This is a genomic window from Cupriavidus taiwanensis, from assembly GCF_900249755.1.
Taxonomy (GTDB): Bacteria; Pseudomonadota; Gammaproteobacteria; order Burkholderiales; family Burkholderiaceae; genus Cupriavidus; species Cupriavidus taiwanensis_D.
Genome location: NZ_LT976854.1, coordinates 171,057 through 226,856, shown reverse-complemented (window position 1 = coordinate 226,856; position 55,800 = coordinate 171,057). Strand labels below are relative to the sequence as shown.

The window sequence follows — 55,800 nt, the reverse complement described above, 5'->3', positions numbered from 1 at the left end:
TGCCAGCGCCACCGCCCGCTTGGCCTCGCTGCCCACGGTGCCGATCACGGTCGCGCCCAGCGCGCGCGCCCATTGCGACAGCAGCACGCCCATGCCGCCCGCCGCCGCATGCACCAGCACCACGTCGCCCAGCTGCACGGCGTAGAGCCGGCGCAGCAGGTACTCGGCGGTCAGGCCGCGCAGCAGCGTGGCGCCGGCCACCTCCGCGGAGATCGCATCCGGCAAGGGCACCAGCCGCCCCGCCGGCACGTTGCGGATCACCTGGTAGGCGCCCGGATGCATGCACGCCACCCGCTGGCCCACCTCGAAGCCGTCCACGCCCGGGCCGATCGCCACGACCTCGCCAGCGCCGACCGAACCCAGCGTGACCGGGAACGGCGCTGCGGCGTGCGGGCCATGCGCGCCCTTGCGCTGGTAGATATCGGCGAAGTTCAGGCCGATGGCTGACTGGCGCAGCTGGATCTCGCCCGGGGCCGGCGGCGGAACCTCTACCCGGCATGGCTCCAGCACGTCCGGGTCTCCGGTCCTGTTAATACAGATAGCGTCTGTCAGCATACGAATCCTGAAGGATTGACTGAATGGGGGCTCATTTCCGGGAAGGCTGCTGTGTCAGCCGATGCGACGCCTGCGAAGCGATGTAATGAGCATATTTACGGCAGCCGTGCGCGCTGCTCGGCGGCAGGAATCACTCACAGCCTACGTGACCCCGCGGGGCTTCGCATCATGGAAAGTCCGTATACGTATTTTTATACTGAATATTTGTATACTCAAGCCGATTCCCTTGTCGAGGATTTGCCATGACGTCTTTTCCATCGGGCACTGACGGCGGCTCCAGCGCCGCGTGCGCCGACCTGCCGCTGTCGGGCCTGACCGTGCTGGACCTGTCCATCGCCCGCGCCGGGCCCGCCGCCGTGCGCCTGCTGTCGGACTGGGGCGCCGACGTGATCCGCGTGGAGCCGCCCCCGCCGCAGGACCGCGGCTCGGTAACCGGCCGGCGGCGTGGCTCGGACGAGCAGAACCTGCATCGCAACAAGCGCAGCCTGTGCCTGGACCTGAAGACGCCGCAGGGCGCCGAGGTGCTGGCGCGGCTGGTGCGGCGCGCCGACGTGGTGGTGGAGAACTTCCGCTCGGTGGTCAAGGAGCGCCTGGGGCTGACCTACGACCACCTGAGCGCGATCAACCCGCGCGTGATCCTCGCCAGCATCTCCGGCTTCGGCCAGGACGGGCCCTACTGCGAGCGCCCGGGCCTCGACCAGATCGTGCAGGGCATGTCGGGGCTGAGTTCCGTCACCGGCGAACCAGGCCAGGGACCGCTGCGCGTCGGCATCGCCATTTCCGACACCACCGCTGGCATGTTCCTGGGCCAGGGCATCCTGCTGGCGCTGCTGCACCGCGCGCGCACCGGCCGCGGGCAATGGGTGCATACCTCGCTGATCGAGGGCATGCTCAACAAGCTGGATTTCCAGGCGACCCGCTACACGGTGGACGGCGAAGTGCCGACCCAGCAAGGCAACGCGCACCCGACGCTGGTGCCGATGGGCACCTACCGCTGCCGCGACGGCGTGGTCAATATCGCCGCCAGCACCGACCGCATGTGGGCCAACTTCTGCCGCACCGTCGAGGCCGGCTGGCTGCTGGACGACCCCGCCTTCCAGACCGCGACGGGCCGCGCCGCCGAGCGCCAGCGGCTGGACGCCGCGATCAACCAGTGCACCGCCACGTTCACCGCCGCCGAGCTGACCGCGCGCCTGAATGCGGCCGGCGTGCCGTGCGGGCCGGTGTTCGATATCGGCCAGGCCTTCGAGGACGCGCAAGTGCGCCACCTGCGCATGACCCGGCCCGCCGAGCATCCCGTGCTGGGGCCGCTCGCGCTGCTGCGCTCGCCGATCAACCTGTCGGCGGCGCCGCACCCGGAACGCTTTGCCCGCGCCGCGCCCGATCCCGGCGAACACACCGACGAGATCCTGCGCGGGCTGGGCTACGACGACGCCGGCATCGCCGCCTTGCGCGAAGCCAGCGTGGCGTCCTGAAGCCCGCCATACCCAACCAAGGCTGCGAATACAACAAGGAGACAACCATGAACCATGCTCTCGGGCGCGTCGCCATCGGCGCGGCCCTCGCCACCCTGGCGGCCTTGCCCGGCATCGCCGGCGCGCAGGAATACCCGTCCCGGCCGATCCGGCTGCTGGTGGGCTACACCCCGGCCGGCGCCGCCGACTTCGTCGCCCGCGTGTTCGGCGAAGCGCTGTCCAGGGAACTGGGCCAGACCGTGGTGGTGGACAACAAGCCCGGCGCCGGCAGCACGCTCGCCTCCGCGGCGCTGGCGCAGGCCGCGCCGGACGGCTATACGCTGGGACTGGCCACGGCCACGCTGTACGGCATCGACCAGCAGCTGTACAAGGCCCGCTACAAGGCGACCGACTTCACCCCGGTGACGCGGCTGACGGTGTCGCCGCTGATCCTGGCCGTCAACAAGAACCTGAACGTCGGCGACCTCAAGACGCTGGTGGCCAAGGCGCGCGCGCAGCCGGGCAAGTTCAACTACTCGTCGTCCGGCATCGGCGGCTCGCCGCATATCGCCGCGCTGCAGTTCGAAAAGGCGACGGGGGCCAGGATGACCCATGTGCCCTACAAGGGCGGCGCGCCGGCGCTGCAGGCAGTGGCCGCGGGCGAGGTGGAATTGTCGTTCGGCACCGCGGCGTCGGTGCTGCCGCTGGGCACGCAGGGCGTGGTGAAGATGATCGGCGTGACCACGCCCAAGCCGTCGGCGGTGGCGCCGGGCCTGCCCGCGCTGGCGGAGATGGGCCTGCCCGGCTTCAACTTTACTTTCTGGTTCGGACTGTTCGGTCCGGCCGGACTGCCCGACGGCATCCGCGACAAGCTCTTCGCCGCCGCAACCAAGGTGATGGCCGACCCGCAACTGCGCGCCAAGATGGCCGGCAACGGCAGCGAGGTGTCGACTTCGGAGTCGCCGGCGGAGTTCGGCAAATGGGCGGCAGCCGATGGCAAGTCGGCGGTGACGCGTATCGAGCAGGCCGGCGTCAAGCTGGACTGAGCCCCGCGCGCGCGGAGCGCTGGGACTAGCGGCGGCCGCGCCGGCCGCCGGCTTCGTCGTCGGGCATGGCGGCGATCATGTCGGCATAGACGTCGCCGCCGGTGGCGATATGCCGCACCATGGCCACCGCGGCCTCGTCCTCGTTGCCGCGCACGATCGCGCCCATCACCGCCTCATGCTCGGCCAGCGAGGCCAGGATACGCGCCGGCTTCTCGAAGCGCAGGTCGCGCATGCCGCGCATGCGCGCACGCATGGTGCGGATCTGCCGCGACAGGATGTCGTTGCAGCAGGCTGCGTAGATGACGTCGTGGAAGGCATCGTTGGCTTCGCGGTAGCGATCGGCATCGCCCGCCTGTGCCGCCGCGCTGCACGCTTTGAACGCCTGCTGCAGCGCCGTGCGCTGCGCCGCGGAGATGCGCCGCGCCGCCAGCCGGGCCGCCAGCGATTCCAGTTGCACCAGGATCTCGTTCATCGCCACGTACTCGCGCAGCGTGATCGACGACACGATCGCGCCCTGGCGCGGCACCAGGTCGACCAGGCCGGCCGACTCCAGCTGGATCAGCGCCTCGCGCACCGGCGTGCGCGACACGCCGAAGCGCGCCAGCAACTGCTGCTCTTCCAGCTGCGTGCCGCTGGGTAGTTTTCCGGAAAGAATCTCCTGCTCGATCGCGGCGCGGATGGTTTCGGACAGGCTCTTCTTTTCTTCGGACATGAACGGCAGCTACGCAGGAACAGGGATAGCGGATTCTAACCTGCCCTGCGTATTCACAGGCTGCCGTTGTGTGCACAAGGCCGGGCCTCCAGAGCGCCCGGCCTTTCGTCCCGCCCTACGCCAGGATCCGCACCTGCGGCTCGCGTCCCCACTGCCGCGTCTTCGCCGCCGCGACAAAGCGCGCCGGGTCGCTGGCGGGAACGATGCCGGCGTCCGGCTGCAGCTTGGCGTGGGCCAGCAGCACTTCCCCGCCCGCATCGGCGGCGATCGCCTTCAGGTGCGCATAGGCAAAGCAGACGAAATCCAGCGCCGCGCTTTCCTTGACCAGCATGGCGGCGCCGTCGGCCGACAGCACCACGGCCACCGCGTCGAACATCACCGAGGGCGTGCCGGCGAGCTGCCCGTCGGCGGGCAGCTTGGTGCCGTCGGCCAGCACCGCGCCGCCCACCTTGGGCGCGACGATCTTCACCGTGGCGCCCGCGGCGGTGGCCGCCTGCCGGATCGCCTCGACCGTGGCGCCATCCGAGCCGTCGGCGACCAGGATGCCGATTTCGCGTCCCTGCAGCGTGTCCTTCATCTTGCCGATGATCTGCAGCGCCGGCGACGGCGGCAGGTCCTGCACCGGCGCGGCGGTGGGCAGCGGCTCGGGCAGCTGGTCCAGCGCCAGGCCGTCGGCGACGCGCCGGCCCAGGTCCGGGTCGATATTGAGCAGGTGGGCCACCATGCGCTCGCGCACATGCACGTGTTCGACCTTCGACAGCTCGAACACCAGCGCCGAGGCGATATGCGCCTGCTCGGCGCGGGTCTGGCTGCGGTAGAACAGGCGCGCCTGGCTGTAGTGGTCGGCGAAGGTCTCGGGGCGGATGCGGCCCTTGTCGCCCTGCTCGGGCACCTGCGCGTGGCGGAAGCCGAGGTCCGGGGCCTCGCGCGGCGAATCGTCGGACAGCGAGTTGGGCTCGTAGGCGACGCGCCCCCTGGGCTGCTGCATCTGCATATGGCCGTCGCGCTGGTGGTTGGCGAACGGGCACTTGGGCGCGTTCACAGGGATCTGGTTGAAGTTCGGCCCGCCCAGGCGCAGCAGTTGCGTGTCGAGGTACGAGAACAGCCGGCCCAGCAGCAACGGATCATTCGAGAAATCGATGCCGCGCACGATGTTGGCGGGGCAGAACGCCACCTGCTCGGTCTCGGCAAAGAAGTTGTCGGGCCAGCGGTCCAGCACCATGCGGCCGATGATCTTCAGCGGCACGGTCTCTTCCGGGATGATCTTGGTCGCATCGAGATGGTCGAACGGGAACTTGGCGGCATCGGCTTCGGTGAACAGCTGCACGCCCAGTTCCCATTCGGGGAAGTTGCCGGACTGGATCGCATTGAACATGTCGCGGCGATGGAAGTCCGGATCGGCGCCGGCGATCTTGACGGCCTCGTCCCACACCGTGGACTGCAGCCCCAGCTTCGGGCGCCAGTGGAACTTGACGAAGGTGGATTGGCCCTGGTCGTCGAGCAACCGGAAGCTGTGCACGCCGAAGCCTTCGATCATGCGCAGCGAGCGCGGGATGGTGCGGTCCGACATGATCCACATCACCATGTGCATCGACTCCGGCGTCAGCGAGATGAAGTCCCAGAAGGTGTCGTGCGCGGTCGCCGATTGCGGGAAGCCGCGGTCGGGCTCCATCTTGACCGCGTGGACCACGTCGGGGAATTTCATCGCGTCCTGGATGAAGAACACCGGGATGTTGTTGCCGACCAGGTCCCAGTTGCCTTCCTTCGTATAGAACTTGACCGCGAAGCCGCGCACGTCGCGCGGCGTGTCGACCGAACCGGCGCCGCCGGCCACGGTGGAAAAGCGCGCAAACACCGGCGTCTTGACGCCGACCTCGGTCAGGATGCGGGCAGTGGTGTATTGCGCCAGCGAATCGGTCAGTTCGAAGTAGCCGTGCGCCGCGGTGCCGCGTGCATGGACGATCCGCTCGGGGATGCGTTCATGGTCGAAGTGTGTAATTTTTTCACGCAGGATGAAATCTTCGAGCAAGGTCGGTCCGCGCGGATTGGCCTTCAGCGAGTTCTGGTTGTCCGCGATGGGCGCGCCCTGGTTGGTGGTCAACGGCGCATGGTCGCCGCCGGCAACCTGGTGCAATTCACCGCCGGTGCCGCGCTGGGCATCGCCATAGCCGGCCGGCGCGCCGGCCGCGGGGGTGACGGAGGTTGCGTTGGCTGTCGGCCTGGCCTTGTCGTCGGACGTTTGGGGCATATCGGTCTCCTGGGTCGGATTGACGGTTGAAGGGATTGCAATCCGGGACTGCTTGCAATTGCCAGGCCCGATTTCGGACACCTCGGACACTTTTGGTTACAAAGCCGAAGTGCCGGAAGTGCGCCCTGTCAAACATCTGACATTTGATCCGTCAACAATCGCCCGCTGCCGCGACACGCCTGCAGCCGCTGCCGGCGCATGGGCGCGGCCCCGTGATCCCCTTCAACACAAAAAAGGCCCTGCACCAATGAGACCCACCCTGATGTCGCATTCCGCCCGGCCATGGCTGGCGGCCGGCACGATCACCCTGGCATTACTGCTTGCCGCCTGCGGCGGCAACGATTCCCCGGGCGCGGAGGGCGGCACGCTGCAGCCCGGCGCCGCCCATGACAAGGCGCCGGACGCGTCCGGCAAGCCCGGCCACTGCGCCACGCGTTGCGCCCCGTGATGCGGGCCGCCTTCCGACCCAGCGACAGACCGACCCCAGCCACGCCATGACCTTCAATCCGTCCAAGCGACAATTCCTCAAGACCAGCCTCGGCACCGGCGCCGCCGCCGCGATGCTGGCCAGCTTTCCGCCCAGCATCCGCCGCGCGCTTGCGATCGAGGCCAACAACGCCACCGGCACCATCCAGGACGTCAAGCACGTCGTCATGGTGATGCTGGAGAACCGCTCGTTCGACAATTACTTCGGCACCTTCAAGGGCGTGCGCGGCTATGGCGACCGCTTCGCGATCCCGCTGCCGAACGGCAGGAACGCCTTCTACCAGACCGATGCCAGCGGCAATACGCTGACGCCCTACCACCTCGACGAAACCCAGGGCAACGCGCAGCGCGCCGGCGGCACGCCGCACACCTGGCCCGACGCGCAGGCCGCGTGGGACCACGGCCGCATGGACCGCTGGCCGGTGGCCAAGAAGCCGCTGTCGATGGGCTACTACGACAACGCCGAGATCCCGTTCCAGCGCGCGCTGGCCGACGCCTTCACGCTGTGCGACGCGTATCACTGCGCGATGCACACCGGCACCATCCCCAACCGCCTGTTCTACTGGACCGGCAGCAACGGCCCCACCGGCGACAACGTCGCGGTGATGATCAATGAATTCAACGCCGGCGCCGACGTGGGCCCGTCCACCGAAGGCTGGACCTGGAAGACCTACGCCGACCGCCTGCAGGGCGCCGGGGTCAGCTGGAAGGTCTACCAGAACGTGCCGGACAACTACGGCTGCAACCAGATGATGAGCTTCCGGCACTGGCGCGCCGAGATGGAAAAGATGCCGGACGGGCGCAAGCTGTCCAACACCGCGGGCGCGGGCGTCAACCCGCCCTACAACCCGGATATCGACGACCAGTACAGCGCGCTGGCCAAGGGCTTCTGCAACACCATGCCCGACGGCGGCTTCCTGCAGTCGCTGCGCGACGACGTGCTCAACGGCAGGCTGGCCGAGGTGTCGTGGATCATCCCGCCGGCCGAGTTCAGCGAGCACCCCGGCCCGTCCAGCCCGGCCAAGGGCGGCTGGTACGTGCAGGCCATCCTGGATGCGCTGACGGCATCGCCCGAGGTCTGGAGCAAGACCGTGCTGCTGATCAACTTCGACGAGAACGACGGCTTCTTCGACCACAGCCCGCCGCCGACCGCGCCGTCGCGCAACCCGGACGGCACGCTGGCCGGCAAGTCGACGCTGAGCGATGCGCAGATGGCCTACGAGTACTTCAACTTCCCGCCCGCCACCGCCAAGCAGCCGCCGCAGGACGGCAAGCCGTTCGGGCCGGGGCCGCGCGTGCCGCTGTGGGTGGTGTCGCCGTGGAGCCGCGGCGGCTGGGTCAACTCCGAGGTGTTCGACCACACCTCGGTGCTGCGCTTCCTGGAAGCGCGCTTCGGCGTGATGGAGCCGCAGATCAGCGCCTACCGCCGCGCCGTCTGCGGCGACCTGACCAGCGCCTTCAACTTCGCCACCCCCAACACCGAGACCCTGCCCGTGCTGGCCGGGCGCACCACGCGCGCCGACGCCACCAGCCTGACCGCATGGCAGCAGGCGCAGCCCGCCATCCCGGTGCCGGCCACGCCGGCGCTGCCGGCGCAGGCCACCGGCTCGCGCCCGTCGCGCAAGCTGCCGTATGAACTGCATACCAGCGCGCGCGTCGATGCCGCGTCGCGCACGGTGCGGCTCTTGTTCGCCAACGGCAGCGCGCACCAGGCGGGCGCGGTGTTTCATGTCTACGACAAGCTGCACCTGGACCGCATTCCGCGCCGCTACGTGGTCGAGGCCGGCAAGGCGCTGGACGATGCGTGGGACATCAATGCCGACGGCGGCAAGTACGACCTGTGGGTGCTGGGGCCGAACGGCTATCACCGCGCCTTCACCGGCGATATCCACGAAGCCGCCACCGCGTCCGCCGAAATCCAGGTCTGCTACAACCCCTGCAAGAAACCGACGATCCAGGTCAAGCTGCACAACGACGGCGATGCCGACGTGAGCTTCACCGTCAGGGCGCTGGCCTATCGCGACGACGGCCCGTGGACGCAGCGGGTCAAGCGCGGCAAGGTGGAAACGCTGGAATGGCCGGTGGCCGAAAGCGGCAACTGGTACGACTTCGTCGTCACCTGCGAGGCCAGCCCGGCGTTCGCGCGGCGCTTTGCCGGCCGCATGGAGACCGGCGAGGATACGGTCAGCGATCCGGCGATGGGCGTGATCTGACGCCTCGCCAGCAAGAACGCGGCGCGCAGCCGCGCTCCCTGCGCAAGGCCAGGGCTGTTTCGTCCATCACGGACGAAACAGCCCGTCGTTCTCGTTGCTGCGAGACTGCCTTGCCCCCGCTCCCCCTCGTTATTCCTCCTGGAACGCCTCTTCGCGCTTGGCCTTGATCGACGGCAGCGCCACCACGGCGACCAGCGCCGCCGCGGCGATCAGCAGGCCCAGCGACAACGGACGCGTGGTAAAGACCGAGAAATCCCCCCGCGACAGCAGCAGCGTGCGGCGGAAGTTCTCCTCCATCATCGGCCCCAGCACGAAGCCCAGCAGCAGCGGCGCCGGCTCGCAGCGCAGCTTGTGGAAGACATAGCCGATCAGGCCGCAGCTGGCCGCGGCAAAGACGTCGAACACGGTGTTGTTGACCGAGTAGACGCCGATGCTGCAGAACACCAGGATGGCCGGGTACAGGAAGCGGTAAGGCACCGTCAGCAGCTTCACCCACACCCCGATCAGCGGCAGGTTCAGCACCACCAGCATCAGGTTGCCGATCCACATCGACGCGATCAGGCCCCAGAACAGCGCCGGGTTGCTGGTCATCACCTGCGGGCCGGGCTGGATGTTGTGGATGGTCATCGCCCCCACCATCAGCGCCATCACCGCATTGGGCGGAATGCCCAGCGTCAGCAGCGGGATGAACGAGGTCTGCGCCGCGGCGTTGTTGGCCGATTCCGGACCGGCCACGCCTTCGATCGCGCCCTTGCCGAATTCTTCCGGATACTTCGACGCCTTCTTCTCCAGCGAGTACGCCGCGAACGACGCCAGCGAGGCGCCGCCGCCCGGCAGGATGCCCAGCGACGAACCCAGCGCGGTGCCGCGCAGCACGGCCGGGATCATGCGCCTGAAGTCTTCGCGGGTCGGGAACAGGTTGGTGACGCGGTCGGTAAAGGTTTCGCGGTGTTCCTTCTGCTCCAGGTTGGCGATGATCTCGGCAAAGCCGAACAGCCCCATCGCCAGCGCGGTAATGCTGATGCCGTCGGTCAGCTCCGGCACGTCGAACGAGAAGCGCGCGGCGCCCGAGTTCACGTCGGTACCCACCAGCCCGAGCAGCAGCCCCAGCACGATCATCGCCACGGCCTTGACCAGCGAGCCCGACGCCAGCACCACGGCGCCGATCAGGCCCAGCACCATCAGCGAGAAGTATTCGGCCGGGCCGAACTTGAACGCCAGTTCCGACAGCGGCGTGGCGAACGCGGCCAGGATCAGCGTGGCGACGCTGCCGGCGAAGAACGAGCCCAGGCCGGCGGTGGCCAGCGCCACCCCTGCCCGTCCTCGTCTTGCCATCTGGTAGCCGTCCAGCGTGGTCACCACCGCCGACGATTCACCGGGCAGGTTCACCAGGATGGCCGTGGTCGAGCCGCCATACTGCGCACCGTAATAGATGCCGGCGAGCATGATCAGCGCGGCCACCGGCGGCAGCGTATAGGTGATCGGCAGCAGCATGGCGATGGTGGCCAGCGGCCCCAGGCCCGGCAGCACCCCGATCAGCGTGCCCAGCACGCAGCCCAGGAAGGCGTAGGCCAGGTTCTGCAATGTAAGCGCGGTGGAAAACCCCAGCGCAAGATGACTCAGCAACTCCATCCGATATCCCCTAGTTGACGAAAGCGGCAGGCCACACCGGCATCTGCAGGTTGATGCCGTAGACGAACGCCACCGTGCTGATCAGCACCAGGACCGCGGCGTTCAGGATCGCGCCCTTCCACGTGAATTCATGGCTGGCCATCGACGACACCAGCACCAGCGCCAGCACCGACAGCACCATGCCGAGCGGCTTGAGCACCAGCCCGAACAGCACCACCGAGCCCAGGATCCACAGCAGCGTCTTGACGTCCCAGCGCGCCATCCGGTCCGCTTCGCTCTTGTGCGACAACGATCCGGCGGCGACCACGGCGCCCAGCAGCGCCAGCACGATGCCAAGCCAGAACGGGAAATAACCCGGTCCCATCCTGGCGGCGGTTCCCATGGAATAGCCGCGGGCAACGAAGGAAAAGCTAAGGCCAAGGATGATGAACATCAGGCCGGAAAGAAAATCGGTTTGCTTGCGTATGCGCATGCAGTCTCCTTGAAGCGGGGGGCGACGGGACGCCGCCAACGGGCGGCGTCCGCTTCGGGAGTTCCGAACAATACATCATGTCGTGATATATTTTTCGGCCGACAAGGGTTATTCCCTACAAATCGGGCGCAGGTTCGCCATGCGCCGGGCTTGCGGCCGGCGCCGGCGTTGGCGTGAGAAGGGTGGGGGTGGGAAGCGTCAGTGCGGCGCGCGGGGCGCCTGTGGAGCGTGCGGCTGCGGCAACACTACTGTCATTCCCGCCTGCGCGGGAGCCAGTGGCTAGCCCCGCGCGCGGCGGCTTACGCCTTGCGCCACACCGGCGAGGCTGACACCGCCACCTTGCGCGGCAGGATGCCCTGCGCGGCGAAGGCATCGGCAATGCGCTGCTGCTCGGCCAGCGCGGCTGCGTCGACGGTGCGCACGGCGTAACTGCGCCGCGCGTTCGCGGCCTCGACCGTGGCGGCATCCAGGCCGATCAGCGGCGCGTGCCAGCGCGCGGCTTCGGCGGGGTTGCGCTTGACCCAGTCGCCGGCGTCGCGCAGCGCGTCGAACACAACGTCCAGCACCTCGGCATGCGTGCGCGCGTACGGCGTCGCCGCCAGGTAAAAGCGGCGATAGCTCGACAGCCCTTCGCCGTCGCGCAGCACGCGCGCATTGGACTGGCGCTGCACCGCCGCCAGGAACGGGTCCCAGATCACCCACGCCGCCACGCTGCCGCGCTCGAACGCCGCGCGCGCATCGGCAGGGGTCAGGTAGGCCGGCTCGATATCGCGGATCGACAGTCCCGCGCGCGCCAGCGCTTCGAGCACCAGGTAGTGCGCGCCCGCCCCCTTGGCAAACGCCACGCGCTGCCCCTTGAGCTGGGCCACCTCGCGGATCGGCGAATCGCCGCGCACCACGATCGCCTGCGCCTGCGGCGACGGTGTCTCGGTCGCGTAATACGTCAGCGCCGCGCCCGCGGCCAATGCGAACGGCGGCACCGCGTCGGCGACATCGGCGCTCAGGTCTATGTTGCCAAGGTTCAGCGCTTCCAGCAGCGGCAGGCCCGAGGTGAATTCATACCACTGCACCGCCACGCCCCTGGGCGCCAGCGCTTTTTCCAGCGTTTGCCGCGATTTCAGCAGGATCATCAGCGTGGAAGACTTCTGATAGCCGATGCTCAGCGCCGCCGACCCCTGCCCCCAGCCGACACCAGGCAGCGCAGTGGCTGCGGCCGCGCCCGCGGCAGCGAGCAGCCAGCGGCGACGAGGATCGTGGGTGTGGGTCATGGCGGTGCTCCAGGAGGCAAATCGGAGCGACAGCTTAGTCGCGGAACCCGGCAGAACCAACGAAGATTGTCGCGCTTGCTTATGCGGCGGCGCTATCATCCAGCATCCCCCGCACTTCCGCCCCAAACACCATGGACCTGTCCGCCGGCATTCCCATCCTCCGGATCTTCTCGGTCGACAAGGCCAGGGAGTTCTATCTCGGCTTCCTCGGCTTCACGCTCGACTGGGAGCATCGCTTCGAAGACGGTTTGCCGCTGTACGCGCAGGTCAGGCGCAGCGGCCTGACGCTGCACCTGAGCGAGCATCATGGCGATGCCACGCCGGGATCGACGGTGTTCGTGCCGGTGACGGATATCGATGCGCTGCACCGCGAGCTGTCCGCCAGGGACTATCCCTACGCCAGGCCCGGCGTGGAGGACGTGGGCTGGGGCCGGATGCTGCAGGTGGCCGACCCGTTCGGGAACCGGCTGCGGTTTTGCGAGGTGTCGCAGGACTAGGCCGCGGCTTCCCGTTGTGCCGGGAAGCCGCGGGTGCCGGGCCCGCTCAGTTGACCGGCTGCGGCTGCGGGAAATTCCAGGCGCCGCTCAGCACCTCGGCGCGCGGCCGGTACAGCCGCACGGTGTAGTTCCAGCCATCGACGATCGGCAGGCAGTTGGGTACCTGGCCGTCGCACCCGCCGAACTGGATGGCAATGGCACCATCCCCACCCTTCTTCGCCGTCAGGTTGTTGACCGTGTAGGCATTGGCGGCATTCTTCTGGAAATAGCCGGCGGCGTTGTAGACGCTGACCGACCAGAACGCATCGACGGGGACGTCCTTCACATTGAGGCGATAGACCGTCTTGCCGTCGTTCTTCGCGGGGGTGACGTTGAGGTAGATGGCATCCTTGTCAGGATTGCCGCCCCATGCCGCCGCCGTACCGATCAGGCGGCGTACCGGATCGACCGTCTCCCGGGTGCCGAACGCCCGCTTGAAGTCCGGCATGGTCGAGGCCAGCACCAGCAGCGCATCGCGGATCTTCCTCTGGCTGGCCGCATCCCACGCGGGCGTCTCGAATTTCCCGGGGGACGGCTGGCTTACCTTGATCGCGTCTTGCAGCGCATGGACCTGCCGGATGTCATCCGCGCTGTTCGGATCCACCAGCGTGCGGATCGCCGTGGCCACATAACGCGTACCGACGCCCTCGCGCGTCAGCGTATGCGTGCCCTTGCCGTAGAACACGTTCGGCACGTAGTGGTCTTCGTTGATGACCTGCAAGGCCATGAAGCGCTTGCCCGGGTCCGGCATGGTGATGGTCACCGGGCCGGCATCGAGGTCGAACACGCCGGACGTATAGAGCGTATCGCGGTTCAGGCGGATCACGGTCTGCTGGTCGATCGATGCCGGTTCCCGGCGATGCATCAGCTTGCCGATGCCACCCTGCTTGACCAGCCCGCCCAGGTACATATCGGACTCTGCGCGAATGAAGTTGTCGACGGTAACGGGAACGGGGGTGCCGGGTTGCGGGGTTGCCGCGGGCTGGGCGTGGACGGCGCCGGGCATCGCGAGCGCAATGCCAGTCGCGCAGGCGGCGGTCAGTTTTATCTTCATGCTGAAATCCGTGTGTGTAAAAGGATTAGCGGCGCGGTCTGCCTCCTGCGCAGCCTGCTCAGTTGCGCTTGACCAGCGGCGCCGGGAACCACTCGCCGGACAGGATCGCCTGGTCGGGCCCGTAGAGGCGGAACGTCAGGTGATAGTTCTTCCCCTTGGGCGTGGGCAGCCAGTTGCCGTCAGGCGCGTCTTTCGGCCGGGTTGGCGCGAAGTACAGCGTCAGCGAACCGTCCTTGCCATAGCTCAGCCTGGACTGCTTGTTGATCAGGAACCGGTTCTTCGCATTCGGGATCACGCGGAAGTTCTTGGCATCCACCGCAATCACCGACCAGAAGTACTTGACATGGCGGGCGGGCAGTTCGTCCTTCCGGAAGGTGACGGTGTAGACGTTGCCGCCGTCGAGCTTGGTGCCGGTCCCGTCCGTATCCGTCTTGAAATAGACCACCTCATCCGTGCTGTTGGCCCAGATCCCGCCGAAGTTGATCTGGGTGCGGGTCCGGTAGTCGCTGCCGTACTTGCCGATGGTTGCGGGCCGGTTCCAGCCGTTCCTGACGGTACCCAGGGTGGAGAACGACTGGAAGAACGCCGGCAGCGTCTGCTCGCGGATGATCTTGTCGACCCGCGCGCGTTCGGCGGGGTTGCTGGCGACCGCGGCACTCACCGCGCGCACCACGGCCTGGATCTGCGTCATGCCCGGATTGATGTCCGGCTCCGAGCCCAGCGCAACGGCTGCCGAGTCAAAGGCCTCGACCCCGGGGAGCTTGTCATTGCTGAAGGTGGGCGTGGCGGGCACCGGGGCAATCGTCGGCGTGCCGGTAATGCGCGTCGTGATCTGATGCTGCAAGGCAATGGCCTGCTGCTTGTTTGCGCCGATTTCTACCCGGGCCAGCACGCGGAAAGTCTTGCCCGGCAGGTCGATGCGCCTGGCGTTGGGCGGAAGTGCCGCCGTGGCGCCCTTCATGCACATCGCGAACTCGCCGCTGGGATGGTCAGGATAGTTGCGCTCGTTGATATTGGCTACGGTTTCGCCCCAGCCGTTCAGGAACTGGATGGTGTAGTAGCGCCCCTTGATGGCCGGCACCCTGAACACCGTGCAGGTTCTTTCGTCGACCGCAATCCAGGCCTCGCTGTAGGCGACGTCCAGATTGGGGTTGGCCCACGACACACCGCCGACGTCGCGATGAATGATCCGGTTCCACTGGAAGCCTTCCTTCCTGAAGTCGATCTGCTGCTGGCGCAACACCAGCAGCCGGCCCAGCAGGTAGATGTAGGCATCGCCGATGTCCTGATCCGTCAATGCGCCCGGCGTCGGGCGCGGCGTGGCAGCCGGCGCTGCGGCAGGCGGGTTGCTGCTGCAGCCGGCCAGGCCCGCCAGCATGGTTGCGGCCAGCAGACAGGCAGCGACGGCGCGGTTTGCGATAGGCATGGGGTACCTCGTTCAGTCACGTGATCCGCGGATGGCAGACTGTCGCCGAGAGGTGGGAAAAAGTGAACTAAAAACATTGTTCAAGTGATCTGAAAAAAATCGGTCATGCCGCGAACGTATCCGCGCCACCGCCGGCGGCGTGCTGCGGGTCCAGCCACTGGAACAGCAAGGCATGGAGCTGCGACGGCTCCAGCGGCTTGTGCAGGACCAGGTAGCCTTCGCGCTCGGCCTGCCGGAGCGCCTCGGAATCGAATTCGCCGCTGACCATGGCGCCGCTTGCGTCCGGGCAGCGTTCGAACAGCGCCCTGAGCACGTCGAAGCCGCTCTCGCCGGAGCGCAGGCGCTGGTCGCACAGAATCGCCTGCGGCTGCAGGCCGGCATCGACGAGGGCCAGGGCTTCCTGCCCCGACGCCGCGCACGCCGCCTGCACACCCCAGGCCTCCATCAGGCTGGTCCAGGCCCGGGTCACCAGCGGGTCATCGTCAACGATCAGGCAGACGCCCTGCAGCAGGACATGCGCCACCAGTTCACCTGGCTCGCAGGCCGGCCCGAGCGGCGCCGGGGCCGGCGGTCTGGCTTCGGCCAGGCGCAGCCAGAAGCGGGAGCCGCGTCGCTCCACCGAGTCAAGCCCGTAGGTGGCGCCCATCAGCGTTGCGCAACGCGCCACCACGGCCAGGCCCAGGCCGTGGCCGGCGCTGTCGATGCGCCACGCATGTTCGTTGCGATAGAACGGCGAATAGACCCGCCCCTTCTCTTCCATCGCAATCCCCACGCCGGTGTCCCAGACCTCCAGCAGCCAGTGCGTGCCGCGCCGCCGCGCGGACACCAGCACGCCGCCGCGCTTGGTATAGCGCAGCGCATTGTGCACCAGGTTGACCAGCGACTGGCGCAGCAAAGCGGGATCGGCCAGCACCGCCGCGGCGCCTCCGGGCAGGCGCACGCGCAGGTCCAGGCCCCGGCTGCGCGCCTCTTCCCGGAACAGCGACGCCACTTCTTCCACCAGGGGCGCAAATGCGACCGCGGTATTGCGCGGGCTGGCAATGCCGCCTTCGATCCTGGACAGGTCGAGCAGCGAGTTGAACATCAGGTGCACCGAGCGCACGCTGCGGCGCAGGTCTTCCAGCGGCGGGATCAGCGCCGGGTCGCGGTTGCGCCGTGCGATGGCCTCGATCAGGAAGCCCATGGCATGCACGGGCTGGCGCAGGTCGTGGCTGGCGGTGGTGAGAAACAGGTTCTTCGCGTGCAGCGCTTTCTCGGCTTCCTCCTTGGCCAGGCGGATGCCGTCATCCTCCAGCCGGACCTGCTGCCGGAAGAAGCGGTTGGCAATCAGCGCGTGCCGGTAGATGGCCAGCGCATACAGCAGCGCCAGCGGCAGCACGAATTGCCAGTGATCGGGAAAGCTGCGCGGGATATTGACACTCAGCAAGGTCCAGCAAGCAACGAAGAAGCGCTGGAATACGCCCAGGATCGGGGTCTGGTGCGTGGCGTTGGCCGCCACGATGGCCGCGATGCTGATATACAGCAGCAGATTGAACTCGAACACCGCCAGGCCGCCGGTCAGCACGGCGGCGAGCGACAGGCACAAGCCGTGCACCAGCGCCACGCGCCGGACAAACGGCAGCCAGCGCCGGACCACGGCGTCATCATCGCCCCGTTGCTGCTTGTAGCGCCGGAACCGCCACTGCATCCACACCGCCGCCGCGCCATACGCCAGGGCCCAGGCCAGCAGCGCACCGCCGTCCTGCTTCAGGGCATACAGCCAGATGACGAACGGCAGCCCCACGAACGGAATCGCGGTGACGCTGAACACCAGGCGTCCAAACGTCATGTCGAGCAGCCGCGCATGCGCGCGCGGGCTGATGCCGGCATCCGGCTCCGGGTGCGACAAGCCCAGCAGCTGGGCGAGGGTCTGCCTCATGAATCCAGCCTGCGGCCGTGCAGCAGGGCGAGCGCCTCGATCCGGTTGCGCACGCCGAGCTTGCCGAGGATGGCGGTGACGTGCTCCTTGACGGTTTGCTCCGACACCGACAAGGTCAGTGCAATGCGCTTGTTCGGCAGGCCGCGCAGCATCATGCCCAGCACCTCGGCCTGGCGTGCCGTCAGGCCCAGTTCGCTGGGTTCCAGCGGCAGTTCGCGCCGCGCCGATGGCGGCCGTGCCTGCTGGAACCAGCGCCGCCCCTGGCGCAGCGACGCCACCGCCGTGGCGAACAGTTCCGGGGGTTCGTTCTTCAGGATAAAGCCGTGCGCGCCGGCCTCGCGCGCCTTGATGCAGACGCGCGCATCGTCGTCCGCGCTCATGACCAGCAGCTTGCAGGCGGGCAGGCGCGTGGCGGCTTCACGCAGCAGCCCGACGGCAGTGCCGTCCGGCAGCCAGAAATCCACCACCAGCAGCGCCGGGCATCCCTCCCGCTCGGTCAGCGCGGCGCACGCCTGCGCATCGGCTGCATGCAAGGCCGCGTCAAACCCGCAATGCGCCGCCAGGTAGCCGGCAATGCCGCGCGCCATCAACGGGTGGTCATCGACCACGATGGCATAGTTGCGGCATGCATCGTCGTTGTCGCGCTTGTTGTCGTTGTTATCTACGGCGCCTTGACTTCGTGTCATGAATTCCCACCCCGGTTCGCGCGTATGGTCTTGTGGTCTGGTCTCGTCGCCTGGTCAGGTGGATTGTATTACCTTGACTGCACACGGGCGCGCCGGCGCCGGGGAAGCTCCCGGCGCCAGGCGCTTACAGGCCGAACAGGCTGCGCGTATCGCACAGGAAGCCGGTGCAGCTGGCCGGGGCGAAGTAGAAGTCCCGGATGGTGCCGCTCGGCAACACATAGCTGCCCATCAGGCTCGAGCCCTTCTGCCCTTCGGCGTTGGCCTGGGCCAGGAAGCCCGCGCTGGTCTGCTGCGACGCCAAGTCGTAGAAGCGGAAGGTGCTGGACTGCGACAGGTCCTTCTCGTAGAGGTTGACCTGCGTGCCGCCGCTGACAAACGGCACCTTGAACCGATAGCCCCGCGCACCCTGCGTATTGGTCTGCGCCAGGAGATCGCCGTCGCTGGCCGGATTGGGCAAGACCTCATAGCCATAGCGGGCGCTGCCCTGCAGGTCCTTGCGGAAGATGGCCACGGTGCTGCTCACGCCGAACGGGCCCAGGTACGCCGGGACCGCCAGGTAGTAGCCGTCCGCGCCCAGCGGGTTGGCCTGGTTCTGGACAAAGGTGGACAGGCTGGCATTGGTGTCCACCGGCACGACCTTGTACGTGAAGGTCGACGACGAGCCGTTGTCCTTGCGCATCAGCACATGGGTCTGGCCGCCCACCACGTAGGGCCCGCCCCAGACGAAGCCGCGCGCGCCATGGCTGTTCAGCCAGGCCTCGTACGCGGTGACCCAGGCCTGGACATCGGCGCCGCCCGGTTCCTGCGGCAGTTCATAGGTATAGGTGGTCTGCGCGTCCTTGACGTAGACACCCTTCTGCTCGGAACCCGCAGGGTTACCGAGGAAATAGAAGCCGCTGACGAAACGGAAGCCCCGTGCACCCTGGCCATTCAGCTGGGTCAGGAACTCGGCGCTGCTCCCGGTCACGGGCGTATCCTCGAACATCACCGTCCGCGTGGCGGTGCTGCCGCCGGTTCCACCCGTGCCGCCCGTGCCGCCCGTACCGCCCGTGCCACCGGTGCCGCTGGTGTTGCCGCTATTGCCAGTGCCGCCGGATGCGCCGCCGCCCGCGCCATTGTCGTCGCCGCCTCCGCCGCATGCGGCCAGGGCCACGCAGAGGATTGCGCTCAGGACTTTCAGGCGATGCAGTTTGGTCTTCATGTCTTCCCTTTGAAATCGCGTTCCACAGGGGGACTGATGTTGCATCGGAATGCCTGCGATTGGCACCCTACCGCGGTAGGCGCGCCCCGGGACGTGTAAACTGCTGGATTTTTCAAATCCGGCGCAATGGTACAAGTGCCCCGGCGCACAGGCTTCAGCGGCCCGGCCCTCGTCCGCCTGCTGGCACGCCTGGCCGACGCCGATGCCCCTCCTCCTGCAAGCTCGCTTTCCAGCCAGCTGAGCCAATGGCTTGGCTGGGCGGATGCGATCGCGCTGTCATCGGCGCTGAAGGCCAATGCGCCGGCGATGCCACCCGCGGCAAGTGCCGCCGCCGGCACCGAGGCGCAGGAATGCGCCCGCGTGCGCGCCACGCTGGCCCATGCCATCGTGGAAGACACCTCGCTTGCCAGCCGGCGGCGCGGGCCGTCGCGGCCGTCCGCGCTGCCCGACCCGGTGGACGCGCAGGTCGACTATGCGGTCTATCGGCAGCGCTACCTCACGCTGCAACAGGGCATGGAGAACGCGATCGCCAACCTGCGCGGGCGCCTGCGCCAGGCGTTGTCGGCGCGCGCGCCCGCCATGGCCAAGCTGGCGATGGTCGATGCGGTGATGGAACGCACGCTGGGCGCGCGCGAGCAGACCCTGCTGGGCGCGGTGCCAACGCTGCTGGAGCCGCATTTCCAGCGCCTGCGCCAGGCCGAAGCCGCGGCGCTGGAGAACCAGGCCCAACTCGCAGGACAAACCGGACCGGTCCGCCCCGGCGCATGGCTGGCGGTGTTCCGCAAGGATATGCAGAGCGTTTTGCTCGCCGAACTCGAGATCCGCTGGCAGCCCGTCGAAGGCTTGCTGGCGGCGCTGCAAGACAGCTAACCCGGACATCATGACCCGATACCTCACCCATATTGTTGCGTTCCTCGCGGGCCTGGCGGTCGTCTGCTGGATTGGCGCGGGCTATGCCGGCACCAATTTCCTCGCGCTTGTCGTCACCCTGCTGATCGGCGGCTTCTACGTGGCGGGCGCGCTGGAACTGCTGCGCTATCGCCAGGCCACCGCGACGCTGGCGCAGGCGCTGGCCGGCCTGGCCGAAGCCCCGGCCAGCCTTGGCGGCTGGCTGGAACGCCTGCACCCGAGCCTGCGCGACAGCGTGCGGCTGCGCCTCGAAGGCGAGCGCGTAGGGCTGCCCGGCCCGGCGCTCACGCCGTACCTGGTCGGCCTGCTGGTGCTGCTGGGCATGCTCGGCACGTTCCTGGGCATGGTGGCCACCTTGCGCGGCACCGGCATCGCGCTGGAAGGCGCGACCGACCTGCAGGCGATCCGCGCCTCGCTGGCGGCGCCGGTCAAGGGGCTGGGCTTTGCCTTCGGCACCTCGGTCGCGGGCGTGGCGACGTCGGCCATGCTGGGCCTGCTGTCCGCGCTGTGCCGGCGCGAGCGCATCCAGGCCGCGCAGGCGCTCGACGCCCGCATCGCCACCACGCTGCGCACCTACTCCCGCGGCCACCAGCGCGACCAGGCCTTGCAGCTGCTGCAGCGCCAGGCCGACGTGATGCCGGCACTGGCCGAGCAGATGCAGGCCATGATGCGCGCCATGGCGCAACAGCAAGAGGCGCTGGCCGAACGGCTCGCGGCCAGCCAGGCCGCGTTCCACGCCAATACCGAAACCGTCTATACGCGCCTGGCGTCATCGGTGGAGCAATCGCTGAAGGACAGCATCGCCGACAGCGCCCGCGCCGCCGGTGCCGCGATCCAGCCCGCGGTGGACGCGACCATGGCCGGCCTGGCACGCGAAGCCACGGCCCTGCGCGACACCGTTACGCACGCAGTGCAACAGCACCTGGACGGCGTCTCCAGCCGGTTCGAAAGCGCCACCGCCGGCATTGCCGACACCTGGCACCAGGCGCTGGCCGGCCACCAGCGCACCAGCGAGGCCCTGGCGGCAGACCTGCGCACTTCGCTCGATGGCTTTACCCAGACCTTCGAGCAACGCTCGGCCGGGCTGCTGGACCATGTCGCCAGCCGCCTCGACGCCGTCGCGGCCAGCACCGCCGACGCCTGGCGCGAAGCGCTGTCGCAACAGCAGCAGGCCGGCGAAAAACTGGCCGGCGACAACCAGCAGGCGCTGGCCGCCGCCGCGGCCGCGTTCGGCGAGCATGCCGCGGCGCTGGTGCACACCGTGGACGCCTCGCATGCCAGCCTGCAGACGCAGCTGGCCGCGCACGACGCGCAGCGCCTGTCGGCCTGGGCCGACACGCTCGGCGGCATGACCGCCACGCTGCGCCAGCAGCTGGAACAACTGAACGCGCATACCGTCAGCCGCCACGACGAAATCACCGCCACGCTGGCGCAGCACGTGCGCGAGATCTCGGCACAGACGCAGGCGCATGCCAGCGGCACGCTGGCCGAGATCGACCGCCTGGTGCAGGCCGCAGCGGAAGCCCCGCAGGCCGCGATCGCGCTGCAGGCGGAACTGGCGTCGCGCGATGAACAGCGCTTTGCCGCGTGGACCGATACGCTGGGCAGCATCACGGCAACGCTGCGCCAGGAATGGCAGCAGCTGAACGCGCAGACGGTCAGCCGCCAGGACGAAATCAGCGCCGCGCTGGCGCAGAACGTGCGCGAGATCTCGGCGCAGACACAGGCGCATGCCAGCCGCACGCTCGCGGAAATCGACCGCCTGGTGCAGGCCGCATCGGATGCGCCGAAGGCTGCGGTCGCGCTGCAGGCGGAACTGGCTGAACGCGATGAAGCGCGCTTTGCCGGCTGGACGGAAACCTTGGGCAGCATCGCCGCAACGCTGCGCCAGCAGTGGGAGCAATCCAGCACGCACGCCGCAGCGCGCCAGCAGGAAGTCTGCGATGCGCTGGCGCAGGCCGCGCACGCGATTTCGACCGAGACGCAGGCGCACGCCCGCACCACCCTCGCCGAAATCGACCGCCTGGTCCAGGCCGCCGCCGAGGCACCGAAGGCCGCCACCGCCTTGCAGGCGGAACTGGTGGCGCAGGACGGGCAACGGCTGGCCGCGTGGACCGACACGCTGGGCACCATGGCGGCCGCGCTGCGCCAGGAATGGGAACAGGCCAGCGCGCACGCCACCGCGCGCCAGCAGCAGATCTGCGAAACGCTGGCCGTGACCGCGCGCGACATGGCGGCGCAGGCCCAGACCCAGGCCAGCGGCACCGTCGCCGAAGTCTCGCGCCTGCTGCAGGCCGCGAGCGAAGCGCCGCGCGCCGCCGCCGAGGTCATCGCAGAACTGCGCGAGAAGCTGACCGAGGGCATGGCGCGCGACCACGCCATGCTGGAAGAACGCAGCCGCATGATGGCAACGCTGGGCACGCTGCTCGATGCCGTGAATCACGCCTCCACCGAGCAGCGCACCGCGGTCGATACGCTGGTGGGCACCACCGCCGACCTGCTTGAGCGCATCGGCACCCGCTTCACCGACAAGGTCGAAGCCGAAGCCGGCAAGCTCACCGACATCGCCGCGCAGGTCACCGGCAGCGCGGTCGAGGTGGCCAGCCTGGGCGAAGCCTTTGGCGTGGCGGTGCAGCTGTTCAGCGAATCGAACGGCAAGCTGATCGAGCACCTGCAGCGCATCGAGGCCGCGCTGGACAAGTCGATGACGCGCAGCGACGAGCAACTGGCCTACTACGTGGCGCAGGCGCGCGAGGTGGTCGACCTGAGCATGCTGTCGCAGAAGCAGATCTTGGAAGACCTGCAGCAACGCGCTGCCCGGCAGGCGCCCAGCGCAGAGGCGGCATGAGAGAAGAACTCGACGCCGGCGTCGAGCCCACCGTGCCGGCGTGGGCGGTCTTTGGCGACCTGATGTCGGTGCTGCTGGGCGCGTTCGTGCTGGTGCTGCTGGGCGTGATCGGCGTGCAGATGGAGCTGTCGGCGCGGCTGGAAGCCGAGGTGAAACAGCGCCAGGAAGAAGCGCAGCGCCGCGAGACGCTGGAAAAGGCGCTGGCCGGCCCGCTCGCCGCCGGCCGCGTGACGCTGGTGAACGGGCGCATCGGCATCAGCGGCAGCGTGCTGTTCGCGCTCAATTCCGCCGAGCTGCAGCCCGAAGGCCGCGACCTGCTCAGGAGCCTGGCCCAGCCGCTGTCGGCCTACCTGCGCAGCCGCGACGAGATCCTGATGGTCAGCGGCTTTACCGACGACCAGCAGGTGCGCGAGGGCAACCGGCGCTTTGCCGACAACTGGGAACTGTCGGCGCAGCGCGCGCTGACCGTGACCCGCACGCTGATCGACGCGGGCATCCCGCCGTCATCGGTGTTCTCGGCCGCGTTCGGCTCGCAGCAGCCCGTGACCCCGAACGCCGATGCCGCGGGCCGCGCCAGGAACCGCCGCGTGGAAATCTCGCCGGTGCCGCGCGTGACCACCGGCACGGTGAAGGCGCATGGCTGAGCGCGACGCGTTGGACATGGTTCGCGCGCAACTGGACGCGTGGCAGTCCAGCGGCGCCGACCGCGCCGACCCCCTGCGCTTTCAGCTGCTGCAGGCCATGGCCCGCCGTGCTGCCGCGCACGGCGGTGCGGCACGGCGCCTGCTGGATGCGCGCCTGCAGGGCCTGGTTGCCGCGTATGCAGACCTCGTGCAGCGCCAGGCCGATGGCGTTGGCGAACCCGATGCCGAACCGGAACCGACGCAAACACCGGGCGCCCTCGGCGCACTGGTCCACGACCTCGCCGCCCGCGCCAGGCCGGCAGTCCCGTTGGCTTCGAACGATCCCCGTCCGCTGTCACCGGCACCGGCGCAAGCCGCCGACGCGCCGCTGGTCGACACGCTGGCCGACTACTTCCGCGAGACCTGGGCCAGGGTCAGCGTCGAGCAGCAATTCCGCGAGTCGCTGGAGCGCGTGCCGGAGAACGCCGGGCCGCTCAATACCGACCATCTCGTGCATCGCGCGCTGTCGCTGATGCGCGAGACCTCGCCGGAATACCTGCGGCATTTCCTGTCGTATGTCGAGGGCATGGCGTGGCTGGAACAGTTGAGCGCCGCGGCCGCGGCGCAGAAGGAAGCGGCCCGCGCCGCCGCCAGGAAGGGCGCGCGCGGCAAGGCCCGCAAATAGCTGGCCAGCGAGCCGTCCACCGCCTTGCCGAACGCTACGCCGCCACGGCAAACCCGTATAGCGCGGCGGCGTTCCGCCATCGCAGCGCAGCGGACCACGCCGCACCAGGCGACTCGCGCTCGCCGGGCAGCCCCTGCCACGCGGCAAGCTCGCGGCATTCGTCCAGCCTGACCGGCGCCTCGTGATTGGTCCATGGCCAGTCGCTGCCCCACAGCAGGCGGTCATCGCCGACGATTTCGCGCCAGCGTTGCGCCAGCATCGGCCAGTGTTGCGGCGCTGCCAGCCGGTACGGCGCGCTGATCTTGACCCACACCTGGCGGCGCGCGCGCACTTCTCTCGCTGCATCGAAGACCGGATCCGAGATTCCCGCGGTGCCGGGCCGGCCGAAGTGGTCGAGCACGACCGGCACGCCGGCATCAGCAAGGGCCGCGTCAAGCCGCGCCAGCACCATGCCGCCGTCCCCGTTGTGGGTATGGAGTTCGACGTGCCAGCCCAGCGCGGCGATCCTGCGGAACAGCGCGCGCCACGGCGCGGTGGCAATGCGCTGCCAGCCAGGATCGCCGTACAGGTTCAGGCGGATGCCGCGCACGCCGGCGGCCTGCAGCGCCGACAACTGCGGATCCGTCACGGTGGGGTCGACCACCGCCACGCCGCGCAGGCGCCCGGGCATGGTCCGCAGCGCGGCCAGCAGCGCCGTATTGTCGGTGCCGAGAAAGCTGGCTTGCACCACCACGCCATACAGGTCGCGCAGGTCGCCCAACTCTCCCTGCTCTCCCAGGTTGCCGATCGCCGCGTGCCAGTCTTGCAGCCCGGCGGCATAGGACGGGCGGTAGCGCGCCGAAGACGCGGCCACGCCGGTATCGAAGACGTGGAAGTGGGTATCCACCAGCGGCAATGCGCGCCTGCTCATCATCAGCCCTCCATGGGGCGGGTATATCCGGATATGGCGTCCGAACCCGCGTCAGTATTCTAGTCCTCTAGAGGACATCAGCATCGACATCAATTTAGCACGGCTTCGGCATGCCAGACAACGCACCGCTCCAGACCACCACCGCCGCCGCGGGCCTGAGCCGCTACGGCCAGATTGCCGCGGAACTGCAGGCCAGGATCGTTTCCGGCGCCTGGACGCCAGGCAGTGCCATCCCGGCCGAAGGGGCGCTGGCCAGGGAGTTCGGCATTGCGCTGGGCACCATCCGCCAGGCCATCGCCGTGCTGGTCCAGCAGGGCTTGCTCGAGCGCGTGCAGGGCAAGGGCACCTTTGTGCGCACGGGACTGAGCGGCGCCAGCCTGTTGCGGTTTTTCCGCTTCGGCAGCGCCGATGGCGCGCCCGTGGCGCCGCGCTCTGAAATCCTGTCGTGCCGCGCGGTGCGGCTGGACAAGGCCATGGCTGCGCGCTTCGGGCTGCCGAGCGGCGCGCGCGGGCTGGCGATCTCGCGCCGCCGCTGGCTGGAACAGACGCCGCGGCTGCTGGAATCGATCTGGCTGCCGCTGCCGCGCTGCGAAGGCCTGCAGCAGCTGCCGCCCGCGCAGTGGGGCGACCTGCTCTACCCGCTGCTGGGCAGCGCCTGCGGCATCACGGTCCAGCGCGCCGTCGACGAGGTGACCTTCCGCACGCTGGCGCCTGACGAGGCCGCGTTGCTGGCGTTGCCCGATGCGCATCCGTGCGCGGTCGTTACCCGCCACGCCTTTGACCTGGCCGGCCACTGCATCGAATACCGGCTGACGCGCGGCGACGCCTTTGCCTTTCGCTATACCGCGGACGTCCGCTGACGTCCGCGCACGTCCGCCAGCGACTGACCCAGGGAGACAGACCCATGCACGCACGCCATGCGCTCACCGCCACGGTCGCGGCCATGATCGCCACCACCACGCTGGCGCAGGCCGCAGACAATGCCGCAACCTGGCCGGCACGCCCCATCACCATCGTGGTGACGTACCCGCCGGGCGGCGGCGCGGACCTGATGGCGCGGTTGATCGCGCCGGGCCTCGGGCGCGAGCTGGGGCAGACCGTGGTGGTCGAGAACCGGCCCGGCGCCGGCGGGCAGATCGGCGCGGCCTATGTCGCCAAGGCGGCGCCGGACGGCTACACCGTGATGGTCGATGCCTCGTCCTATGCCGTGAATCCCAGCCTCTATCCGCGCCTGCCCTACGATCCGGACAAGGCCTTCCGGCCGGTCGGCGTGCTGGCGCGTTACCCCAATGTGCTGGTGGCGACAGCAGGCTTTGCCGCGGGCAAGGTCGGCGACGTCGTGGCCATGGCCAGGCAGAAGCCGGGCGCCATCGCCTTTGCCTCGTCGGGCAATGGCTCGGCGCAGCATCTGGCCGGCGCGCTGTTCGAGCAGCGCGCGGGCGTCGACCTGCTGCACGTGCCCTACAAGGGCGGCGGCCCGGCCATGACCGATGTCATCGCCGGCCAGGTGCCGCTGTTCTTTGCCAACGTGGCCTCGAGCCTGCAGCACATCCAGGCCGGCAAGCTCAAGCCGCTGGCGGTGACCAGCCGCGCGCGCACCCCGGCGCTGCCAGCCGTGCCGACCATGCAGGAAGCCGGCGTGGCCAGCTACGAGGTGTATGAATGGAACGCGGCCTTTATCCCCGCCGCGACCCCGGACGCGATCGCGGCCAGGCTCTCCACCGCGCTGCAGAAGGTCATGGCCAGCGCCGAGATCCGGCAACGCGTGGCCGAGCTCGGCGGCGAGGTGGTGGCGGCGCCTCCGGCCGAGGCGCGGCAGTTCATCGACGCACAGGCGCGGCTATGGGCCAGGGTCATCCGCGACGGCAACATCAGGCCCGAATAACACCACCCGTATTCGCCCGGCCATCCCGCGGCCCACTAACGCAAACCCAGGAGACAAGCATGACCGCAGCCAATCCCTTTCGCCGCCAACTGCTCAAGGCCAGCGCCGCGTTGGGCGCGTGCGCGCTGGCACCTACGCTTGCTCGCGCGCAGGCCTGGCCGGCCAAGCCGATCCGGCTGGTGGTGCCGTTCGCGCCGGGCGGCAGCTCGGAGATCGTCGCGCGCTCGACCGCGGCGGAGCTGACCAAGCTGCTCGGCGTGTCGGTGTTCGTGGAGAACAAGCCAGGCGCCGCCGGCAATATCGCCATGGGCGAAGTCGCGCGCGCGGATGACAACCACACGCTGATCCTCGGCCATATCGGCACGCTGGCGGTCAATCCCTTCATCTTCCCCAAGCTGCCGTACGACCCGGTCAAGGACTTCCGCGCGATCTCGCTGCTGTCCAAGGTGCCGAGCCTGTATGTGGTCCATCCCGACCTGCCTGCGAAGAACCTGAAGGAATTCGTCGCGCTCGCCAAGAGCAAGCCCGGCAAGCTCAACTATGGTTCGGCCGGCAACGGCAGTGCCGGCCACCTGGCCTTCGAATACCTGAAGGCCGCCACCGGCACCTTCATCACCCACGTGCCGTACCGCGGCAGCGGCCCGCAGATCACCGACCTGCTGTCCGGCCGGCTGGATGCCGCCGCGGTTGGTGCGCCGGCCATCCTGCAGTTCATCAAGGCGGGCAAGGTGCGCTGCATCGCCACCGGCACCACCCAGCGCATTGCGCAGCTGCCTGACGTGCCGACGGTGGCGGAGCAGGGCTATCCCGGCTTCGAGATGACGCAGTGGTACGGCCTGCTGGCGCCGGCATCGCTGCCCCAGGCGGCCGCCGACAAGCTCGCGGATGCCACCATGAAGGCCGTGAAGAGCCAGACTTCGGTCGAGCGCCTGAGCGCTGACGCGGCCATCGTGGTGGGCGGCACGCCGGCGGAATTCTCGCGCTTCATCGCGCAAGAACAGCAGCGCTGGAAGCCGATCATTGCGCGGGCCAGCATCAAGCCGGACTGATCGCATCGGGCCGCGCCGCCGCGCGGCTCACGGCTTCTCCTGCCACACCGCAATGCTGCCCGGCTTGCCGGCACCGCCATCCAGCCCGATTTCCACGCGGGTCAGGTCTTCGCCAACCAGCAGCTCGCCGGCGTAGGTCTTGCGCACGCGCTCGATGATCTGCCCGACCGTGGCATCGCCGTTCAGGCCGATGTGGCTGAACACGGCCAGTTTGGGCGCCGCGGCCTGGAACACCCGGGCGGCATCCTCGGGCGAAGACAGGTGGTCGTAGATGGCGCGGTACGCCGGGTTGGAAGCCAGCAGCGCGTCCGGGATCAGCGTGACGCAATGCACCAGCACGTCCGCGTTCCTGGCCTGCGCCACCACGGCGGGGCTGAAGCGGGTATCGCCCGACAGCACCACCACGCGGCCGCGATAGTCGATGCGGTAGCCATACGAGGGGCGGATATTGTCGCCGTGGTCGTTCTCGAACGCCGTCACGCGCACGCCGTCCTTCTCGTAGACGACGCCGGGCGCCACGTCATGCGCAGCGATGGTGATGCCGGCGAGCGCGCTGCCCTCGTCCTTGTGCCGGATCGCGATGTCGGCGGCAAAGGCCTGGCGCAGGCCGTCTGCCAGCGCGCGCGTGCCCGCCGGGCCGTACAGCGCCATGGGCTGGTCGCGGCGGCCGTAGGGCGGGCGCAGCCAGCCGGTCAGCCACAGGTCGGGCAGGCCCACCAGGTGATCGGAATGGAAGTGGGTGAGGAAATGCGCATCGATGCTGCCCAGCGGAATCCGCAACTGCCACAGGCGCACCGATACGTTGCGGCCGAAATCAAAGACCAGCTTCTGGCCACCGGCTTCCACCAGCGTGCTGTAGCCGGCGCGGGTGGGCGACGGCACCGGCGTGCCGGTGCCAAGCAGCGTCACGCGGAAATGGTCGGCGCGGTCGGCGCTGGTTGCGCCGCCGGGGTTGGCGGTGGGGGCCGGCGCGGCGGCCGCGAGCGCCGCGGCGCAGGTCAGCACGATGCCGGTCAGCATCGACAGCAAGCGGGATGGTTTCATCGTTCTACCTCTTGGAAAAATGCTGCAACGGCTCAGAAGATCTGCTTGATGCCCAGCATGACGCCGGCCTGGTTGCCGCCCGGCGCGGCATTGCCGCCCGGGCTGCCGCCGCTGACCGACAGCGCCGACTGGCCGCGATTGTCGATATAGCCGGCGGTGGCATAGACGGAAGTCCGCTTCGAGAACGCATAGGTGCCGCGGATCGCGCCGAGCCAGGCGCCGTTGGCGCTGTGCCGGTAGTTCAGGTAATAGATTTCGCCGGCAAGGTTGAACGCCGGCGTGATGTCATGGGACACCCCCGCGAACCACAGGTCGCTGCGCGGGGTGGCGCTCGCCTGGTTGTTGCGCGACAGCAGGCCCAGGCCCAGCTTGGTCCGCTGCAGCAGCAGGTAGCCGCCCAGCGAGAAGCGGTCGTCTTTCAGGCTGCTGCGGGTCAGGCCGGCAAAGGCGCCGGGGCCGCCGCGCAGCGAATCGTAGGCCGCGCTCACGCCCCACCAGTCGGTCTCGTACATCAGCATGGCGGACCATTCGCGGCAGGCGCGCGCGTCCGCCGGGTTCTCGCCGGCGCAGTTGGTGCCGGCCGGTCCGGGGCCGGCATTGACGGCATCGCGGCCCAGGCTGTACGTCGCGCCGACAGTGACGCCGCCGAACTTGCCCTTGTACGACACCGCGTTGTCGGCGCGCGTGTTGGGGATATAGCTGTCGATCGAGCCCACGCCATAGACGTTGGAGGTCAGGATGTCGGTATCCAGCCTGGCCCAGAACAGCATGGTGTACTGGCGCCCCAGCCCGACCTGCCCCCACGGACCGCTCAGCCCGACGAAGGCCTGCCGCCCGAACAGGCGCGCGCCCTGGTTCGACACCCCGGAATCCGGCGCAAACCCCGATTCCAGCACGAACACCCCCTTCAACCCGTTGCCGAGATCCTCAGTGCCGCGCAAGCCCCAGCGCGACGGCACGGTCGCCGCCAGCGAGGGCTGTCGCACCACGGTATTGCCGGCCGCGCCGACGTGGTTCAGGAATTCCACGCCTGTATCGATGACGCCGTAGAGCGTCACGGACTGCGCTGCCGCCGCCAGCGGCATGGCCGCGAGGATTGCGGCCGTCACCAGGGTCGCAATGATGCGGAATTTCATGTTGTCTCCTCCTCGATTTGCCCGATCGTCGTATGTTCATATTTGAACATCTGTTTCTTTATTGAACCGACTGGCGCGAATCATAGCGCTGCGGGCAAGGCAGGCCGAGTGGGGAAACTACCGATCGAGGCGGACACGGCAACTCAGGTGCGCTGCCGCGAAGGGACGCGCGATACGGGGGTCGACGGCAAGCGGCGCTGCGCGCAAGCCGATCCCGCTACACGCACCATTTACAAATGGCCCGACGTTCGTGCGCCCCGGCATCGCGCCGCAACGGTGGCCCGGAACCTGCAAGGGCTTGCTGCCCCGATTCACCATTCAGGAGCCAGCCATGAGCATCTTCAAGGACATCCTCAACAAGCTGCTGGGGAAGGACAAGCCCGCCGCCACCACCTCTGCGACGACCACTGCGTCCACCCCACCGCCCGCTGCCTCGCCGACTTCCGCAGGCGCGCCGGCCGGCACTGCGCCAGCGTCCGGCACCGGCGCGGCGCCCGCTGGCAACGTCCAGGGCACGACGGGCACGCCGGCCGGGGCGCAAGCGGCGCCGCTGTCGGGCGTCGATATCGAGGCCATCATGGACCGGAAGGTGACGGAGAGCGGGCAGACGCTGAACTGGCGCACGTCCATCGTCGATACGATGAAGGCGCTGGGCATCGACAGCAGCCTGGAGCACCGCAAGGAACTCGCGCGCGAACTCCACTACGACGGCGACATGAACGACTCCGCGGCGATGAACGTCTGGCTGCACAAGCGCCTGATGCAGGAACTGGCGGCCAACGGCGGCAAGCTGCCGAAGGAATTGTCCTGAGGGAAATGCGTAAAAGACTGGTGCGGTGAAAGGCCGCGCCGCGCCGGCGGCGCGGCGTCTCAGCCGGCGATGCCGGCCCAGCGCAGGTGCCGGGCCCAGTCGCCTTCGCTGATCACGCCGGACACGCCCTGGCGCTGGCCGTCGGCGCGGTAGAAGTAAGTGCGCGGCATCTCGCCCATCCAGTCCGGGTCGACCGCATAGCGCAGCCGTTCCTGCGGCTCGTGCCCGAACACCCATGCATGGTTCGTCAGCTTCACGCGATCGAGCACCTGTTGCACCTGCGGCAAGGCTTCGGCGCTGTCCGTCGCCAGCGTAACGACGCGCAACCCGGGATGCTTCGCACGCAGCTTGCCGAGCGCGTCGAAGTTGCGCTTGCAATAGACGCAATCCAGCGACCACACCACCAGCACGAAGGGCTTGCCGCGCTGGCTGGCGGCAATGCGCGACGCGTTGGCGGAATCGAACACGGCCACCCGGTCGGCAGCATTGGCGGTGCCGACCATCAGCGCGCAGGTGGCGGCGGCAGCAACGGCGGCAGCGAGCAGTTGGCGGCGCGATCGCATCATGCGCCCTCCTCGCCCAGCGCGAAGACCTGGAAGCCTTCTGCCTCCGTGCGCCACAGCACGTAGGCGCGGCCGGCGTGCTGCAGCAGGTGCGGCTGGTCGGAGTCGCGCCCGGTACCGGCCAGCTTGCGCGTCTGCCAGGTCTTGCCGCCGTCTTTCGACAGCATCGCCGACAAACGCGTCTGCTGGCCGTCGAACGATTTCCACACCACCGCGATGTCGTTGTCGTTCAGCGCGACGATATCGGCATGCTGCGCGCGCGCATCATCGAGCGGGCGTTGCGCCTGCAGCTTGCCATCACGCCAGCGCCCCACCGACACCGTCGGCTTGCCGGCGCGCACGCTGAACCACACCATGTGCACCGTGCCGTCGGGCGCCACCGAAGCGCCGGGGCCGTGGTGCGGGCAGGCGTCGATGCGCCAGTCGTCGAAGGTGGCGCGCTGCATCGGCGTGGCCTTGCCGTCCGCACCCAGCAGCGCCAGCGCATGGTCGCGCGCGTCGGGCGGGAACACATGGCGCCACAGCGCCAGCATCTTGCCGTCCGGCGTGGGCGTCAGCGCGATGCGGCAGCATTCGCACGACTGGTCGGCGATCTTGTAGTCGCCCCGGAAGGTCTTGCCGTGATCGGCCGACACGGCGTAGTAGATCGCGGCGCCGGCATACGGCTGCCGGCGCGCCTCCGCGGCGGCCACGTCGCGCTTGTCGATCCAGCTGACGAAGACGCGTCCGGCCGGGTCCACCGCGAGGGCGTCGAAGCGGTGCGCGATCTGGTCGCGGTTGGCATGCACCGTCAGCGGCTCGGCAAAGGTCTGGCCGCCGTCGGTGGAGCGTGCAAAGCGGATAAAGCCGGTCCACGGCTTGGGCAACGGCTGGGTCCAGGTGATGTAGATCTCGCCATCGCGCCCCGTGGCCACCTTGGGCCGGCTTTCGTGATCGGCGGCGACCGGCTCCGGCGTGGCATTGACATGCCGCGCTTCGCTAAAGCTGCGACCGTAGTCCCTCGACGAACGCACCGCGACATGCGGGCCGTCCTTGTAGGCGATCCACAGCTTGCCGTCGCGGTCGAAGGCGGCGCCGGTACCCAGTTCGCTCGTTTTCGCCTTGGCCTGGCCAGCCTGGCCACCGTGGCCGCTGTGATCGCCGTGCGTTTGCGCGCTCGCGGCCAGTGCGGCACAGGCCATCACCAGCCCGGCTACGAGCGGGCGGAAACCGTGGCGAACGCCTTGGATGGTGGGGATCAGCGTGTTCACGTGCTCAGAAGGAAAGTTTCGCCTCGGCATAGAACGTCCGCCCCGGATACGGGTGGTAGACGTAATAGCGCTGGTCGGTGAGGTTGTCGATGCCAAGCCCGAGCCGCACATTGCGCGCGGGCTTGTAGGTCACCTTGACGTCGAAGGTCAGGAAGCTGCTGGTGCCGCCAAAGGTGTCGGGGTTGGTGTCCGAATTGTCGAGCGTATTGTACTGTCGGCCCGAATAGGTCATCGCCAGCGTGCCCGCCCATGCCGGCGTGAAGCGATACGTCCCCACCACGTTGGCGCGCCACTTCGGGATGCGGTAGAAATACTTGCCCACCGAAGCCGGGTTGTTGGCGTTCTCCAGCGTCTTCGAATGGTTGTAGGCGCCGCTGGCCGACAGGTCGAAGCCGCTCACCAGCACGTCGCGCCCGTCATAGGCCAGCTCGATGCCGCGCGTGCGCACCCGGTCGACGTTCTGGAAGCTGGTGACGGTGGGGAATACCGTGGTGTTGGTCTGGCTGACCAGCGCATCGCGGATATCGTCCTCGTACAGCGATACCCGGAAGCTCGATGCCTCCACCGTGCGCTCGAAGGTCAGGTCCTTCGAGAACGATCGTTCCGGCCGCAGGTTGGGGTCGTTGTTGATCAGCGCGGTGCCGGTGATGCGGCCCTGGAACAGCTCGCTGACGGTCGGGTAGCGATACGCCTGGCCCAGCGACAGCCGGCCCAGCCAGTCCTGCCCGAAGGCCTTCTCCAGCGCCAGCTTGGGCGACCAGTTGGATTCGCTCCTCACCGGATAGCCGATATCCACGCCGGGCTGGCTGCGGCTGCCGTCATAGGCGCGCCAGTGCTCGTAGCGCACGCCGGGGATCAGCTTCCAGTCCTCGGCGAAGTACCAGGCGTCCTGCGCATAGAGCGCCTGGGTCTCGGTCTTGCCGCTAAAGGCGTTGTTGAACGCGGTGATGGTGGCCGCGCGCCAGTCCGAGGTGTTGTAGGTGGTGTTGCTCAGCCGGTAGTTGTCATAGTGGTAGCCGAAGGTGACCCAGTGCCCGCCCTGCAGCTGCTGCGGGCGGTAGTCGGCCTTCAGGTCGAGCGTGCGCCAGCCGGTGCCGTCGCCATATGTCACCGTGCCCGGTCCGTTGCCGACGGTGCTGGCGCTGCGGCTTACATCCTTGCTGACATCGAACAGCGACGCCACCCCGGAAAAATTCCAGCCGCTCTGGTTGCGCGTGCGCAGCGACAGCCCGTAGAGCCAGCGCGCGTCCTCGCCATTGCCCGGCGCGAACGCGTTGGCGGGAATCACGTACTGGTTGCCGCCGATATTCACCGGGCCGCCCGACACCACGTTGCCGCTGGCATCGCGCAGGTAGCTGCCGGTGGCGTTGGAGCGGTCCTGCTGCCAGTATGCGGCGGTGAACTGCGCCTGCAGCGTGCTGGTGATGTCGTAGCCCAGCTTGAGCTTGAGCTGGTCCTGCACCGTGTGCGTGACGCCCTCGCTGTTCACGCCCATCACCACGCGGTCGCGCCCGCTCTGGTCCTGGTCGAAATACGCGCCCGAGACCGGCGTGTCCGCCGCGCCAGCGGGCCGCGTCGAGCGCGACGCGGTATAGAAGCTCAGCGGCTGGCTCTTGCTGTCCTGCCGGTCCACGCTGACCAGCCACGAGAACGCGCCGGCGCGGTCGCCCACATAGGCGTTGGCATGCACCCCGTTGAAGTTGTCGTGGGTGCCATACAGGCCGAAGCGCTGCGTGAACATCTGCACGCTGGCATCGCCTTCGAACTTCTCCGGCGTGCGCGTGGTGATCAGCACCGTCGCACCCAGAGAATTGCCGGGATACAGCGCCGAATACGGGCCGTACAGCACGTCCATGCGCTCGATCTCGGCGGCATTGACCAGCGACCAGCGCGGCGGGAAGCTGAAGTCCGAGCCCAGCAGGTTGGACAGCAGCAGGCCGTCGGCATAGACCAGCCCGCGCGCCGACTGGCGCGAACTGGTGCTGCGCACCGAGATGATCGAGTTCATATCGCCGATAAAGCGCTTGCGCACGGCGAGGTTGGGCGCGTACTTGAGCGCGTCTTCGGTATTGACCACATTGAAGTCGGCCATGCGCGTGCTGGTGATGCCATAGGCCGGCGCCGGGGTGTTGGGCGGGATCGCCGGCGTCTCGCCGCGCTCGGGGCGGGCCGATACCACCACCTCCTGCAGCGGCGCGGGCGCCTCCACCGCCTGCGCGGCGGCCACGGCGGGGCCCATCAGCGCTGCCGAAACGGCCAGCGCAATGCGATTTTTCTTCACTGGAAACCTTGTTGTCGTCTTTTTGTGGCTCGCCTTGCCTGTGCAGCAGCAGGCGCCCTCCCTGGGAGCGAGCGCTGACATTTTATGGGGCCTGGCGCAGCCAGCCGATGCGACATAGCGACGCGGCCAGCCGACCTATTCGCCGACCCTATTCGCGTTAACCCGCATATCCAACGCCGGTCCTTGTCACTACATTGCCCCGACTGGCGTCAAGCCAGCGTGATGCAGGGAGAGACTGTCGCGGCGCCCGCCGCCGGACAGCGCCGAAGGAGCAACCGCCCCGGAAACTCTCAGGCAAAAGGACCGGCATCACCCGTCAGTGCACTCTGAAGAATGCCGGACGCTATCGTCCGCCGGCATACCGAAGGAGCAAGCGCGCCCCGCCCTCGCGGCCGGGTGTCGTGAATCTCTCAGGTCCAGAACAGAGGGGGCGTCCGCCACGCATAGTGCGCGCGGGCTCCCACCCCGGACGTTCCTGGAACCTGCAGATCATGAAATCAATCGCTGTCATCGGCGGTGGCATCACGGGTGTCACCACGGCCTACGCGCTGGCGCGGCGCGGATTCTCCGTCACGCTGTTCGAACGGCACCGCTATGCCGCCATGGAGACCTCGTTCGCCAACGGCGGCCAGTTGTCGGCCTCCAACGCCGAGGTCTGGACCCACTGGTCGACCATCGTCAAGGGCATGAAGTGGATGCTGCGCAACGACGCCCCGCTGCTGGTCAATCCCCGGCCGGGCTGGCACAAGCTGTCGTGGTTCGCCGAATTCATCGCCGCGATCCCCCACTACCGCCGCAACACCATCGAGACCGCGCGCCTGGCCATCGCGGCGCGCGAGCACCTGTTTGCCTGGGCCGCGCAGGAAGGCATTGATTTCGACCTGAAGAAAAAGGGCATTCTCCATATCTACCGCGACAAGGCCGGCTTCGAGCATGCCGGCCGGGTCTCCGCGCTGCTGGCGCAGGGCGGGCTGGAGCGGCGCGCCGTAACGCCCGGGGAGATGCGAGCGATCGAGCCGACGCTGGCGGGCACTTACTACGGCGGTTACTTTACCGAGAGCGATTCCACCGGCGACATCCACAAGTTCACCAGCGGCCTGGCGGCAGCCATCGATCGGCTTGGCGTGCGCTGCCTGTACGGCCAGGACGTTCGGGCAGTGAAGACCGACGGCAGGCGCGCCACCGTCACCGTGCAGGACGGCGCCGACACGGCCACCTCCACCTTCGACGGCGCCGTGATCTGCGCCGGCACCGCCAGCCGCGCGCTCGCCGCCGGGCTGGGCGACCGCGTCAACATCTATCCGGTCAAGGGCTATTCGATCACGGTCAACCTGACCGACGCAGCCAGCCGCGCCGCCGCACCGGTGGTCAGCCTGCTAGACGACGAAACCAAGCTGGTCACCAGCCGCCTGGGCGACGACCGCTTCCGCGTGGCCGGCACCGCCGAATTCAACGGCACCAACCGTGACATCCGCGCCGACCGCATCCGCCCGCTGGTGGAATGGGTGCAGCAATGCTTCCCTGGTGTCAGCACGCGCAGCGTGGTGCCATGGGCCGGGCTGCGGCCGATGATGCCCGATATGCTGCCGCGCGTGGGGCGCGGGCGGGCGGCCTGCATCTTCTACAACACCGGGCACGGGCATTTGGGGTGGACCTTGTCGGCGGTGACGGCGGACATGGTGGCGGGGGTTGTGGACCAGGCAATGGGGAGTGTGCCGGCGATCGTGCCGGGCGCGGTTTTGGCGCCGGTGCGCGCCTGAGGCTGCGGAGGTAAGAGGCTTAGCACGCAAACGCATTTTCAAGAGTCAGCGATTTCTGAATCCGTTGTTCGGACTCAAACTTCGCGCGCCCCTGGAAATGCGACAGTTCTCATCGATTCCCCGGTAGCTACAGGAAATACTGGTGGCGTCATCGGAACCACCGATGATCGGGTGTGGAAAGCCCGGATGTGTACGGTGGACAGGTGCTGCGCTTGTAGCGGGCAACGCCTGTGTGTTCGCACGAACCAAGCCGGCTCCCTGGCGGGCCGGGCGAGGCAGCCGCAAGGCTGACCGGTTCCCCACCGTCGACCGGTCTTTCCACCCTCGCCGTCTGGCCCGCCGCCCTCATGTGGAAATGAGTGGCGCGCTTTTACTAGTGGGGAATCTATGGCAATGATCGATGAAATCACCAACGAATGTCTTCAGCAGGTTCGCGCCGGAATTGAAGGGGTCCTCGTACTGCTGGACCATGAAAGCGAACGCTCGGAGGGCTGCTTTAGTGCGCTTTGCCTGCTTGGTATGGTGAAGACGCAGCTTGATGGGCTGATGGTGGAGCGGGAGCGGCTGCAATAGCGGCTGGGGGGTGTGATGGCGGGTCTGTGCTGTCACACCTTGTATTGAGGAATTCAGTACCGATAAGAGTGTAGTGGGGCCATAAGCAACTGCTTTCTGAGAACGATGGAAAACTTCAACATCCCACAGGCGTACCATACTCGAGAACAGGCCCTGGTCAAGCATTCGCTGCTCCAATCCTATCTCGAGAAGCTGATGTTGATCATGGGGGCTGCATCACAGAGCCGTTCGGGAGTGGAACTGTGTTACGTGGACTGCTTCGCGGGCCCCTGGCAAGACGAGTCTGAAGCAATGGAGTCCACCTCGATTGCGATCTCGCTGCGTACACTGGCAGCCTGCCGGCTGAAGCTTGAGAAGCACGGGTATCGTGTAAAAATGCGGGCCTTGTATATCGAACAAGATGCAAGTGCTTACGCAAGGCTCGAACGATATCTGAACAAAAGTACTCCCCGCACCATCAAGTCTTCCTGCTTAAAGGGAGACTTTGTGCAGTTGAGAGCCGATATCCTTCGATGGGTCGGTAATGGCCCGTTCTGTTTTTTCTTCGTCGACCCAAAGGGCTGGACAGAGGTTGGGGTTTCCACGTTGGAACCCCTTTTGCGCCGACCCAAGTCAGAGTTCCTGATCAACCTCATGTACGACTTCGTGAATCGGACGATGTCGATCGGCGATCGAAAGGCCGACATGGCAGAGCTGCTAGGTGAGCCGCTTGACCTGGAAGGGTTGAGTCCGAAGGAGCGGGAGAGCCGAATCGTTCAGACTTACCGTCGCAATCTCAAGTTGCGTCTTCCGTCTTCGAATCCCCGCTTTCCGCCGCGTGCCGCTCATGTACAGGTGCTGGACCCGCAGAAGAACAGGACCAAGTATCACTTGGTCTACCTCACTTCGCACCCTAGGGGTGTTATTGAGTTCAAGTTGATTTCGGAGCCAGTCGAAAAGCTGCAACAGATGGTGCGCGCCAGGAATAAGGCCTCAAGGAAGCAGGAAATCACGGGAACGGGCGATCTGTTTGGGGCGGAGAGCTTTTTTAATTCTGATGCCGGGCATGCCGGTGCAGCCGAGGTTGATCGCTTTTGGCACACCTATCTTAAGAAGGGTCCAAAGACGATCGACACTCATGCATTTGCGACAATTCTTGAAGACACGGACTGGTTTGAAAGTGACCTGGACGAATCGCTCATGCGTCTGATCAAAGCAGGCAAAGTCACGAATCTCTCCGCAGACGCGACGCGGCGCACGAGGCATCCACTTCACTACGCTGGACAAGGAGAGACACTGAAGTGGACCGGACCGGATTGAATATCAGGCGGCGAGCCAACGATGTCGGGCTCGCCGCCGACGCACAGCGTGTTGGCTTACCTGAATGAAGTCTTGGGAAACTGATCCCAGTGCCGCCCGAGAAGCACCCGCCCAGTTTTCCCTTTTCCCACCGCAGCCACAGGCACTTCGGAGTGATCCTGCCGGAAAACTCTTATTGGCGTATTTTTTCGCAATACCTCTGAGACGTATTCCAACGGGGCCCAGTGACCCCACTGTTTAAAGTGGAAAGGTACTTTTGCTGCGAAACACTGACGCTGAATATCTGCGGGCCACTGAGGGTCCATCGGTCTTGAGCGAGCGCCGGATTCCCCTCCAGCTATGACCCAGTCGACGCGGTTGCCCAGTTGGTTTGGGCGCAGAAACTCTGACAGGTCAATAGCAGAGAGTAACGGCTCGCAGGAAAGGAAGCGCACTGACGGCGATGAGAACTGGAGCAGGTGCTTGATCCTCTTGTTTGCGGAGGCTTGGTTCTCTACGGTCGCTCCAAGCCAGACATTCCGAGGAAACTCATAGCCTTTAGGAAGCTGCTTGCGCACCAGATGAATACGCTTGGTCAGGAGCAGCCAGTCAAGATTGGGGGTTTCTGCAATCAGATCTAGCAACCGGAGGCGTGGCTCCTTGAGGTCGTCCCGATTCTCAAAAACGTCTGCCATGGACGCGCAAAACACTCGCCGGCGTACCCCATCTTTTGCGGCGTCGCGATTCCAACGCAACGGGTCCTTCCAGTGAGACTCACTGAAGAACCGCCTTGGAGTTTCGGGACCCCAAAGTCCTTCTCCCAGCCGCTTTGCCCAGGTCTCTGCATAGCAGTTATCGCAGGCCGGCGACACCTTGACGCAACCCCACCAGGGATTGAACGTGTGATGTGTCCATTCGATGCGCGAATCTTTGCCCATTGCTGATGACATGCTCAGGTTAGCGCGACATTCTATCGGCACCGGACAAGGTTACAGTTGGAGCGGATGGAAAGCTCGCAGAACGTATCGTCGACTTCGTAGCGTTTCCGCCAGCCTGCTCTGCGAACGGCGCGTCGGGTGCCTTGCGCGGAAGACGTAGTTTACGTTGAAAAACGAGCACTGTATATGCATACAGTGCTACAGATTGCGCCGAGACGCGAGCGAGGCCGATTCCGCTGGCAAGAGGCACCCTCACCCCTCGTTCAGCCGGTATCAGTCCGATACGAACCTCCCCCTACTCCGCCGTTGCCCCCGAAGCCTTCACCGCCTTTCCCCACTGTTCACGCTCGCTGCGCATGAAGGCATCGAAGGCCGCCGGGCCCAGCACGCCCGGCCGGCCGCCCAGTTGCTGCAGCCGCTGGCCGAATTCCTTGCGCGCCAGGATGGTGGCCACCGCCTGGTGGACCGCGTCGATCACCGCCTGCGGCGTGCCGGCGCGCGCCACCAGCCCGAACCATCCCGTCACCACGAAGTCGTCCACCCCCGCCTGCGCCATGGTCGGCACCTGCGGCAGCGCTGCGACGCGCTCGGCGCCGGTCACGGCCAGGGCCCTGACGGTACCCGCGCGCAACTGGCCCTCCGCCGACGGCAGGTTGTCGAACATGAATGCCACCTCGCCGGACATCACCGCCGCCAGGCCCAGATTGGCTCCCTTGTACGGCACGTGCAGGGCCTCGATGCCGGTGCGCAGCTTGAACAGCTCGCCCGACAGATGCGTGGTCTGGCCGATGCCGGATGAGCTGAAGGCCAGCCCTCCCGGGCGTGCGGTGGCCAGCCGCTTCAGGTCCGCGACGCTGCGCGCTGGCGAGTCGGCCTTGACCACCAGCACGTTGGAAAACACCAGCACGTCGGCAATGCCTGCCATGTCGGCGGGCGTATACGGCAGCTTCGGGTACAGGCTGTAGTTGATGGCGTTGACACCGGTGTTGCCCATCATCAGCGTGTAGCCGTCCGCCGGCGCGCGCAGCAGCGCCTGTGCGCCGACGATGCCCCCGCCGCCGGGCCGGTTCTCGACCAGTACCGGCTGCCCCCAGCCGGCGGCCAGTTCCTTGGCCAGCAGCCGCGCGGTGATGTCGCCGCTGCCGCCGGGCGGCCCGGGCACGATCAGGGTGACCGGGCGCTCGGGGTAGCCGGCGGCGTGCGCCACCACACTGCCCGCCAGCGCCAGCAAGGCGACGGCCATCACGCGCAGCCAGCCAGGGCGGGCCGTGCTTCCTTCACGGTTTGCATCCATTGCGATCTCCTCTGGCGGTGTCGCCGCGTGTCACTGCCGCACCAGCGGGCAGCCCGATTGCGCCAGCGGCTTGAAGGCCTTGTCGCCGGGAATGGTGGCGATCAGCTTGTAGTAGTCCCACGGGTATTTCGATTCGGAGGGGCGCTTTACCTCGAACAGGTACATGTCGTGCACCATCAGCCCGTCGTCGCGGATGCGGCCGTTCTTCGTGTAAAAGTCCACCACCGGCAGTTCGCGCATCTTGCGCATCACCGCGGCGGCATCGGTCGAACCGGCGGCTTTCACTGCCTTCAGGTAGTGCTGCACGGACGAATAGACCGCGGCCTGGCTCATGTTGGGCATGGCCCTGACCTTGTCGAAATAGCGCCGCGAAAAAGCCCTGGTCTCGGCGTTCATGTCCCAGTAGAACGCTTCGGACAGGACCATGCCCTGCGCGGTCTGCAGGCCGATCGCATGGACATCGTTGATATACATCAGCAGGCTGGCGAGCTGCTGCCTGCCGCCGGCGCGCACGCCGAACTCGCGCGCCGACTTGATCACGTTGACAAGGTCGCCGCCAAAGCTGGCCAGACCGATCACGCCAGCATCGCTGCCTTGCGCGCGCACCACCGCGGACGAGAAATCGGAGGCGCCCAAGGGATGGCGCACCTCGCCGGCGACGCTGCCGCCTTCCTGCGCCAGCGCGGTCCGTGCCGCGTTGACGATGTCATGGCCGCCGGCGTAGTCGGCGGTGATGAAGTACCAGCGCTTGCCGCCATTCCTGGCCACCGTGCGCGCGACCGAGTTGGCCAGCGCATAGGAATCGTAGGCATAGTGCACCGAGGTCGCCGAGCACAGGTCGCCGGTCAGCCGGTCAGATGCCGGGCCGCTGAGCACCAGCACCTTGCCCTTCTCGCGGGCGACGTTGAGCACCGCCAGCGCGGTGGATGAGCCCGTCACGTCATGGATGGCGTCGACCTTGCGGACGTCGAACCATTCCCGCGCCTTGCTGGCGGCGATGTCGGCGCGGCCCTGATGATCCGCCACCAGCAGTTCCACGTTGCGCCCGAGCACCTTGCCGCCAAAGTCGGCAATGGCAAGCTGCGCCGCCGTGGCGGAGCCCTTGCCGGAAATGTCCGCATAGACCCCGCTCATGTCCAGGATCAGGCCGATCTTGACGGTCTCGGCGGCGCGCGCCGGTTGCGCCGCCAGCACCAGCGCGGACCAGGCCGCGATGCGGGCGCACGCCGCCAACCACTTTGCGGCCAGGCGCCGCGCGCGTGCCAGGCTCTGCCATTGACGTTGCATAGCTGTCTCCTCGCCGTACGATGCGGCGTTGTCGAAGGTTGCGATGAGGGGAATGTTCTTGCGGTGCCGGCGTCGCTAGCCGCCCACCAGTCCGGTGTCGCGGATCATGGCGGTCCAGCGCTCGCGCTCTGCCTTCAGGAAGCTGGCATAGCCGGCGATGGTGCCGCCGGTTGGCGTGACGCCCAGCGCGACCATGCGCTCGCGCATCGCGGGTGCGCCGGTCGCTGCGGCTGCCGCCGCATGCAGGCGCTCGACCACCGGGACCGGTGTGCCCGCGGGCACGAACAGGCCATTCCAGATCGGCACGGCGTAGCCGGGAAAGCCCAGCTCCGCCACGGTCGGCACCTCCGGCATGCTGGCCGTGCGCTCGGCGCTGATGGTGGCCAGCACGCGCGCGCGGCCGTCCTGCACCAGCGGACGGGTGAACGGCACAGTCATCACGGCGACGTCGATGCGGCCTTCCAGCAGGTCGGCCAGCGCCGGGCTCTCGCCCTTGTAGGGCACGTGCACCATCGATACGCCGGCGCGCTTGCTCAGGTATTCGAGCGCGACATGGAGCGGACCAAGCATGCCGGTCGACATATAGGACACCGCCCGCGGCCGCTTGCGCGCCGCCGCGAGCAGGTCGTCGAGCGAGCGGTAGGGGCTGCCCGCCGCCACCGTCAGCACATAGTCGACATTGCAGAGGTAGGCGGCCGGCATCAGGTCCCGCACCGGGTCATACGGCAACGACGGCTGCGTATAGGCCAGCACGATATTGGTGCCCACGCCCCCGAGCAGGACGGAGTAGCCGTCGGCCGGACTCTTGGCCACGGCCGTAGCACCGATTGCGCCCGCCGCGCCGACGCGGTTTTCCACCACCACCGGCTGCGCCAGCGAGGCTTCCATGGCGCGGCCGAGCAGCCGGCCAAGCGTGTCGGTCGCGCCGCCGGGCGCGAACGGCACCACCAGCCGCACCGGGCGGACCGGATAGGCGCCGGCGCTAGCGGCCCGCGCCGACGCGGCGTGCCAGCCGAGCGGTGCCAGCAGCCCTGCCGACAGCCCGCGCAGCACGCTGCGCCGGCGCGCCGACATGCCGCTCTCCCGCCTGCGCTGCGGGTCGCCGGCGGCGCCCGCGTCGTCATCGCCACCTGCCGTGGCACGGTCTTGAACCTGTCCTTCTGCGTCCAGCACCTTCATGTCGTGTCTCCTCTCGTTGCGTGGCCCGCGCGCGGTTCGAATGCCGGCGTCGGAAAATCCCCTGCGCCTGGCCGGCTCAGAGCCGGACCGCGCTGACCGTAAGACCGCCGTCGATATGCAGCGTCTGTCCTGTCATGAACCCCGAGCGCGCATCCAGCAGAAAGGCGATCGCATGCGCGATCTCTTCCGGCGCGCCCACGCGCTGCAGCGGCACCGCCGCCATCAGCGCGCGCGTCTTGGGGTCATCCGGCGGACTGGCCGTGCGGAACAGTTCGGTGGCGATCGGCCCCGGCGCGATCACGTTGACGGTGATGCCGGATGCCGCCAGTTCCAGCGCCCAGGTCCGGCTCATGCCGATCACCGCGGCCTTGCTGGCGCTGTACGCCGTGCGATTCACCTTGCCCAGCGCCGCGCGCGACGACAGGTTGACGATGCGCCCGCTGCCCTGCGCGCGCATGCCCGGCAGCAGCACCTGCGCGCACACCAGCGCCGCATTGACGTTGATGCGCATCGCGTCGTCCATGTCCGCCAGCGAAGCGTCATCCACCGACGTGGTCGGTGCCATCGCCGCGTTGTTGACGAGCGCGTAGAACGGCCCCTGCGCCGCCAGCGCCGACACCAGCGCCCGCGTCTGCGCCAGGTCGTTCAGGTCGCAGCAATGGAAGGCCGGATCGTCGGCGAGATCCGCCGGCCGTGTCCGTGCCAGGCCGATGGCGTCATAGCCGTCCTCGCGCAGGCGCGCCAGCGTGGCGCGCCCGATGCCCTTGCTCGCGCCGGTGACCAGCACGCGTTGTCTTGTCGACATCGATACTCCCTTGTATTGAAAATTCCGGTGCGGTGCTAGCGCTGTGCGCCCAGCACCCTGCGTCCGATGATCAGCTTCTGGATTTCGGAAGCCCCTTCGTAGATGCGCATCGGGCGCACGTCGCGGAACAGCTGTTCGATCACGCAGCCCTGCGTGATCCCGAGCGCCCCGAACAACTGCACGGCGCTGTCCACCACGCGGAACGCGGCCTCGGTGCCGCCCAGCTTGGCCATCGCGGCCTCGCGGGTGATGGTGGCCTGGCGCACGTCGCGCAGCCACGCGGCGCGGTAGACCAGCAGCGCGGCGGCCTCCATGTCCAGCGCCATGTCGGCCACGCGCATGCGCACCGTGTCCATCTCGGCCATGGGCTTGCCGAACAGCGAGCGGCTGCCCATGCGCGCCACGGTCTCGTCCAGCGCGCGGCGCGCAATGCCGACCGCGGCGGCGCCGACCGACGAGCGGAAGATGTCCAGCACCGACATCGCCACCCTGAAGCCGTCGCCGGGCGCGCCCAGCAGGTGTGCCGCCGGGACTTCGCAATGGCGCAGGTGCAGCGTCGCCAGCGGGTGCGGCGCCACAATCTCCAGGCTGGTATCGATCACCAGGCCCGGGGTGCCGGCCTCGACCAGGAACGCCGACAGCCCCCTGGCGCCGGGCGCCTGTTCCGAGCGCGCCACGACCACGTAGTAATCGGCAATGCCACCGTTGGAGATATAAGTCTTGGCACCGTCCAGCACATAGACGTCGCCGCGCCGGGTAGCAGTGGTCGCGGTGGCGGCCACATCCGAGCCGCCCTCGGGCTCGGTCAGCGCGAACGCCGCGATCTGCCGGCCCAGCCGGCAGTCGTCGAGATAGCGCTCACGCAGCGCGGCGCTGCCATGCAGCCACAGCGGCGCGGCGCCGATGCCCTGCATCGAGAACACGAAGTCCGCCAGCGCCGAGCCGTACGACAAGGCCTCACGCACCATGCACGCCGAGCGCAGGTCCAGGCCGGGGCTGGCATCGCCCTGCTGCGTCGGCACCGCGTAGCGCAGCAGTCCGGCCTGGCCCAGTTCCGCCGCCAGGCGGCGGCATTGGTCCGGCAGCGGCAGCGTCTCCAGTTCGGGCGCGAGCGCGGCCTGGCGCTGCTGCCAGTGATCGAGCTCGCGGGCCAGCTCGGCATGGCGGGCGTCGAAAAAGGGAAGATCCCAGGGGCTCCATTTCAGCATCGTGCAGTCTCCTCGGCCGCCAGCATCTGCCGGGCCATCGCGCGCAGTTCGTTCTTGCGGACCTTTTCGCCGTTCGGGCTCGGGGTTACCGGAAAGGCTTCGAGCCGGAACACGCGCAGCGGCACCTTGAACACCGCCAGTTGCGCCTTGCACGCGGCCAGCACCTCGGCTTCGGCATGGATATCGCCGCTGCCGCCGACAACAAAGGCAACCGGCCGCGCGCTGCCGTGGGCCTCGACCGCGACCACCTGGCACGCGGCCGCGCCACTGGCGGCCAGCACCACCTCTTCGATCTCGAGCGGGTTGACCAGGTAGCCGCCGATGCGCAGCACATCCCCGATGCGCGACAGGTGCGTGAAGCCGCCGTCGTCGTTCAGCATGGCCAGATCGCCGGTACGCAGATAGCCGTCATCGGTAAAGGCGGCGGCGGTGGCCGCGGCGTCATCGAGATAGCCGAGCATGACGTCGGGCGTAAGCAGTTCGAGTTCGCCCGGTTCGCCGGGCGGCAGGCATACGCCGGTCTCCAGCGATCGCACCCGCACGCGCGCGGCCGGCGCCAGCGGCACGCCGCCCGATTGCTCGCGCCGCGCCAGCGGGGCTTGTGCCGGCTGGCTGGCGAACAGGGCCAGGGTCTCGCTCAGGCCATAGCACCCCCGCATGGCAATGCCGCGCTGCTGCGCGCGCTGGGGCAATTCGGTCAGCCCGGGGGTGAAATTGGCATGCCCGTACATGCGCAGCGCCTGCGGTTGCCAGCCCGGCCCGCCGGCGTCCAGCAGCTTGTCGAGCATGTCGTTGGTGCCAAACATATGCGTGATCCCGTCCGCCACCAGCAGGCGCGCGGTCTCGGCCGGCTCGAAGTTCTCGACCAGCGTCAGCGGCGCCTGTGCGGCCAGCGCGGTCATGGCGACGGTGTAGCCAAAGGCGCCGCAAAGCGGAATCGCCAGCAGCAGCTTCGCGCCGCTGCCTTGCATGGCCAGGGCCGCCGCCACATCGGCAGCATGCCGTGCCACCCGGCCTTGTCCGTGGACGATCAGCTTGGGCTGGCTGGTGGTGCCGGACGAGGACAGGATGATGCAGGCGTCGCCTGGCTCGCCCAAGGCAGCAGCATCCGGCGCTGTCCCGGCCAGGACATCGAGGCCGGCACACGCCAGCGTTGGCCAGGGGTGCGCGCTCGCGCCGCCGCTGGCCGATGGCGCGTGCGCCGGCGCCTGCGGCCATGGCACCGCCAGTTCAAGCGTGGCCAGGCTGTGCGGGTCCACGGCGGCCATCAGCGCGTCATAGTCCTTGCCCCGGTAGGCCGGCATGTAGACCAGCGCCTTGCAGCGGGCACGCCGGATAAAGTCGCCGGTTTCCTTTGCGCCGTAGCGCATGTTCAGGCTCATCACGCCAGCGCCGATGCGGGCGCAGGCAAAGGCGACGCCGAGCCAGTCCGGCACGTTCGGCAGCCACAGGCCGACCACGTCGCCGCGGCCGATGCCATGCCGGTGCAGGCCGCCGGCAATGCGCAACGCGCGCTCGCGCAGCGCACCGTACGTGACGGCGCGGCCCTCGAAGCGCAGTGCTACCGCATCGGCCGGCGCGGCGTCGAGCAGGTCGAACAGGGTACGTTCCGACATCATCGCGTCCCCGTTCACACCGTGCCCACCGGCGTCACCGGAGAGCCCACGGCGCCCGGCAGCCGCAGCGGCGGCGCCGTCAGCAGGAAGCGGTTGCGCCCGTTGGCACGCAGCCATTGCGCCAGCGGCGTCAGGTACCAGAGCTCGCCGAACGGCATGCCCAGCTTGAACAGGCACAGCTCATGCAGCGGCAGGAAGGCGCAGGGGCCCGCCTGCGGGCGCGCGGGGATGGCTTCCACGCCGTAGTTGTCGGCCACGATGGCAGCTATGCCGCTGTCGATGATCCACTGGTGCAGTTCCGGGTCGCGCCCGTCGAGCGCCGCGCCGAAGCGCTCGGCCATGTCCGGCTCGGGCTGGCGGTTGCGTCCCAGCAGCAGCTGCGCAAAGCCCGTATGCAGGCAAAGGATGTCGCCCGGCTCCACCGTCACGCCGTCGTCGCGCATGATCTGCGCCAGTTGCCGGTAGCCGACGCGGACATGGCCGTCGCCCAGGTGCGCGTGCAGGTCCACCATCACCGCGCGGCCCTGCACGCCATGCTCGGCAATCTTCTCGATGCCAAGCGCCAGCGCCCGCGACTGGCCGTCCAGCGCCGGATCATCGTCCGGTCCCTGCACGTCGACGCCGGCGCGGAAACCGTTGTAGTAGACCATCTCGCTGACGCCATCGCCGTCGGCATCGAAATGCCCGCCCACGTGCGCCAGCGCATCCCATTGGGTCGAGTACTGCAGGTACATGTGCACGTAGTCGTCGCACACCACGTCGGTAAGGTCCGCGTTCTCGCGCGCCAGCGCGAAGTTCATGCCCAGCCCCAGCGCGCGCGGCGTCGGCCTGATCACGGGCGGGTGGCGGCGCGGGTTCAGCGCATTGCCGCCGGGGAAGTCCAGCGGCAGGCTCAGGCAGAAGCGCAGCCCTTCCCTGACCTCGGCCGCGCCCTGCCTGACCTTCTCCGGCGTAATCAGGTTGAGGCGGCCGAGCTGGTCATCGGGCCCGAAATCGCCCCAGTTGGACTGTTCCGGGCGCTGCTGCCAGCGCGCCGAGCGCTCGCTCGCGGCGCCTTCCACCGGCCGGGCATGGGGGGCGTGCACGTACTTGTACGGGGTCATGTGGTCTCCTCTGGAATGGTGGTCATGGGCGCGCCATGCGGCGCTGCCGGATGCAGGCCCTGGTCTCTGTTTTTTATTCCAGCGGAACGTCGATTACACTACAAGCACTTTTCCTACAATTGATTACATTGTGATCACCACCAGCAAACAGGCGGCTAAAGGGCCGCAGGAACCCGGGGTGGCAGGCACGCAAAGCCTGTCACGCGCGCTGACGTTGCTCAAGTGCATCGGCGCCGCCCATGAACGCGGCATTGAACTGGCGGAGTTGCTTGCAGCCACCGGACTGGACCGCAGCACGGCATTCCGCCTGGTGTCGGGGCTGGTGCATGCCGGATTTGTCGAACGTGAGGCGGACACCAAAAAGTACCGTCTCGGCATCGAATCCATGCAACTGGGCCTGACCGCGATGAGCCGCGCGCCGGTGCTGGTCAGTTGCCGTCCGATGCTGCAGTCGCTGGCGCGCCAGACCGAGGACACCGTGTTCCTGGTCATCCGCAACGGCGACTACGGGCACTGCCTGCATATGGAAGAGGGCAGCTACCCGATCAAGGCTCATACGCTGATGGTCGGCAGCCTGCGCCTGCTGGGCATCGGCACTGCCGGCCTGGCCTTGCTGGCCAGGCTGGCGGATGCGGAAATCGAAGCGCTGTATCGGCGCCACCGCGACGAGTACGACGCGGCAGGACTGACGCGGCTGCGCCTGCTCGAACTGGTGGAACGCACGCGCCGCCAGGGCTATTCCGAAAGCGAGAACCTGGTGACCGCGGGCGCCGGCGGGGTTGGCGCCGCGTTCGAGATCAGCCAGGGGCACTACGCTGCGCTGAGCGTGGCCTCGGTGGTGTCCCGCATGAACAAGACCCGCCGAACCTGGGTGGCCGGCCTGGTGCTGGAAGAAGTCCGTAAGGCCGAAGCGCAATTGCGCGCGGCACTGCGGTAAGGCCGTCCCTGGCGCCGGTCCTGGCCTGAAACTGCCGGGATAAAGCGGGCTAGCAGGCCCGCGGGCGCATTTTCAGGCGTCATCGATTTCTGGGTTGATGCGGAACGACGGCGCTTCCCAAGCCCGCGCAGACGGCACAGACAGTTTACTTCGCATGCGAAATGTATATACTTCGCATGCGAACGTTTCGTGCTGGCGTTCCCCCATTTGGCGCACCTGCGCAGGGCGCTTCCCAACAATCTTACGAGGCAACGCAATGACCGCTGGAATTGAAGTAGAACTTGCAGGTGGCGTACTGGCCGTGACGATGTCGCGACTGGACAAGAAGAACGCCCTTACCAACGAGATGTATGGCGCTCTGGCGGACGCGATCGAACGGGCAAATACCGATGGCGAGGTTCGGGTACTGTTGATCCAGGCCGATGGCGACACCTTCACGGCCGGCAACGATGTGATGGAATTCGCGGCGCAGGCAACGGGCAACGGCCCCAAGGAACGCCACGTCGTTCGCTTTCTGCGAGGCCTGGCGAACGCTACCGTCCCGATCGTCGCCGCAGTCCAGGGCAAGGCCGTCGGAGTGGGAACGACGATGCTGCTCCATTGTGACTATGTCATTCTGTCCGAAGAGGCGCAATTGATCACCCCCTTCGTGAACCTGGCCCTGGTTCCGGAAGCCGCCTCAAGCCTTCTGCTTCCCTTGCGGATTGGACATGCCAGGGCGTTCGAGATGTTCGCTCTCGGTGAGCCGGTTCCCGCAGATCTCGCCGTGACATGGGGCATCGCGAACAAATTGGCTCCCGCCGGGGAACTGCGCGCTGAAGCCCGCCGTGTCGCCGAGAAAATTGCCACCAAGCCGCTCGGATCGCTGACAGCGATGAAGCGACTGATGCGAGACGCGGAGAAGCTGGTGGCTCAGATGGATTGCGAAAGCACCACGTTCGTGGAGCGACTCGCAAGTGCCGAAGCGAAGGAAGCCTTCATGGCATTTGCCCAGAAGCGCCAGCCGGACTTCACGAAGATCGCTCGTCAATAGGAACGGTACGCACAGTCGAGCACTGCAGGGCGCCGTCGGTGCCCTCGGTTCCCATCTCGGCGCTAAGCCGAGTCATCGTCATTGGCGGGGAACTTCTCCTGCAGGCTTGTCAGCCAGCGCGCTACCACGTCGATCTCGGACGCCGTAAAACCCTCCGTGATGCGGGCATTCAACTCGGTGAGACCTGATTTCGACCGCTTGAGTGCGGCGCGTCCGTCTGCCGTCAGCCATAGCCGCGTCGCACGTCGGTCGAACTCGTCCGCACGGCGTTCGATGAGGCCAGCCCGTTCGGCCCGGTCCACCAGGCCGCTCATTCCCGGCGCCTTGAGATCAAGCGCTGCCGCCGCTTCATTCGTGAGGGCCCCGTCGTTCTTTCCCAGAAAGAACAGCAGGCCAGCCTGCGCTGCGGTAACGCCACCAGCGACCGTCCGCGCCTGCGACCACCGATGCAGGCGCCGTTGGCCCACATTCAGCAGGTAGACAAGCCGATGCTCCATTTTTCGCCTCTGGATCTACTGCGCTCAAGCAAATGGGAACGCAGAAAAACTTTTTTGTTCGCGTGCGAATATTAGCATCGGCAACGCCGTGACAGGCGAGGTATCTGGAGTTGGCGCCGGGCGTATCCGGCACCGCATCAGCCGGCGGCGATAACTGCGCCAGGATCGCCAGGCGGCAGGCCTTAAATCCACTGGTCGTTCACAACAGTGCGTTCGCTTGTTGCACCGTCACCGGTGTTCACTACACCGCGCGGCTCGATCAGCAGCAGTTTCACTTCGTCATGCGCTGAGGGCTTGTGCTCGACGCCTTTCGGCACGACGGCCATCTGACCGGCACGCAGCACTATCGAGCCGTCGCCCGATGGTCCATCGCGAAAATCGATTCGCAATTCGCCGTCGAGCACGATGAAGGTCTCGTCAGTATCACTGTGATTGTGCCAAACGAATTCGCCCTTGACCTTAACGACCTTGAACTGATAATCGTTCATCTCCGCGACTACGCGGGGCTGCCAGTGGCCGTCGATCAGTGCAATCTTGCCAGCCAGGTCGATAGCCTCGCATTGGCCGCGCGTTGCGGGCACAGTGCTGGAATTTCTTGATGCAGACATCGTTTTCTCCGTTCGGGTGTGGACGCACGGTCAAGAATACGCAGCCGCCAGGGGGCCGTATTGAACGATCGTGGGTGAGCGTTCAGTCGCGGGACACGTCGCCCACGATCTGGAGCCAGCGTCCCGGCGTGAAGCCGAAGGTCTTCAGGAAATGACGCGTCATGTGACTCTGATCGGCGAAGCCCGCGTCTGCCGCCGCGCTCGCGAGCGAGATGCCAGAAAGCAGCATGCGCCGCACGGCATCGAGGCGCCGCATTGTCAAATAGCGATATGGACTTGTTCCGTAGAAGGTGCGGAAATCGTGCGAGAGGCTCCAGCGGTCCCGGCCTGTCGCGATTTCCACTTCTTTGAGCGTGACCACTCTCGTGAAATTCGCATGCAGATAGTCGCGCGCCCGGCGTGCCGCGAGATAATCGCCGTTCCCTCGCGCACGCGGCATGCCCGCGGCGGCAGCAAGCGCATGCGCAAGCTCGGCTAGCGCATCGCTTTGTTCGAGCGGCTCGAGCGTATCGCCGACGCGTTGCAGCAAGGTTTCCGTGGCCGCGGCGATACGCGGATTGGTTGTCACACCGCCCTCGAGGAACGGCAGCGCGCCGCCGCCCAGCACGTCCTGAAAGAGCGCAGGCGCCACGTAAATCATGCGGTAGCGGAACCCCTCGCCCGTACCCGCCTGGCCATCGTGCGCTTCGTCGGGATGCAGCACGATGGTATTACCCGGCAGGCTGTCGCGCCGGCTGCGCCGATAGCTGAAACTCTGCACCCCCGCGAGCGTGCGGCCGATCGCGTACGTATCGTGGCGATGCATGGCATACGCTTTGCCCTGAAACCAGGCCTCGATGCGCTCGATGCCTTCTATTGGCTGGGCGCGCATCACCCAGTCCGGGCGCGCGGGTGCTGCCTTGTGGAGCATGACGAGTCGCAAACGGGAATGTCGATTCAATATATTGCCACATGAGCGCGTCTCGCGAAGCTGTGCGTCAGCGTCAAAGTGGTCCCGTCGCGCTTCTCTTTGGCAACGTCAATGTCCGCTTTCTGGGCGCTCGACGGACGTACATATCATTGCTGCCACGGTCCGCGATGGGTCGCAAGGACCCGATCCATGAATTGCCAATCAGATCCAGACGCCGGCTGCTAGCCGTTTATCCGGTAACCTTCCGCAGGCATTCCAGGAACCACTGCGCCAGCGCCGGCACCGGCCGCTGCGGATTGAACAGGATGTGGCTCTCGAAAGCGATGACCGGCTCGAACGGAATCGCCTTGACACCCGCCGGCTTCAGGCTGCGCACCACCAGCGGGTTGACCACGCTGACCCCCAGCCCCATGCCCACCATCGTGCAGATGGTGGCCGCGTAAGGCGTCTCCAGCGTCAGCACGCGCCGGTCATCCGGCACGAACGCGGCATCTACCGTGGTGCGGGTGCCGTCGCCATGCGTCAGCGAGATAAAGCGCTCGCCATCGAGGTCGCTGGCGTGGATGCGGCGCTTGCGCGCCAGCCGGTGTGTCGCCGGCACGATGCACACGCCGTCCTCGCGGCGCAGCAACTTGCTGCGGGTGCCGGTGGTATCGGCCATGTACGACACCAGCCCGATATCGCAGAAGCGCGCCGCGGTCCATTTGGCGACCGTGGGCGAATCGTTCGTATGCACGGCGATCGGCACGTCCGGATAGCGCTCGCGGAAGGCCAGGATGGCCTGCGGCATCACGCTCATCGCGATCGACGGCACGGTGCCGATGCGCAGAGTGCCGACGCCCGACTCACGGATCGAACGGGCCGATGCGCGCAGGCTGTCGAGACCGACGAAGGATCGCTCCACATCTAAAAACAAGGCCTCGGCTTCGTCGGTCGGTGTGAGCCGGTTGCCGACGCGTTCGAACAGCCTGAAGCCCGCCTCGCGCTCTAGTTGCCCGATCACGCGGCTGATGTTGGGCTGCGAGGTATGGAGCTGGGCGGCGGCTTCGGTCATCGAGCGCGTCAGCATGACTGCGCGGAACGCTTCGATCTGCTTGTAGTTCATGGCTGGGGGCGGTCGGGGTCGGCGGGGTCCCACGCAGCATATCAAATCCGCATAGCTCCGATCAAAATGCTGATTTGACGATATATCCAGCGGATTTCCATACTTGCTCCATCGTTTCGGAGATCACCCAGCATGGAATCCAAAGTCAGCCGACGCCTGACCCAGCCCACCGCCGCCGAGGTATGCGAGCACATCTACCTGCCGCGCCTGATGCGCGAATTCGGCAGCGGCTTTCGCTACCTGACCGATATCAACCAGGCCCACCTGCTGATGCTGCATGGCACCGGGCTGGTACCGGTTGACGTGGCCGCGGTGCTGGCGCAGTCATTGCTGCGCATCGAAGCCGAAGGCCCCGCTGCCGTGCAACTGGATCCGGCGCGTGAAGACGCCTACTTCAACTATGAAGCGCACCTGATGCAGATGGCCGGCGCCGACGCTGGCGGCAGGCTGCATGTCGCGCGCAGCCGCAACGACATCCTGGCCACGCATGACCGGCTGCGTGCGCGCGACCTGGCGCTCGATATCCTGGAAGCGATGCTGGCGGTGCGCACCGTGGCGCTGGAGCAGGCCGACGCCCATGCCGCGGTGGTGATGCCGGGCTATACGCACCTGCAGGCCGCTCAGCCGATTACTTATGGCTATTACCTCGCCGGCTTTGCCGAGTCGCTCGGCCGCGATATCGCGCGCATGGAGCAGGCGCTGGCGCATCTCGATGCCTGCCCGTTGGGCGCTGGCGCACTGGCCGGCACCGCTTTCGCGATCGACCGCGCGGCCACGGCACGCTGGCTGGGGTTTTCCACCCATGCGCCGAATTCGCTCGACGCCGTGGCATCGCGCGACTTTGCCTGGGAGATGCTGGCGGCGATCACCATCGGCGCGGTGAGCTGGGGCCGATTGGCGCAGGACCTGTATGTCTGGGCCACGCCCGAGTTCGGCCTGATCGACTTCCCGGACAGCGTCGCGGGCACCTCCAGCATCATGCCGCAGAAGAAGAACCCGGTCGTGCTGGAATACCTGAAGGGCAAGGGCGGCCACATGCTCGGCCTGCTGACCGGCGCGCTGGCGGCGCTCAAGGGCAGCCATTTCACGCACTCTGGCGACGGCAACCGCGAGAGCATGCGCGGCTTCTGGGAGGCCGGCGACGAATGCCTGCGCTGCCTGTCGCTGCTGCGGCTGGTGATCGCCAACGCCACGCCGCAACGTGCCGGCATGCTGGCGCGCGCGCGCCGCGATTTCTCCACCGCCACCGACCTGGCCGATGCGCTGGTGCGCGAGGCCGGCATGTCGTTCCGCCAGGCGCATCACATCGTCGGCGCCGTGGTGCGCGACGCGCTCGACCAGCACTTGCCCGCCGACGAGATCAGCGCCGACATGGTCGATGCCGCCGCGATGCGCGTCGCGGGCCGCGCGGCCGGGCTGGATGCCGCCGCGGTCGCCCGCTGCCTCGATCCCGAACAAGGCGTCGCCGCGCGCATGGCCGCCGGTGGACCCGCGCCGGTACTGGTGCGCGACAACGTCACCGCCCAGCGCGCCGCCACGCACCACGCGCGCGAACACCTCGACGCCACCCGGTCCCGCCTCGACGCCGCGCGCGCGGCGCTGAAGCGCTCGGTCAACCACCTCGCATCCCAAAGCTGAGCCGCGCCGCACATCGCAGCCGGCATTGCCCTTATCCTTGTCCCGCGGAGACCTTGCCCCCATGAAATCCATTGCACATGCCCTGGCTGCCACATGTCTGACGCTGGCGACGAGCCTCGCCATGGCCGGCCCCTACCCCGACAAACCCATCCGCATGGTGGTGCCCTTCCCGCCCGGCGGCACCACCGACCTGCTCGGCCGCGTACTGGCCACCCGCTTGTCCGAAACCCTTGGCCAGCAGGTGGTGGTGGACAACCGGCCCGGCGCAGGCGGCACCATCGGCTCCGACGCCGTGGCCAAGGCGCCGGCCGACGGCTACACGCTGATGTTCGGCACGGTGGGGACGCAGTCGATCAACGCCACCCTCTACAAGAAGCTGCCGTTCGATCCGCAGAAGGATTTCTCGCCGGTGGCATTGTTCGCCGGCGTGCCCAACATCCTGGTGGTCAATCCCAACGTGCCGGCGAAGAACGTGCGCGAGCTGGTCAGCTATGCCAGGGCCAATCCCGGCAAGCTCAATATGGGCTCGGCCGGCAACGGCACCACCAACCACCTGTCGGGCGAGCTGTTCAAGTCAATGGCGGGGGTCGAAATCGTGCACGTGCCGTACAAGGGCAGCGGCCCGGCGATGGCCGACCTGCTTGCCAACCAGGTGCAACTGATGTTCGACAACCTGCCGGGCTCGCTGCCGCATGTGAAGGCCGGCCGGCTGCGCGCACTGGCCGTGACCAGCGCCACGCGCTCGCCGGCACTGCCTGACGTGCCGACCATGGCCGAAGCGGGCATTGCGGGCTACGAGGCGGATGTCTGGTTCGGCGTGGTCGGTCCGCGCGGATTGCCGCCTGAGGTATCCAGCCGCTTGTCGCAGGAAATCACGCGCATCGCGCAGGACAAGGCGATGCGCGACAAGCTGGTGCAGGCCGGGGCCGCGCCGCTGACTTCGACGCCGGAGCAGTTCTCGGTGCTGATCCGACGCGATACGGACAAGTGGGCGAAGCTGGTGCGGGAGTCGGGGGCCAGTATTGACTGAGGGGGTGTGGGGGCGCGCTGTGGCGGCGCTGGGCGGCAGTCCCGCGCGCAGCCCAGGCATCCGCAAAAACCCTGTTGCAAGCTGGGCGCCCAATTTCAAT

Annotated in this window: 50 protein-coding genes and 2 riboswitches (2 of these 52 running past the window's edge); of the genes, 20 read left to right on the top strand and 30 right to left on the bottom strand. The window is 67.5% G+C overall.

Annotated elements, in window-relative coordinates:
- A protein-coding gene (locus CBM2594_RS16880; RefSeq protein ID WP_116357986.1) for a quinone oxidoreductase family protein crosses the window boundary here: on the bottom strand, window positions 1–555 show its 5' portion. 426 nt of this gene lie to the left of the window's left edge; only the first 555 of its 981 coding nucleotides appear in the window; the start codon lies at window positions 553–555; its stop codon lies beyond the left edge, outside the window.
- 242 nt (window positions 556–797) lie between these two features.
- Between CBM2594_RS16880 and CBM2594_RS16875 the strand changes: the two genes are divergently transcribed.
- Both CBM2594_RS16875 and CBM2594_RS16870 read left to right on the top strand, forming a co-directional pair.
- Window positions 798–2,030 (top strand): CaiB/BaiF CoA transferase family protein, encoded by a 1,233-nt coding sequence (locus CBM2594_RS16875; protein WP_116357985.1) that lies wholly within the window; start codon window positions 798–800, stop codon window positions 2,028–2,030.
- Window positions 2,031–2,077: 47 nt separating this feature from the next.
- Entirely contained in the window at window positions 2,078–3,055 is a 978-nt protein-coding gene (locus tag CBM2594_RS16870) for a Bug family tripartite tricarboxylate transporter substrate binding protein (protein WP_116357984.1), read from the top strand.
- A 25-nt stretch (window positions 3,056–3,080) separates the two neighbouring features.
- On the opposite strand, the gene CBM2594_RS16865 is transcribed toward CBM2594_RS16870, so the two are convergent.
- Together CBM2594_RS16865 and CBM2594_RS16860 are read right to left on the bottom strand one after the other, a co-directional pair.
- Entirely contained in the window at window positions 3,081–3,767 is a 687-nt protein-coding gene (locus CBM2594_RS16865; protein WP_116357983.1) for a GntR family transcriptional regulator, read from the bottom strand.
- 115 nt (window positions 3,768–3,882) lie between these two features.
- Window positions 3,883–6,015 carry a catalase gene (locus CBM2594_RS16860; RefSeq protein WP_116357982.1) on the bottom strand — a complete coding sequence of 711 codons (2,133 nt, stop codon included), beginning with the start codon at window positions 6,013–6,015 and terminating at the stop codon, window positions 3,883–3,885.
- Between the two features lie 262 nt (window positions 6,016–6,277).
- Between CBM2594_RS16860 and CBM2594_RS16855 the strand changes: the two genes are divergently transcribed.
- Window positions 6,278–6,463: a hypothetical protein gene (locus CBM2594_RS16855; RefSeq protein WP_232346649.1), complete on the top strand. Its 186-nt coding sequence runs from the start codon at window positions 6,278–6,280 to the stop codon at window positions 6,461–6,463.
- A gap of 46 nt (window positions 6,464–6,509) precedes the next feature.
- Window positions 6,510–8,714 (top strand): phosphocholine-specific phospholipase C, encoded by a 2,205-nt coding sequence (locus CBM2594_RS16850; RefSeq protein WP_116357981.1) that lies wholly within the window; start codon window positions 6,510–6,512, stop codon window positions 8,712–8,714.
- Window positions 8,715–8,843: 129 nt separating this feature from the next.
- On the opposite strand, the gene CBM2594_RS16845 is transcribed toward CBM2594_RS16850, so the two are convergent.
- From CBM2594_RS16845 to CBM2594_RS16835, 3 genes are all read right to left on the bottom strand, one after another.
- Window positions 8,844–10,346 carry a tripartite tricarboxylate transporter permease gene (locus CBM2594_RS16845; protein ID WP_116357980.1) on the bottom strand — a complete coding sequence of 501 codons (1,503 nt, stop codon included), beginning with the start codon at window positions 10,344–10,346 and terminating at the stop codon, window positions 8,844–8,846.
- A 10-nt stretch (window positions 10,347–10,356) separates the two neighbouring features.
- Window positions 10,357–10,818: a tripartite tricarboxylate transporter TctB family protein gene (locus CBM2594_RS16840; protein WP_116357979.1), complete on the bottom strand. Its 462-nt coding sequence runs from the start codon at window positions 10,816–10,818 to the stop codon at window positions 10,357–10,359.
- A gap of 299 nt (window positions 10,819–11,117) precedes the next feature.
- The gene (locus CBM2594_RS16835; protein WP_116357978.1) at window positions 11,118–12,086 is read right to left on the bottom strand and encodes an aliphatic sulfonate ABC transporter substrate-binding protein; all 969 of its coding nucleotides are present in this window, start codon (window positions 12,084–12,086) and stop codon (window positions 11,118–11,120) included.
- A 131-nt stretch (window positions 12,087–12,217) separates the two neighbouring features.
- Here CBM2594_RS16835 and CBM2594_RS16830 point away from each other — a divergent pair, with 131 nt between their 5' ends.
- Window positions 12,218–12,583: a glyoxalase superfamily protein gene (locus CBM2594_RS16830; protein WP_116357977.1), complete on the top strand. Its 366-nt coding sequence runs from the start codon at window positions 12,218–12,220 to the stop codon at window positions 12,581–12,583.
- Between the two features lie 46 nt (window positions 12,584–12,629).
- Here CBM2594_RS16830 and CBM2594_RS16825 read toward each other — a convergent pair whose 3' ends face one another.
- The 5 genes from CBM2594_RS16825 to CBM2594_RS16805 all read right to left on the bottom strand — a co-directional run bounded on the left by CBM2594_RS16825 (window position 12,630) and on the right by CBM2594_RS16805 (window position 18,907).
- Window positions 12,630–13,676 (bottom strand): DUF1254 domain-containing protein, encoded by a 1,047-nt coding sequence (locus CBM2594_RS16825; RefSeq protein WP_116357976.1) that lies wholly within the window; start codon window positions 13,674–13,676, stop codon window positions 12,630–12,632.
- 58 nt (window positions 13,677–13,734) lie between these two features.
- Window positions 13,735–15,102 carry a DUF1214 domain-containing protein gene (locus CBM2594_RS16820; RefSeq protein ID WP_116357975.1) on the bottom strand — a complete coding sequence of 456 codons (1,368 nt, stop codon included), beginning with the start codon at window positions 15,100–15,102 and terminating at the stop codon, window positions 13,735–13,737.
- A 103-nt stretch (window positions 15,103–15,205) separates the two neighbouring features.
- Window positions 15,206–17,020, bottom strand: a complete 1,815-nt coding sequence (locus tag CBM2594_RS16815; RefSeq protein WP_116357974.1) for a hybrid sensor histidine kinase/response regulator — start codon at window positions 17,018–17,020, stop codon at window positions 15,206–15,208.
- A complete protein-coding gene (locus CBM2594_RS16810) occupies window positions 17,017–17,706 on the bottom strand; it encodes a response regulator transcription factor (protein WP_116357973.1) in 690 nt (229 codons plus the stop codon). The genes CBM2594_RS16815 and CBM2594_RS16810 overlap by 4 nt, the downstream gene beginning before the upstream one ends.
- Before the next feature lie 124 nt (window positions 17,707–17,830).
- Window positions 17,831–18,907 (bottom strand): hypothetical protein, encoded by a 1,077-nt coding sequence (locus tag CBM2594_RS16805; RefSeq protein WP_147310426.1) that lies wholly within the window; start codon window positions 18,905–18,907, stop codon window positions 17,831–17,833.
- A 126-nt stretch (window positions 18,908–19,033) separates the two neighbouring features.
- On the opposite strand from CBM2594_RS16805, the gene CBM2594_RS16800 reads away from it, so the two are divergent.
- Genes CBM2594_RS16800 through CBM2594_RS16785 form a run of 4 tightly spaced genes read left to right on the top strand, consistent with a single transcriptional unit; the run spans window position 19,034 to window position 23,972 of the window.
- Window positions 19,034–19,777, top strand: a complete 744-nt coding sequence (locus CBM2594_RS16800) for a DUF3348 domain-containing protein (protein ID WP_116357970.1) — start codon at window positions 19,034–19,036, stop codon at window positions 19,775–19,777.
- Window positions 19,778–19,787: 10 nt separating this feature from the next.
- Window positions 19,788–22,664 carry a DUF802 domain-containing protein gene (locus CBM2594_RS16795; protein WP_116357969.1) on the top strand — a complete coding sequence of 959 codons (2,877 nt, stop codon included), beginning with the start codon at window positions 19,788–19,790 and terminating at the stop codon, window positions 22,662–22,664.
- The gene (locus tag CBM2594_RS16790; protein WP_116357968.1) at window positions 22,661–23,308 is read left to right on the top strand and encodes an OmpA family protein; all 648 of its coding nucleotides are present in this window, start codon (window positions 22,661–22,663) and stop codon (window positions 23,306–23,308) included. Before CBM2594_RS16795 ends, CBM2594_RS16790 begins: the two co-directional genes overlap by 4 nt.
- Window positions 23,301–23,972 (top strand): DUF2894 domain-containing protein, encoded by a 672-nt coding sequence (locus tag CBM2594_RS16785; RefSeq protein WP_116357967.1) that lies wholly within the window; start codon window positions 23,301–23,303, stop codon window positions 23,970–23,972. Before CBM2594_RS16790 ends, CBM2594_RS16785 begins: the two co-directional genes overlap by 8 nt.
- 34 nt (window positions 23,973–24,006) lie before the next feature.
- Here the strand turns inward: CBM2594_RS16785 and CBM2594_RS16780 are convergent, their stop codons facing one another.
- Window positions 24,007–24,885, bottom strand: a complete 879-nt coding sequence (locus CBM2594_RS16780) for an amidohydrolase family protein (RefSeq protein ID WP_232346648.1) — start codon at window positions 24,883–24,885, stop codon at window positions 24,007–24,009.
- 107 nt (window positions 24,886–24,992) lie between these two features.
- Between CBM2594_RS16780 and CBM2594_RS16775 the strand changes: the two genes are divergently transcribed.
- The 3 genes from CBM2594_RS16775 to CBM2594_RS16765 are packed head-to-tail and all read left to right on the top strand — an operon-like array spanning window position 24,993 to window position 27,816.
- On the top strand, window positions 24,993–25,742 hold the full coding sequence (locus CBM2594_RS16775; protein ID WP_116357966.1) for a GntR family transcriptional regulator: 750 nt from the start codon (window positions 24,993–24,995) through the stop codon (window positions 25,740–25,742).
- Window positions 25,743–25,786: 44 nt separating this feature from the next.
- Window positions 25,787–26,767: a tripartite tricarboxylate transporter substrate binding protein gene (locus CBM2594_RS16770; RefSeq protein ID WP_116357965.1), complete on the top strand. Its 981-nt coding sequence runs from the start codon at window positions 25,787–25,789 to the stop codon at window positions 26,765–26,767.
- 59 nt (window positions 26,768–26,826) lie between these two features.
- Complete coding sequence (locus tag CBM2594_RS16765; RefSeq protein ID WP_116357964.1) at window positions 26,827–27,816, top strand: Bug family tripartite tricarboxylate transporter substrate binding protein; 990 nt, start codon at window positions 26,827–26,829, stop codon at window positions 27,814–27,816.
- A gap of 27 nt (window positions 27,817–27,843) precedes the next feature.
- Here CBM2594_RS16765 and CBM2594_RS16760 read toward each other — a convergent pair whose 3' ends face one another.
- Window positions 27,844–28,860: an MBL fold metallo-hydrolase gene (locus CBM2594_RS16760; RefSeq protein ID WP_232346647.1), complete on the bottom strand. Its 1,017-nt coding sequence runs from the start codon at window positions 28,858–28,860 to the stop codon at window positions 27,844–27,846.
- A gap of 32 nt (window positions 28,861–28,892) precedes the next feature.
- The gene (locus CBM2594_RS16755) at window positions 28,893–29,996 is read right to left on the bottom strand and encodes a porin (RefSeq protein WP_116357962.1); all 1,104 of its coding nucleotides are present in this window, start codon (window positions 29,994–29,996) and stop codon (window positions 28,893–28,895) included.
- Between the two features lie 331 nt (window positions 29,997–30,327).
- Between CBM2594_RS16755 and CBM2594_RS16750 the strand changes: the two genes are divergently transcribed.
- Window positions 30,328–30,807 (top strand): DUF3597 domain-containing protein, encoded by a 480-nt coding sequence (locus CBM2594_RS16750; protein ID WP_116357961.1) that lies wholly within the window; start codon window positions 30,328–30,330, stop codon window positions 30,805–30,807.
- A gap of 59 nt (window positions 30,808–30,866) precedes the next feature.
- Here CBM2594_RS16750 and CBM2594_RS16745 read toward each other — a convergent pair whose 3' ends face one another.
- From CBM2594_RS16745 to CBM2594_RS16735, 3 genes are read right to left on the bottom strand one after another with little or no spacing between them, the layout of a single operon-like run.
- Window positions 30,867–31,373, bottom strand: coding sequence for a TlpA family protein disulfide reductase (locus tag CBM2594_RS16745; protein WP_116357960.1), 507 nt, complete (start codon window positions 31,371–31,373; stop codon window positions 30,867–30,869).
- Window positions 31,370–32,599 (bottom strand): sialidase family protein, encoded by a 1,230-nt coding sequence (locus CBM2594_RS16740; protein ID WP_116359650.1) that lies wholly within the window; start codon window positions 32,597–32,599, stop codon window positions 31,370–31,372. Before CBM2594_RS16740 ends, CBM2594_RS16745 begins: the two co-directional genes overlap by 4 nt.
- Before the next feature lie 25 nt (window positions 32,600–32,624).
- Window positions 32,625–34,901, bottom strand: coding sequence for a TonB-dependent receptor (locus CBM2594_RS16735; protein WP_116357959.1), 2,277 nt, complete (start codon window positions 34,899–34,901; stop codon window positions 32,625–32,627).
- Between the two features lie 216 nt (window positions 34,902–35,117).
- Window positions 35,118–35,217, top strand: a riboswitch (glycine riboswitch).
- A riboswitch (glycine riboswitch) is annotated at window positions 35,218–35,336 on the top strand.
- A gap of 11 nt (window positions 35,337–35,347) precedes the next feature.
- Between CBM2594_RS16735 and CBM2594_RS16730 the strand changes: the two genes are divergently transcribed.
- The 3 genes from CBM2594_RS16730 to tcmP all read left to right on the top strand — a co-directional run bounded on the left by CBM2594_RS16730 (window position 35,348) and on the right by tcmP (window position 38,533).
- Window positions 35,348–36,661, top strand: coding sequence for a D-amino acid dehydrogenase (locus CBM2594_RS16730; protein WP_373457594.1), 1,314 nt, complete (start codon window positions 35,348–35,350; stop codon window positions 36,659–36,661).
- A gap of 387 nt (window positions 36,662–37,048) precedes the next feature.
- Entirely contained in the window at window positions 37,049–37,234 is a 186-nt protein-coding gene (locus tag CBM2594_RS16725; protein WP_116357957.1) for a DUF1484 family protein, read from the top strand.
- A gap of 105 nt (window positions 37,235–37,339) precedes the next feature.
- Window positions 37,340–38,533, top strand: a complete 1,194-nt coding sequence (tcmP, locus tag CBM2594_RS16720) for a three-Cys-motif partner protein TcmP (protein WP_116357956.1) — start codon at window positions 37,340–37,342, stop codon at window positions 38,531–38,533.
- 56 nt (window positions 38,534–38,589) lie between these two features.
- Here tcmP and CBM2594_RS16715 read toward each other — a convergent pair whose 3' ends face one another.
- From CBM2594_RS16715 to CBM2594_RS16680, 8 genes are all read right to left on the bottom strand, one after another.
- Window positions 38,590–39,450, bottom strand: a complete 861-nt coding sequence (locus CBM2594_RS16715; protein WP_116357955.1) for a DUF5131 family protein — start codon at window positions 39,448–39,450, stop codon at window positions 38,590–38,592.
- A 295-nt stretch (window positions 39,451–39,745) separates the two neighbouring features.
- Window positions 39,746–40,744 (bottom strand): Bug family tripartite tricarboxylate transporter substrate binding protein, encoded by a 999-nt coding sequence (locus CBM2594_RS16710; RefSeq protein ID WP_198048161.1) that lies wholly within the window; start codon window positions 40,742–40,744, stop codon window positions 39,746–39,748.
- 30 nt (window positions 40,745–40,774) lie between these two features.
- Complete coding sequence (locus CBM2594_RS16705; RefSeq protein WP_116357954.1) at window positions 40,775–42,031, bottom strand: ABC transporter substrate-binding protein; 1,257 nt, start codon at window positions 42,029–42,031, stop codon at window positions 40,775–40,777.
- Window positions 42,032–42,106: 75 nt separating this feature from the next.
- Window positions 42,107–43,210 (bottom strand): Bug family tripartite tricarboxylate transporter substrate binding protein, encoded by a 1,104-nt coding sequence (locus CBM2594_RS16700; protein ID WP_116357953.1) that lies wholly within the window; start codon window positions 43,208–43,210, stop codon window positions 42,107–42,109.
- Between the two features lie 76 nt (window positions 43,211–43,286).
- Window positions 43,287–44,015, bottom strand: a complete 729-nt coding sequence (locus CBM2594_RS16695; protein ID WP_116357952.1) for an SDR family oxidoreductase — start codon at window positions 44,013–44,015, stop codon at window positions 43,287–43,289.
- A 35-nt stretch (window positions 44,016–44,050) separates the two neighbouring features.
- The gene (locus CBM2594_RS16690) at window positions 44,051–45,223 is read right to left on the bottom strand and encodes an acyl-CoA dehydrogenase family protein (RefSeq protein WP_116357951.1); all 1,173 of its coding nucleotides are present in this window, start codon (window positions 45,221–45,223) and stop codon (window positions 44,051–44,053) included.
- Window positions 45,217–46,839 carry an AMP-binding protein gene (locus CBM2594_RS16685; RefSeq protein WP_232346645.1) on the bottom strand — a complete coding sequence of 541 codons (1,623 nt, stop codon included), beginning with the start codon at window positions 46,837–46,839 and terminating at the stop codon, window positions 45,217–45,219. The genes CBM2594_RS16690 and CBM2594_RS16685 overlap by 7 nt, the downstream gene beginning before the upstream one ends.
- A gap of 14 nt (window positions 46,840–46,853) precedes the next feature.
- Window positions 46,854–47,942 (bottom strand): cyclase family protein, encoded by a 1,089-nt coding sequence (locus tag CBM2594_RS16680; RefSeq protein WP_116357949.1) that lies wholly within the window; start codon window positions 47,940–47,942, stop codon window positions 46,854–46,856.
- Window positions 47,943–48,120: 178 nt separating this feature from the next.
- On the opposite strand from CBM2594_RS16680, the gene CBM2594_RS16675 reads away from it, so the two are divergent.
- On the top strand, window positions 48,121–48,879 hold the full coding sequence (locus tag CBM2594_RS16675) for an IclR family transcriptional regulator (protein ID WP_232346644.1): 759 nt from the start codon (window positions 48,121–48,123) through the stop codon (window positions 48,877–48,879).
- Window positions 48,880–49,135: 256 nt separating this feature from the next.
- The gene (locus CBM2594_RS16670) at window positions 49,136–49,912 is read left to right on the top strand and encodes an enoyl-CoA hydratase (protein ID WP_116357947.1); all 777 of its coding nucleotides are present in this window, start codon (window positions 49,136–49,138) and stop codon (window positions 49,910–49,912) included.
- 62 nt (window positions 49,913–49,974) lie between these two features.
- Here CBM2594_RS16670 and CBM2594_RS16665 read toward each other — a convergent pair whose 3' ends face one another.
- From CBM2594_RS16665 to CBM2594_RS16650, 4 genes are all read right to left on the bottom strand, one after another.
- Window positions 49,975–50,409 (bottom strand): MarR family winged helix-turn-helix transcriptional regulator, encoded by a 435-nt coding sequence (locus CBM2594_RS16665; protein ID WP_116357946.1) that lies wholly within the window; start codon window positions 50,407–50,409, stop codon window positions 49,975–49,977.
- 182 nt (window positions 50,410–50,591) lie between these two features.
- Window positions 50,592–51,017, bottom strand: coding sequence for a cupin domain-containing protein (locus CBM2594_RS16660; protein ID WP_116357945.1), 426 nt, complete (start codon window positions 51,015–51,017; stop codon window positions 50,592–50,594).
- A gap of 82 nt (window positions 51,018–51,099) precedes the next feature.
- Window positions 51,100–51,927, bottom strand: a complete 828-nt coding sequence (locus tag CBM2594_RS16655) for an AraC family transcriptional regulator (RefSeq protein WP_116357944.1) — start codon at window positions 51,925–51,927, stop codon at window positions 51,100–51,102.
- Window positions 51,928–52,156: 229 nt separating this feature from the next.
- Window positions 52,157–53,032 carry a LysR family transcriptional regulator gene (locus tag CBM2594_RS16650; protein ID WP_116357943.1) on the bottom strand — a complete coding sequence of 292 codons (876 nt, stop codon included), beginning with the start codon at window positions 53,030–53,032 and terminating at the stop codon, window positions 52,157–52,159.
- 132 nt (window positions 53,033–53,164) lie between these two features.
- Here CBM2594_RS16650 and argH point away from each other — a divergent pair, with 132 nt between their 5' ends.
- Window positions 53,165–54,670, top strand: a complete 1,506-nt coding sequence (argH, locus tag CBM2594_RS16645; RefSeq protein ID WP_116357942.1) for an argininosuccinate lyase — start codon at window positions 53,165–53,167, stop codon at window positions 54,668–54,670.
- Between the two features lie 61 nt (window positions 54,671–54,731).
- Window positions 54,732–55,700, top strand: a complete 969-nt coding sequence (locus CBM2594_RS16640) for a tripartite tricarboxylate transporter substrate-binding protein (RefSeq protein ID WP_116357941.1) — start codon at window positions 54,732–54,734, stop codon at window positions 55,698–55,700.
- A gap of 95 nt (window positions 55,701–55,795) precedes the next feature.
- Here the strand turns inward: CBM2594_RS16640 and CBM2594_RS16635 are convergent, their stop codons facing one another.
- On the bottom strand, window positions 55,796–55,800 hold the 3' end of the coding sequence (locus tag CBM2594_RS16635) for a PDDEXK nuclease domain-containing protein (RefSeq protein WP_116357940.1). 1,042 nt of this gene lie beyond the right edge of the window; only the last 5 of its 1,047 coding nucleotides appear in the window; the start codon falls outside the window, past its right edge; the stop codon is at window positions 55,796–55,798.

Excerpts from the sequence above, each read along its gene's own strand:
- tcmP (WP_116357956.1), top strand. The coding sequence starts at position 37,340 with ATGGAAAACTTCAACATCCCACAGGCGTACCATACTCGAGAACAGGCC.
- CBM2594_RS16855 (WP_232346649.1), top strand. The coding sequence starts at position 6,278 with ATGTCGCATTCCGCCCGGCCATGGCTGGCGGCCGGCACGATCACCCTG.
- CBM2594_RS16660 (WP_116357945.1), bottom strand. The coding sequence starts at position 51,017 with ATGTCTGCATCAAGAAATTCCAGCACTGTGCCCGCAACGCGCGGCCAA.
- CBM2594_RS16810 (WP_116357973.1), bottom strand. The coding sequence starts at position 17,706 with ATGACACGAAGTCAAGGCGCCGTAGATAACAACGACAACAAGCGCGAC.
- CBM2594_RS16865 (WP_116357983.1), bottom strand. The coding sequence starts at position 3,767 with ATGTCCGAAGAAAAGAAGAGCCTGTCCGAAACCATCCGCGCCGCGATC.
- CBM2594_RS16760 (WP_232346647.1), bottom strand. The coding sequence starts at position 28,860 with ATGAAACCATCCCGCTTGCTGTCGATGCTGACCGGCATCGTGCTGACC.
- CBM2594_RS16770 (WP_116357965.1), top strand. The coding sequence starts at position 25,787 with ATGCACGCACGCCATGCGCTCACCGCCACGGTCGCGGCCATGATCGCC.
- CBM2594_RS16815 (WP_116357974.1), bottom strand. The coding sequence starts at position 17,020 with ATGAGGCAGACCCTCGCCCAGCTGCTGGGCTTGTCGCACCCGGAGCCG.
- CBM2594_RS16745 (WP_116357960.1), bottom strand. The coding sequence starts at position 31,373 with ATGATGCGATCGCGCCGCCAACTGCTCGCTGCCGCCGTTGCTGCCGCC.
- CBM2594_RS16805 (WP_147310426.1), bottom strand. The coding sequence starts at position 18,907 with ATGAAGACCAAACTGCATCGCCTGAAAGTCCTGAGCGCAATCCTCTGC.
- CBM2594_RS16825 (WP_116357976.1), bottom strand. The coding sequence starts at position 13,676 with ATGAAGATAAAACTGACCGCCGCCTGCGCGACTGGCATTGCGCTCGCG.
- CBM2594_RS16765 (WP_116357964.1), top strand. The coding sequence starts at position 26,827 with ATGACCGCAGCCAATCCCTTTCGCCGCCAACTGCTCAAGGCCAGCGCC.
- CBM2594_RS16755 (WP_116357962.1), bottom strand. The coding sequence starts at position 29,996 with ATGAAATTCCGCATCATTGCGACCCTGGTGACGGCCGCAATCCTCGCG.
- CBM2594_RS16650 (WP_116357943.1), bottom strand. The coding sequence starts at position 53,032 with ATGAACTACAAGCAGATCGAAGCGTTCCGCGCAGTCATGCTGACGCGC.
- CBM2594_RS16775 (WP_116357966.1), top strand. The coding sequence starts at position 24,993 with ATGCCAGACAACGCACCGCTCCAGACCACCACCGCCGCCGCGGGCCTG.
- CBM2594_RS16665 (WP_116357946.1), bottom strand. The coding sequence starts at position 50,409 with ATGGAGCATCGGCTTGTCTACCTGCTGAATGTGGGCCAACGGCGCCTG.
- CBM2594_RS16685 (WP_232346645.1), bottom strand. The coding sequence starts at position 46,839 with ATGTCGGAACGTACCCTGTTCGACCTGCTCGACGCCGCGCCGGCCGAT.
- CBM2594_RS16700 (WP_116357953.1), bottom strand. The coding sequence starts at position 43,210 with ATGAAGGTGCTGGACGCAGAAGGACAGGTTCAAGACCGTGCCACGGCA.
- CBM2594_RS16870 (WP_116357984.1), top strand. The coding sequence starts at position 2,078 with ATGAACCATGCTCTCGGGCGCGTCGCCATCGGCGCGGCCCTCGCCACC.
- argH (WP_116357942.1), top strand. The coding sequence starts at position 53,165 with ATGGAATCCAAAGTCAGCCGACGCCTGACCCAGCCCACCGCCGCCGAG.
- CBM2594_RS16875 (WP_116357985.1), top strand. The coding sequence starts at position 798 with ATGACGTCTTTTCCATCGGGCACTGACGGCGGCTCCAGCGCCGCGTGC.
- CBM2594_RS16690 (WP_116357951.1), bottom strand. The coding sequence starts at position 45,223 with ATGCTGAAATGGAGCCCCTGGGATCTTCCCTTTTTCGACGCCCGCCAT.
- CBM2594_RS16845 (WP_116357980.1), bottom strand. The coding sequence starts at position 10,346 with ATGGAGTTGCTGAGTCATCTTGCGCTGGGGTTTTCCACCGCGCTTACA.
- CBM2594_RS16725 (WP_116357957.1), top strand. The coding sequence starts at position 37,049 with ATGGCAATGATCGATGAAATCACCAACGAATGTCTTCAGCAGGTTCGC.
- CBM2594_RS16850 (WP_116357981.1), top strand. The coding sequence starts at position 6,510 with ATGACCTTCAATCCGTCCAAGCGACAATTCCTCAAGACCAGCCTCGGC.
- CBM2594_RS16710 (WP_198048161.1), bottom strand. The coding sequence starts at position 40,744 with ATGGATGCAAACCGTGAAGGAAGCACGGCCCGCCCTGGCTGGCTGCGC.
- CBM2594_RS16830 (WP_116357977.1), top strand. The coding sequence starts at position 12,218 with ATGGACCTGTCCGCCGGCATTCCCATCCTCCGGATCTTCTCGGTCGAC.
- CBM2594_RS16840 (WP_116357979.1), bottom strand. The coding sequence starts at position 10,818 with ATGCGCATACGCAAGCAAACCGATTTTCTTTCCGGCCTGATGTTCATC.
- CBM2594_RS16640 (WP_116357941.1), top strand. The coding sequence starts at position 54,732 with ATGAAATCCATTGCACATGCCCTGGCTGCCACATGTCTGACGCTGGCG.
- CBM2594_RS16670 (WP_116357947.1), top strand. The coding sequence starts at position 49,136 with ATGACCGCTGGAATTGAAGTAGAACTTGCAGGTGGCGTACTGGCCGTG.
- CBM2594_RS16680 (WP_116357949.1), bottom strand. The coding sequence starts at position 47,942 with ATGACCCCGTACAAGTACGTGCACGCCCCCCATGCCCGGCCGGTGGAA.
- CBM2594_RS16705 (WP_116357954.1), bottom strand. The coding sequence starts at position 42,031 with ATGCAACGTCAATGGCAGAGCCTGGCACGCGCGCGGCGCCTGGCCGCA.
- CBM2594_RS16795 (WP_116357969.1), top strand. The coding sequence starts at position 19,788 with ATGACCCGATACCTCACCCATATTGTTGCGTTCCTCGCGGGCCTGGCG.
- CBM2594_RS16780 (WP_232346648.1), bottom strand. The coding sequence starts at position 24,885 with ATGATGAGCAGGCGCGCATTGCCGCTGGTGGATACCCACTTCCACGTC.
- CBM2594_RS16655 (WP_116357944.1), bottom strand. The coding sequence starts at position 51,927 with ATGCTCCACAAGGCAGCACCCGCGCGCCCGGACTGGGTGATGCGCGCC.
- CBM2594_RS16790 (WP_116357968.1), top strand. The coding sequence starts at position 22,661 with ATGAGAGAAGAACTCGACGCCGGCGTCGAGCCCACCGTGCCGGCGTGG.
- CBM2594_RS16835 (WP_116357978.1), bottom strand. The coding sequence starts at position 12,086 with ATGACCCACACCCACGATCCTCGTCGCCGCTGGCTGCTCGCTGCCGCG.
- CBM2594_RS16750 (WP_116357961.1), top strand. The coding sequence starts at position 30,328 with ATGAGCATCTTCAAGGACATCCTCAACAAGCTGCTGGGGAAGGACAAG.
- CBM2594_RS16800 (WP_116357970.1), top strand. The coding sequence starts at position 19,034 with ATGGTACAAGTGCCCCGGCGCACAGGCTTCAGCGGCCCGGCCCTCGTC.
- CBM2594_RS16860 (WP_116357982.1), bottom strand. The coding sequence starts at position 6,015 with ATGCCCCAAACGTCCGACGACAAGGCCAGGCCGACAGCCAACGCAACC.
- CBM2594_RS16785 (WP_116357967.1), top strand. The coding sequence starts at position 23,301 with ATGGCTGAGCGCGACGCGTTGGACATGGTTCGCGCGCAACTGGACGCG.
- CBM2594_RS16695 (WP_116357952.1), bottom strand. The coding sequence starts at position 44,015 with ATGTCGACAAGACAACGCGTGCTGGTCACCGGCGCGAGCAAGGGCATC.
- CBM2594_RS16715 (WP_116357955.1), bottom strand. The coding sequence starts at position 39,450 with ATGGGCAAAGATTCGCGCATCGAATGGACACATCACACGTTCAATCCC.
- CBM2594_RS16820 (WP_116357975.1), bottom strand. The coding sequence starts at position 15,102 with ATGCCTATCGCAAACCGCGCCGTCGCTGCCTGTCTGCTGGCCGCAACC.